The sequence below is a fragment of the Bradyrhizobium sp. WU425 genome, assembly GCF_021052305.1.
Taxonomy (GTDB): domain Bacteria; phylum Pseudomonadota; class Alphaproteobacteria; order Rhizobiales; family Xanthobacteraceae; genus Bradyrhizobium; species Bradyrhizobium canariense_D.
The window spans coordinates 6514750-6569203 of sequence record NZ_CP088089.1 but is presented as its reverse complement, the minus strand read 5'-3'; the positions used below and the strand labels follow the sequence as shown (position 1 = coordinate 6569203).

Annotated in this window: 53 protein-coding genes, 1 tRNA gene and 4 pseudogenes (2 of these 58 running past the window's edge); 30 read left to right on the top strand and 28 right to left on the bottom strand. The window is 63.9% G+C overall.

Going from position 1 to position 54454, the window contains the following annotated elements; genetic code table 11:
* Positions 1–265: the 5' portion of a hypothetical protein gene (locus BcanWU425_RS31700; protein ID WP_231188894.1), read on the bottom strand. The gene continues 254 nt to the left of window position 1, outside the view; 265 of the gene's 519 nt are visible here — the first part of the coding sequence; its start codon is at positions 263–265; its stop codon lies off the left edge, out of view.
* 501 nt (positions 266–766) lie between these two features.
* Here BcanWU425_RS31700 and BcanWU425_RS31695 point away from each other — a divergent pair.
* The 3 genes from BcanWU425_RS31695 to BcanWU425_RS31685 all read left to right on the top strand — a co-directional run bounded on the left by BcanWU425_RS31695 (position 767) and on the right by BcanWU425_RS31685 (position 2429).
* Complete coding sequence (locus BcanWU425_RS31695; protein ID WP_231188893.1) at positions 767–1042, top strand: hypothetical protein; 276 nt, start codon at positions 767–769, stop codon at positions 1040–1042.
* A gap of 359 nt (positions 1043–1401) precedes the next feature.
* Entirely contained in the window at positions 1402–1680 is a 279-nt protein-coding gene (locus BcanWU425_RS31690; RefSeq protein WP_231188886.1) for a hypothetical protein, read from the top strand.
* Positions 1677–2429 carry a hypothetical protein gene (locus BcanWU425_RS31685; protein WP_231188881.1) on the top strand — a complete coding sequence of 251 codons (753 nt, stop codon included), beginning with the start codon at positions 1677–1679 and terminating at the stop codon, positions 2427–2429. The genes BcanWU425_RS31690 and BcanWU425_RS31685 overlap by 4 nt, the downstream gene beginning before the upstream one ends.
* Positions 2430–3486: 1057 nt before the next feature.
* Here the strand turns inward: BcanWU425_RS31685 and BcanWU425_RS31680 are convergent.
* Positions 3487–3663 carry a hypothetical protein gene (locus BcanWU425_RS31680; RefSeq protein ID WP_158091660.1) on the bottom strand — a complete coding sequence of 59 codons (177 nt, stop codon included), beginning with the start codon at positions 3661–3663 and terminating at the stop codon, positions 3487–3489.
* Between the two features lie 344 nt (positions 3664–4007).
* Between BcanWU425_RS31680 and BcanWU425_RS31675 the strand changes: the two genes are divergently transcribed.
* The 3 genes and pseudogenes from BcanWU425_RS31675 (at position 4008) to istB (ending at position 7214) form a co-directional block, all read left to right on the top strand.
* Entirely contained in the window at positions 4008–4961 is a 954-nt protein-coding gene (locus tag BcanWU425_RS31675; protein WP_085383167.1) for a hypothetical protein, read from the top strand.
* 144 nt (positions 4962–5105) lie between these two features.
* A pseudogene (gene istA / locus BcanWU425_RS37765) lies at positions 5106–6355 on the top strand (IS21 family transposase).
* Positions 6355–7214: pseudogene (istB, locus tag BcanWU425_RS31660) on the top strand (IS21-like element helper ATPase IstB). Before istA ends, istB begins: the two co-directional pseudogenes overlap by 1 nt.
* Positions 7215–8034: 820 nt before the next feature.
* Here istB and BcanWU425_RS31655 read toward each other — a convergent pair.
* The 5 genes and pseudogenes from BcanWU425_RS31655 to BcanWU425_RS31635 all read right to left on the bottom strand — a co-directional run bounded on the left by BcanWU425_RS31655 (position 8035) and on the right by BcanWU425_RS31635 (position 11052).
* The gene (locus BcanWU425_RS31655; RefSeq protein ID WP_231188878.1) at positions 8035–8256 is read right to left on the bottom strand and encodes a hypothetical protein; all 222 of its coding nucleotides are present in this window, start codon (positions 8254–8256) and stop codon (positions 8035–8037) included.
* Positions 8256–9161, bottom strand: a pseudogene (gene ligD, locus BcanWU425_RS31650) (non-homologous end-joining DNA ligase). Before ligD ends, BcanWU425_RS31655 begins: the two are co-directional and overlap by 1 nt.
* A 37-nt stretch (positions 9162–9198) precedes the next feature.
* Positions 9199–9559: pseudogene (locus BcanWU425_RS31645) on the bottom strand (hypothetical protein).
* Between the two features lie 169 nt (positions 9560–9728).
* Positions 9729–10676 (bottom strand): hypothetical protein, encoded by a 948-nt coding sequence (locus tag BcanWU425_RS31640; protein WP_231188874.1) that lies wholly within the window; start codon positions 10674–10676, stop codon positions 9729–9731.
* A 202-nt stretch (positions 10677–10878) separates the two neighbouring features.
* Entirely contained in the window at positions 10879–11052 is a 174-nt protein-coding gene (locus tag BcanWU425_RS31635) for a hypothetical protein (protein ID WP_231188871.1), read from the bottom strand.
* Positions 11053–11572: 520 nt separating this feature from the next.
* Here BcanWU425_RS31635 and BcanWU425_RS31630 point away from each other — a divergent pair.
* Entirely contained in the window at positions 11573–11779 is a 207-nt protein-coding gene (locus BcanWU425_RS31630; RefSeq protein WP_231188869.1) for a hypothetical protein, read from the top strand.
* Positions 11780–12781: 1002 nt separating this feature from the next.
* Here the strand turns inward: BcanWU425_RS31630 and BcanWU425_RS31625 are convergent.
* The 3 genes from BcanWU425_RS31625 to BcanWU425_RS31615 all read right to left on the bottom strand — a co-directional run bounded on the left by BcanWU425_RS31625 (position 12782) and on the right by BcanWU425_RS31615 (position 15036).
* A tRNA-Val gene (locus BcanWU425_RS31625) sits at positions 12782–12856 on the bottom strand.
* A gap of 156 nt (positions 12857–13012) precedes the next feature.
* Entirely contained in the window at positions 13013–14311 is a 1299-nt protein-coding gene (locus BcanWU425_RS31620) for a hypothetical protein (protein WP_018458351.1), read from the bottom strand.
* 119 nt (positions 14312–14430) lie between these two features.
* Positions 14431–15036 carry a DUF1134 domain-containing protein gene (locus BcanWU425_RS31615; protein WP_018458350.1) on the bottom strand — a complete coding sequence of 202 codons (606 nt, stop codon included), beginning with the start codon at positions 15034–15036 and terminating at the stop codon, positions 14431–14433.
* A 139-nt stretch (positions 15037–15175) separates the two neighbouring features.
* Between BcanWU425_RS31615 and BcanWU425_RS31610 the strand changes: the two genes are divergently transcribed.
* A complete protein-coding gene (locus tag BcanWU425_RS31610) occupies positions 15176–15661 on the top strand; it encodes a YHS domain-containing (seleno)protein (protein WP_204513698.1) in 486 nt (161 codons plus the stop codon).
* A 14-nt stretch (positions 15662–15675) separates the two neighbouring features.
* Here BcanWU425_RS31610 and BcanWU425_RS31605 read toward each other — a convergent pair whose 3' ends face one another.
* Positions 15676–16503 carry a 3'(2'),5'-bisphosphate nucleotidase CysQ family protein gene (locus BcanWU425_RS31605; protein WP_085348586.1) on the bottom strand — a complete coding sequence of 276 codons (828 nt, stop codon included), beginning with the start codon at positions 16501–16503 and terminating at the stop codon, positions 15676–15678.
* A gap of 171 nt (positions 16504–16674) precedes the next feature.
* Here BcanWU425_RS31605 and chpT point away from each other — a divergent pair, with 171 nt between their 5' ends.
* The 6 genes from chpT to BcanWU425_RS31575 all read left to right on the top strand — a co-directional run bounded on the left by chpT (position 16675) and on the right by BcanWU425_RS31575 (position 23448).
* The gene (chpT, locus tag BcanWU425_RS31600; RefSeq protein WP_018458347.1) at positions 16675–17328 is read left to right on the top strand and encodes a histidine phosphotransferase ChpT; all 654 of its coding nucleotides are present in this window, start codon (positions 16675–16677) and stop codon (positions 17326–17328) included.
* A gap of 198 nt (positions 17329–17526) precedes the next feature.
* The gene (locus tag BcanWU425_RS31595) at positions 17527–20361 is read left to right on the top strand and encodes a hybrid sensor histidine kinase/response regulator (protein WP_204513699.1); all 2835 of its coding nucleotides are present in this window, start codon (positions 17527–17529) and stop codon (positions 20359–20361) included.
* A gap of 31 nt (positions 20362–20392) precedes the next feature.
* Positions 20393–20863 (top strand): chemotaxis protein CheW, encoded by a 471-nt coding sequence (locus BcanWU425_RS31590; protein ID WP_085409211.1) that lies wholly within the window; start codon positions 20393–20395, stop codon positions 20861–20863.
* Positions 20864–20935: 72 nt separating this feature from the next.
* Entirely contained in the window at positions 20936–21301 is a 366-nt protein-coding gene (locus BcanWU425_RS31585; RefSeq protein WP_007600538.1) for a response regulator, read from the top strand.
* Between the two features lie 75 nt (positions 21302–21376).
* Complete coding sequence (locus tag BcanWU425_RS31580; RefSeq protein WP_085350315.1) at positions 21377–22579, top strand: protein-glutamate methylesterase/protein-glutamine glutaminase; 1203 nt, start codon at positions 21377–21379, stop codon at positions 22577–22579.
* On the top strand, positions 22576–23448 hold the full coding sequence (locus BcanWU425_RS31575; RefSeq protein ID WP_085357855.1) for a CheR family methyltransferase: 873 nt from the start codon (positions 22576–22578) through the stop codon (positions 23446–23448). The genes BcanWU425_RS31580 and BcanWU425_RS31575 overlap by 4 nt, the downstream gene beginning before the upstream one ends.
* Before the next feature lie 173 nt (positions 23449–23621).
* Here the strand turns inward: BcanWU425_RS31575 and BcanWU425_RS31570 are convergent, their stop codons facing one another.
* From BcanWU425_RS31570 to ctrA, 4 genes are all read right to left on the bottom strand, one after another.
* Positions 23622–24782: a glutathionylspermidine synthase family protein gene (locus BcanWU425_RS31570; protein WP_231188866.1), complete on the bottom strand. Its 1161-nt coding sequence runs from the start codon at positions 24780–24782 to the stop codon at positions 23622–23624.
* A gap of 3 nt (positions 24783–24785) precedes the next feature.
* On the bottom strand, positions 24786–25172 hold the full coding sequence (locus BcanWU425_RS31565; protein ID WP_204513700.1) for a hypothetical protein: 387 nt from the start codon (positions 25170–25172) through the stop codon (positions 24786–24788).
* A 1-nt stretch (position 25173) separates the two neighbouring features.
* Entirely contained in the window at positions 25174–25578 is a 405-nt protein-coding gene (locus tag BcanWU425_RS31560) for a DUF350 domain-containing protein (RefSeq protein WP_018455720.1), read from the bottom strand.
* 170 nt (positions 25579–25748) lie between these two features.
* Positions 25749–26450, bottom strand: a complete 702-nt coding sequence (gene ctrA / locus BcanWU425_RS31555; RefSeq protein ID WP_007600544.1) for a response regulator transcription factor CtrA — start codon at positions 26448–26450, stop codon at positions 25749–25751.
* Positions 26451–26865: 415 nt separating this feature from the next.
* Here ctrA and fliI point away from each other — a divergent pair, with 415 nt between their 5' ends.
* The 6 genes from fliI to BcanWU425_RS31525 all read left to right on the top strand — a co-directional run bounded on the left by fliI (position 26866) and on the right by BcanWU425_RS31525 (position 33237).
* Entirely contained in the window at positions 26866–28191 is a 1326-nt protein-coding gene (gene fliI, locus BcanWU425_RS31550; protein WP_018455719.1) for a flagellar protein export ATPase FliI, read from the top strand.
* Positions 28192–28312: 121 nt separating this feature from the next.
* A complete protein-coding gene (gene fliJ / locus BcanWU425_RS31545; RefSeq protein WP_007606301.1) occupies positions 28313–28732 on the top strand; it encodes a flagellar export protein FliJ in 420 nt (139 codons plus the stop codon).
* Between the two features lie 178 nt (positions 28733–28910).
* On the top strand, positions 28911–29456 hold the full coding sequence (locus tag BcanWU425_RS31540; RefSeq protein WP_018455718.1) for a sigma-70 family RNA polymerase sigma factor: 546 nt from the start codon (positions 28911–28913) through the stop codon (positions 29454–29456).
* A gap of 51 nt (positions 29457–29507) precedes the next feature.
* The gene (locus tag BcanWU425_RS31535; RefSeq protein ID WP_204513701.1) at positions 29508–30563 is read left to right on the top strand and encodes an anti-sigma factor; all 1056 of its coding nucleotides are present in this window, start codon (positions 29508–29510) and stop codon (positions 30561–30563) included.
* A 351-nt stretch (positions 30564–30914) separates the two neighbouring features.
* Positions 30915–31874, top strand: coding sequence for a helix-turn-helix transcriptional regulator (locus BcanWU425_RS31530; RefSeq protein WP_204513702.1), 960 nt, complete (start codon positions 30915–30917; stop codon positions 31872–31874).
* Between the two features lie 142 nt (positions 31875–32016).
* Positions 32017–33237, top strand: coding sequence for an NAD(P)/FAD-dependent oxidoreductase (locus tag BcanWU425_RS31525; RefSeq protein ID WP_204513703.1), 1221 nt, complete (start codon positions 32017–32019; stop codon positions 33235–33237).
* 298 nt (positions 33238–33535) lie between these two features.
* On the opposite strand, the gene BcanWU425_RS31520 is transcribed toward BcanWU425_RS31525, so the two are convergent.
* The 8 genes from BcanWU425_RS31520 to BcanWU425_RS31485 form a co-directional block, all read right to left on the bottom strand.
* Complete coding sequence (locus tag BcanWU425_RS31520; protein WP_018455714.1) at positions 33536–33736, bottom strand: hypothetical protein; 201 nt, start codon at positions 33734–33736, stop codon at positions 33536–33538.
* A gap of 294 nt (positions 33737–34030) precedes the next feature.
* Positions 34031–36172 (bottom strand): flagellar biosynthesis protein FlhA, encoded by a 2142-nt coding sequence (flhA, locus tag BcanWU425_RS31515; RefSeq protein ID WP_085383680.1) that lies wholly within the window; start codon positions 36170–36172, stop codon positions 34031–34033.
* A gap of 346 nt (positions 36173–36518) precedes the next feature.
* Positions 36519–36821: a copper-binding protein gene (locus BcanWU425_RS31510; protein WP_018455712.1), complete on the bottom strand. Its 303-nt coding sequence runs from the start codon at positions 36819–36821 to the stop codon at positions 36519–36521.
* A 16-nt stretch (positions 36822–36837) separates the two neighbouring features.
* Positions 36838–37293 (bottom strand): cupredoxin domain-containing protein, encoded by a 456-nt coding sequence (locus BcanWU425_RS31505; RefSeq protein ID WP_018455711.1) that lies wholly within the window; start codon positions 37291–37293, stop codon positions 36838–36840.
* Between the two features lie 35 nt (positions 37294–37328).
* A complete protein-coding gene (locus BcanWU425_RS31500; RefSeq protein ID WP_039799528.1) occupies positions 37329–38666 on the bottom strand; it encodes a copper oxidase in 1338 nt (445 codons plus the stop codon).
* Positions 38667–38679: 13 nt separating this feature from the next.
* Entirely contained in the window at positions 38680–40101 is a 1422-nt protein-coding gene (locus BcanWU425_RS31495) for a TolC family protein (RefSeq protein WP_231188864.1), read from the bottom strand.
* 9 nt (positions 40102–40110) lie between these two features.
* Entirely contained in the window at positions 40111–40395 is a 285-nt protein-coding gene (locus tag BcanWU425_RS31490; protein WP_018455708.1) for a hypothetical protein, read from the bottom strand.
* A gap of 79 nt (positions 40396–40474) precedes the next feature.
* Positions 40475–40897, bottom strand: a complete 423-nt coding sequence (locus BcanWU425_RS31485; protein WP_018455707.1) for a hypothetical protein — start codon at positions 40895–40897, stop codon at positions 40475–40477.
* A 176-nt stretch (positions 40898–41073) separates the two neighbouring features.
* Between BcanWU425_RS31485 and BcanWU425_RS31480 the strand changes: the two genes are divergently transcribed.
* On the top strand, positions 41074–42339 hold the full coding sequence (locus BcanWU425_RS31480; RefSeq protein WP_026233006.1) for an MFS transporter: 1266 nt from the start codon (positions 41074–41076) through the stop codon (positions 42337–42339).
* Here the strand turns inward: BcanWU425_RS31480 and BcanWU425_RS31475 are convergent.
* Entirely contained in the window at positions 42336–42743 is a 408-nt protein-coding gene (locus tag BcanWU425_RS31475) for a DUF4864 domain-containing protein (RefSeq protein ID WP_204513705.1), read from the bottom strand. The genes BcanWU425_RS31480 and BcanWU425_RS31475 overlap by 4 nt on opposite strands.
* A 52-nt stretch (positions 42744–42795) precedes the next feature.
* Positions 42796–43437: a TetR/AcrR family transcriptional regulator gene (locus tag BcanWU425_RS31470; RefSeq protein ID WP_026233005.1), complete on the bottom strand. Its 642-nt coding sequence runs from the start codon at positions 43435–43437 to the stop codon at positions 42796–42798.
* Between the two features lie 241 nt (positions 43438–43678).
* On the opposite strand from BcanWU425_RS31470, the gene BcanWU425_RS31465 reads away from it, so the two are divergent.
* From BcanWU425_RS31465 to BcanWU425_RS31455, 3 genes are read left to right on the top strand one after another with little or no spacing between them, the layout of a single operon-like run.
* Positions 43679–44176, top strand: coding sequence for a (2Fe-2S)-binding protein (locus BcanWU425_RS31465; RefSeq protein WP_204513706.1), 498 nt, complete (start codon positions 43679–43681; stop codon positions 44174–44176).
* Positions 44173–45234, top strand: a complete 1062-nt coding sequence (locus BcanWU425_RS31460) for an FAD binding domain-containing protein (RefSeq protein ID WP_204513707.1) — start codon at positions 44173–44175, stop codon at positions 45232–45234. The genes BcanWU425_RS31465 and BcanWU425_RS31460 overlap by 4 nt, the downstream gene beginning before the upstream one ends.
* Positions 45221–47476, top strand: coding sequence for a xanthine dehydrogenase family protein molybdopterin-binding subunit (locus tag BcanWU425_RS31455; RefSeq protein ID WP_204513708.1), 2256 nt, complete (start codon positions 45221–45223; stop codon positions 47474–47476). Before BcanWU425_RS31460 ends, BcanWU425_RS31455 begins: the two co-directional genes overlap by 14 nt.
* 42 nt (positions 47477–47518) lie before the next feature.
* Here BcanWU425_RS31455 and BcanWU425_RS31450 read toward each other — a convergent pair whose 3' ends face one another.
* Both BcanWU425_RS31450 and BcanWU425_RS31445 read right to left on the bottom strand, forming a co-directional pair.
* On the bottom strand, positions 47519–47671 hold the full coding sequence (locus tag BcanWU425_RS31450) for a hypothetical protein (RefSeq protein ID WP_018455699.1): 153 nt from the start codon (positions 47669–47671) through the stop codon (positions 47519–47521).
* Positions 47672–47811: 140 nt separating this feature from the next.
* Positions 47812–48360 carry a cupin domain-containing protein gene (locus tag BcanWU425_RS31445; RefSeq protein WP_007600574.1) on the bottom strand — a complete coding sequence of 183 codons (549 nt, stop codon included), beginning with the start codon at positions 48358–48360 and terminating at the stop codon, positions 47812–47814.
* Positions 48361–48508: 148 nt separating this feature from the next.
* Here BcanWU425_RS31445 and BcanWU425_RS31440 point away from each other — a divergent pair, with 148 nt between their 5' ends.
* Both BcanWU425_RS31440 and BcanWU425_RS31435 read left to right on the top strand, forming a co-directional pair.
* Positions 48509–49837, top strand: coding sequence for an aspartate aminotransferase family protein (locus tag BcanWU425_RS31440; RefSeq protein ID WP_085350327.1), 1329 nt, complete (start codon positions 48509–48511; stop codon positions 49835–49837).
* 69 nt (positions 49838–49906) lie between these two features.
* Positions 49907–51172, top strand: coding sequence for a D-amino acid dehydrogenase (locus BcanWU425_RS31435; RefSeq protein WP_085350328.1), 1266 nt, complete (start codon positions 49907–49909; stop codon positions 51170–51172).
* Positions 51173–51278: 106 nt separating this feature from the next.
* Here BcanWU425_RS31435 and BcanWU425_RS31430 read toward each other — a convergent pair whose 3' ends face one another.
* The gene (locus tag BcanWU425_RS31430; protein ID WP_018455696.1) at positions 51279–51935 is read right to left on the bottom strand and encodes a helix-turn-helix domain-containing protein; all 657 of its coding nucleotides are present in this window, start codon (positions 51933–51935) and stop codon (positions 51279–51281) included.
* Between the two features lie 181 nt (positions 51936–52116).
* Here BcanWU425_RS31430 and BcanWU425_RS31425 point away from each other — a divergent pair, with 181 nt between their 5' ends.
* The 4 genes in view from BcanWU425_RS31425 to BcanWU425_RS31410 are tightly spaced (at most 30 nt apart) and all read left to right on the top strand, a layout consistent with a single transcriptional unit that may run on beyond the window.
* Complete coding sequence (locus tag BcanWU425_RS31425; protein WP_018455694.1) at positions 52117–52875, top strand: ABC transporter substrate-binding protein; 759 nt, start codon at positions 52117–52119, stop codon at positions 52873–52875.
* A gap of 30 nt (positions 52876–52905) precedes the next feature.
* Positions 52906–53559 (top strand): amino acid ABC transporter permease, encoded by a 654-nt coding sequence (locus tag BcanWU425_RS31420; RefSeq protein WP_018455693.1) that lies wholly within the window; start codon positions 52906–52908, stop codon positions 53557–53559.
* Positions 53556–54287 (top strand): amino acid ABC transporter ATP-binding protein, encoded by a 732-nt coding sequence (locus BcanWU425_RS31415; protein ID WP_018455692.1) that lies wholly within the window; start codon positions 53556–53558, stop codon positions 54285–54287. Before BcanWU425_RS31420 ends, BcanWU425_RS31415 begins: the two co-directional genes overlap by 4 nt.
* A 12-nt stretch (positions 54288–54299) precedes the next feature.
* A protein-coding gene (locus BcanWU425_RS31410) for an NAD(P)/FAD-dependent oxidoreductase (RefSeq protein ID WP_204513709.1) crosses the window boundary here: on the top strand, positions 54300–54454 show its beginning. Its footprint extends 1132 nt past the window's final position; only the first 155 of its 1287 coding nucleotides appear in the window; its start codon is at positions 54300–54302; the stop codon falls past the right edge of the window.

The window sequence follows — 54454 nt, the reverse complement described above, 5'->3', positions numbered from 1 at the left end:
TGACCACCCAAAAGATACCTACTAACGCTATCAAAGGACCGAGGTTCACAAGTAGAGCGAGCCATCCCGTCACGGCATTCCAGAGTGGATCGACTTTCTCGCTCGGACTCCAATTGCCCGCAAACGTTACCAAAAACAGCTGATAAACCCTACTCGCTTTTCCTTCACCGGGAGTAAAGTATTCGGCAGTGAGGGCAAGGCCGATCAAGACGGCCATTGCGCCGCCCACCCCAAGGATAGCTTGCTCTTTGCGCGAGATAGCCATCTTCTTTGCTGCGTCGCAAAATGCGAGCCCCTGATGACGAAACCGGCTCCGCACATCATTGCATCTGAATCTCAGTTCCAACGCAAGCTTCGCGTCGCCGCCGATGTGAACCTGTCGCTGACTAAACGGTCAGCAATATGGTTGATTCATAGGCAAACGCGGGGGGCATGACGCGAACAATGCTTGCTCAGTATTTCCTCCGGCGGCGGGACCGATTTGTGCGCCCAGGAACGATGGCCGTACACCGGCCAAATGCGCTTTCTCGAAATCAGCGCTTTGTGCCGCGCTTCTTCATCCTCACACCCGCGCCGCCGCCGTTCTCCGGGATGAACTCGACCCCGGCCTTTTGAAGAGCCGTAACCAAAGACTCGCCAGTCTCAGGGCGTCCACCGATCGGCTCGTCACTGTCGATCGCTTCCAGACGACCGAGACGCCAGTGATATCGACCCTGATATTGAAGATGAGGGCCTGGACGAGGAGCCGGAAGACGCCGAGCCTTCCTTGGGTTCTTTCGAACGGATAATTGACCAGGAAAAATCATGGCGCACGGTGAGCGGCGAGTTCATCGCCGGAACCCACTGTGAGCAGGACGACGCCGACGACGAGCCATCGCTCGGCAGTTGTGATCCGTCCATGGGCGGCGGCGATCAAACCCGTTGGGCTATCGGGGACCGGAGGGACCTTGAGAGCGATCCCACCGATTCCGGCATTGCCGATCAGGACGGGTCGCTGGAGCAGATTGGAAGCGGCGACTGGACACAAACGGTGATGGCATGAAAGAGCACAATTGGCATCGCCGCCATGCACTCCAGCTCGCTTGCCAACTTCCTGAAGATAGCGAGGACGCCCCGATTGTCTTGCGGATGGCAACGCAGCTTGTGACGGGCTTCCTGGCCGAACCAGACGAAGCCCCAAAAGCCGCGACCGTATTGAGTATTGTTCAACCGTCCAAGTCGGGTTGACGTCTAAACGCGTGTCGGGGGCCGCCTGTGATTTGATCAGGTGGCCCCACGACTCACGATACCAACTCCCTCAATGTGAAATCCCCAAGGCGATCTGCGCCACCAGCTAGCCGCGATTCAGGATTCGGCTCGGCGCTGGAACAAAACCGAAGCATGAGAGTGAGAGAAGATCAAATGACGAAGAACAGACTAACCGACCTGAACGACCATCTTTTCGCGCAATTGGAGCGGCTCGGAAGCGAGGATCTGACGGCCGAGCAAATCGAAACTGAAGTAAAGCGTGGGAACGCCGTTGTAGCAGTTGCGGACCAAATATTGCGTCATGCCACGCTGCAAGTGCAGGCCGCGAAGATCATATCCGATCACGGGTTAGACCCGAGATCGCATCTGCCGCAGGTTGAGATAAACGCCATGCACAAGCCCCTCAAGGCATTGAACGGGACAAAGCAATGAAGACGCCTAGGAAGGCCGACCTGAAATGGCGGGGTATCGCGCCGGGCATGACGTCAAAGCTGTCCGAGATGTTCGAACGGCGAATGTTGCGTCAGGGCAGAACCGTCAAGGATCTGACGGACACGAACTCAAAATCGTATTTGGTGCCCGAGTCGCGCTACGAGGTCCACCGGTCTCTGGACCCCGCATGGGCCAAGCGGGTATCAAAACTCAACAAGGCGAACATCAGCAGAAAGCATAAGGAGAACAGCGGCCGCCGTGCTGCGACACAAAAGTATTGCCTCAACGGGCTTCACCGCATGACGGGAGACAATGTGATGATCGTCAACGCTATCGGTCATAGACGGTGCCGAACATGCCACTACGCGGCAGCGGCGGGCCATCCCATGCCCGTTGAGAAGGTCGAGGAGATCAAAGCAGCGGTAGCAAACGGCGCGACTTTCAACCAGATATGTAACGGCCATCCGCCCGGAGGCGGGGAGACCGACAGGTCCCTGATACTCACCACAGCGCCAAAGTTGCAGCGGCAACGCAAGCTCGATCCTGAGTTCGATGCGTTCGTGACGAAGCACTTCGAGGCCAACGTTTTCATAGGTCAGATCCTTCGTCACAACAAAGATGTGCCCGAAGAGATGAAGAGGACGCTGCGTCTGATCGGGAAGATCAGGCACAAAGTCAAGGCATCGTGCGCGAAACTGCCTCGCCTTCACGAGCAACGCCCAAGGGTGCGTTTACGATCACGTTGCTGAGCAACATGGGCTCTCTCCCCTTGGGCAGCCCGGCCGGCGAGAACATAATCACGGCCAATCGATGTCTCACGATCGGAGGCTCCGCCGGTTCACGCTGGTGGGCCCCTGCACGCGGGTGTGATGCGCATTGTGTGAAGTAGTTCACAAGTGGCAGATATAGCCAAGCATAGTGTGCGCGCTTCAGGTGGAGGGAAGCGCCATGAATGCTAATTGGACGACCTCTCGAATGTTCGCACTGACAGCCGTTGTTCTGGTGGCAGCCGGTGCCACTATGGCGATTGGCACTCCGCTCAAAGTGATTGAGCCGACTTTGGGAAAAGATTGGCAATGCAGCCGAACGTTGCTGCTTGTGACGACTTGTTCTCACTCGGGCGTTCGACCGGAATAAGAACCACTTTCAACGACCATCATTTGAAGGTTCCCACGCAAAAAAATGCAACCTTCCGTCGGCCGCCTTTGGTGATTGCGCGCTTGTGTAGGGAGCTAAGCGCCATTCAGCGGTGCAGAGAATCCCTCGATCGCATTCATCTGCGAGCTTAAGAAGCAGGTCAACGTTAGCCTTGTCGCCTGAAGCGAGGGCTAACCTGCGATATCGGTTGGCACGGGCGTTGCTCACGAATCCCGATCTCAACGCTACAAAACAAAGACATTGGTCCTAGTCCGTCCGCCGCTCGCGCGATTACCACCAGAAAAGCGGCAGGTTCATCCACGCAGCACCTACTTCGGTGGAGGCAAATCGCCTTGAAGGCATCGGCCCACTTTGGAGTGCATAGGATCTTCGCACGCGGCAAGGGTCGCAAGTACGTGATTGCAGACAGCGCACTGAAACGTATGCAAGTCCACGCCTGCGCGTTCTAGCTCGATACTGACCAGCATCATCGAAGATTTGCACCTCGGACAGGCGGGGCGCTGCAATGCGATGGGCGCAAAGGCGGGCGGCGGGTGTTCAGATTGGGTCATAGGTGCTTCCCTCAAGGCGGGAGCCCAACACTCTCAGTCACCGGTAATGCCTCGGTGCGGACGCCGGCGATGGAACGAGTATGCGCCGAATGGGGTCTTAATCGCGAGTCAATTCCCGGTGCGCTGGTTCGTGCGCCAGCGGTTTGCGGCGCGCGCCCGCCGGCTTGCCCTTCCGGACCATCATGCTGTGCCGCTTCAGCGGCAACGTGAGCTGCTTGTCAAAGCGCCTGGTCCCGTTGGCGCTGAGGAAGCCCTCAAGGGCGGCCCGCTTCATCGTCGCTGTCGACCGCGCGCTGGGCCAGCGCGTCCGCGGGTCAGTCAGACTTCCGGAGCGCTCGTTCGCTAGCAGCCAACGTCCGGTAGCTCCGTTCCATGGCTTCCAGATGCTTGCGCGCGAAGGGGTCCTTTACCGTCTCCAGCGCGATCCGGTATCGCCCCCGCAGTGCTCGCTGTAGCGCCCGCGCTGCCCACCGAGACCCGCAGATCGGCGCCGGACGTTTACGGTGAGCCAGGGGGAAAGCAGGGATAACTCTAGCATATGAGGAACATTGGGTGGTTGCGGTGTAGGTTGCCGCAACCAGCCCGCCGGCTGATTCGTCCCTCCGAGGAAATCAACGAATGTCCAAGGATTTCAGTCGCCTGCCGCCGAAGCCGGGCCAATTGCAAATCAACCAAAAGCAGGGCTCACTGCCCCTTGAGATCGACAAACAGACGGAGATCCAAGGTATCGGAATGGGCGTCCTCAAGGACGGAACGCCGTTCCTAAATCAACGCGGCTTGGCCCGCCTTTGCGGCGTCGAGAATGCCCATATCGGGACGATCAGTTCGCAGTGGAATGAGCCCGATCAGAAGCCCAGGATCAAAGCGGTCAAAGAGCTTCTTGCCAGTCGCGGTATCACCGTAGAGTCACCGCACCTTGTTCTGACTGTGGAAGGCAAACCAATGTTTGCCTACCCTGACAAGGTCAGCTTGGCGATCCTCGAATACTATGCATTCGAGGCCGGCAACAATGCCCGCGAAGAAGCCCGGAAGAACTTCCGCATCCTCGCCGGGAGCGCGCTGCAAGACTTTATCTACACTCAAACCGGCTACGACCCGTCCCAGCAAATCCCGATAGCTTGGCAGCTCTTCCACGACCGAGTATCGCTGGTTTACGATAGCGTGCCGGCGGGGCACTTCAGCATCTTCAAGGAAATTGCTGATTTGATCGTGACGCTGATCCGTGGCGGCGCTCCGGTGGGGCCTTCTTTCATTCCAGACGGCAGCGTGGGGATTCAGTGGGGCAAGCACTGGACCGATGGCGAGCTTGACGCGTTGTTTGGGCCTCGCATCAAATACGATCACGAATATCCCCCAAACTTCCCGCAGTCAGCGTCCAACCCCCAACACGTTTGGTGCTACCCCGACGCTTCGCTTCCCGAATTTCGGCGGTGGGCTCGCGAGCATTATATTCCGAATTGTTTGCCGGGCTATCTGGGCGGAAAAGAGCGGCAAGGCCTTCTGCCGCCCTCGTTCACCCAACTTGCAATAGCGGCGATCCAATCCCGCAAGGATATTCCACGCCTCACCTGAGGCGTGCTTTTGTCGCGCGCCATGGAAAACTGCCCCTCGGCGCCATGAGGAATTGCCCCCTCCTTGGGTAGCCAAGGAGAGAGCAAATGAACGAGGAGCGAATCACTAGAGGCTCGTCGTGGAGTTGATCCACGGGGGCAGGTAATGAAGACGCCGGATGACGTGGCGGAGATGTTGCGCCTGAGGGCGTGCGGATGGGGGCTGAAGCGGATTGCGCGCGAGCTGGGCTGCAGCCATCACACGGTGAAGGGTTATGTGGCGGCGGGCGGGGTGAAGCCGTTTAAGTCGCCCGAGAGGCCGCAACGGCTCCATGGCCTTGAGGGCTGGCTGCGTGAGAGGTTCATTCGCCATCGTGGCAATGCGGACGTGGTGCGCCAGGATCTATTGAATGAGAAAGGCGTGACCGTCAGCCGGCGAACGCTGCAGCGCACGGTGCAGCCTTATCGGCAGGCGCTGAAGGCGGAGGCGCTTGCGACGACGCGGTTCGAGACACCTCCGGGTCGCCAGCTGCAAATCGACTTCGGGGAGCGTCTGGTCGAGATCGGCGGAACGAAGGTCAAGGCATTCGTGTTCGTGGCGACGCTCGGACATTCGCGACGGCTCCATGTGCGAGCGTTCCGGCCGAAAAGCAAGAACACTGGTTTGCCGGGCTCGAGAGCACATTCACCACCTTCAGCGGTGTACCCGAGGAAGTGCTGATGGATAACCCACGCGCACTTGTGGTGCGCCACGACGCGGTGAGCCGGTCGGTTCAGTTCAACGACAGGCTGATTGCCTTCTCGAAGCACTGGGGCTTCCGTCCTCGCGCCTGCGCACCATATCGGGCACGCACAAAGGGCAAGACGGAGAATGGCGTTGGCTATGTGAAGAAGAACGCGATCGCAGGTCATTCCTTTGCAAGTTGGGAAGCGTTTGAGGCCCATCTCGCCAGGTGGGAGCGAGAGGTTGCGAACGTCCGTATCCACGGCACGACCGGCGAAGCACCGATCATCCGCTTCGCACGAGACGAGGCCCACCGGTTAAAACCGCTCGGCGGGCGGCCCTCGTTCGGATCATTGCGCGAGCTAACCCGGATCGTCGGCAATGATTGTGCCATCGAGATCGACACCAACAGTTACTCGGTACCGTGGCGCCTTATTGGTGAGCGGGTCGCGGTGACCGTCGCGGCCGGCGAGGTGCGGATCCGCCATGGCGTGCACCAGGTCGCGGTTCACGAGCAATCGAAGGGGCGCCGGCTGCGGATCGTCGATCCGATCCATCTCGATGGTGTTGCCGGGCGCAATGGCGCGGTCCGCCGCCCGGAGATTGCAGCGGCGGTGCAGGAATCGTCTCCCCCGCATTCATTGTTGCGTCCGCTTGCCGAATACGAAGCCGTGATCGGGGGAAGCTTCTGATGACGCGCGCAAAGAAGGCAACCGAAGCACCGACTGATCCCCTTGATGCCATGCTGGCGCGATTGCAGCTCTCCGGCATCCGCGATCAGCTTGATAGTTTGCTCGACGAGGCTGCGCGCGCGAACCTGTCGGCGCGTGAGACGCTGATCCTGCTGTGCGAACGTGAGATCGCGCGCAAGGATCATCGTCGCATCGATATGGCGCTGAAGCTTGCACACTTCCCGGCCGTAAAGGAGCTCGCAGGCTTCGACTTCGAGGCGCAGCCCTCGATCGATCCCAAGCAGATCCGCGACTTGGCCGCGTCACGTTGGATCGCCAACGGCGAGAATGTGCTGCTGCTCGGCCCGCCGGGCGTCGGTAAGACGCACTTGTCGATCGCACTCGGGCGAGAAGCGATCCTGGCCGGTTACACCGTGCAGTTCACCACGGCGACGACGCTCGTCGCGGGCCTGGCCAAGGCGCATGGCGAGCGGCGCCTGACGAGAAGCTGCTCGCGCTGGCGAAGCCAAAGCTGCTTATCGTTGACGAGCTCGGCTATCTGCCGCTGGAGCCGGACGCCGCGCATCTGTTCTTCCAACTGGTCAGCCGCCGTTACGAAAGCGGTGCCATGCTGATCACGTCGAACCGCAGCGTTGCCGAATGGGGCACCGTGTTCGCCGATCCCGTGGTCGCCACCGCGATCCTCAACCGGCTCCTGCACCACAGCCACGTGCTGACGATCCGCGGCGACAGCTACCGGCTCCGCGCCAAACGGAAGAGCGGCCTCATCAAGGCGCCGCCCGCCGGTGACGGCCCTCCGGTCGGCTCCGCCTCCCTCCGTCCCGTCACCGGCGGAAACAACCATCAAACGACATCATGAAACCGAGGGTGGGGGCAGTTCTTCATGACGCAAAGGGGGCAGTTCCGATGGCGTTTGACAGCTTTTGTTCGCTCGGGGGCCGACTTGATCGGCGTCGCCCAGCGGCACTCCCGGCGCTCTGAACCGCAATTGAATTGGCAGCCGGGAGCATTGGGGCTGAAGCATGACCAGTGCCATGTTCGCCCCAGAATGACAATGTGTCTCCGGTAGTTGTACGGAGTCCATTTTCGGAACGGAGTGTTCTACCGTCGGAACACCGGCGAGATTTTGAGTACCACTTTTTAATTTGCCCGGGATGGCCGCAGTGGGGCTGGAACCACGCTGCGGCCTTTCTCTTGAGCGAACCCAATTCTTTTTTGACCCGTATCTGACGACGCAGTGTTTTCCGGGGGACGATTTGTGAGCATCCAAGGCATCGTGGCGACTATATTGGAGCAAGAGCTCGCCGCGCGGGGCGTGCGGTCATTGCGGCATTCCGATTGCATGGAGATAGTGGAAAATCTGATCGTTCGCTTGAAGGAGTTGGACCAGGAATTAGCTGCGCGGAATAGCGAGCGAAGCTAGACGCTCACCACGCCTTTGCGTAAGTGACCTCGGAGGCTCGCCGCCTATCTCTTCCGGAAGAACTGGGCCAAATCCGCCAATAGGCCGAAGCTGAACCGGAAGCCCGCTGGCGGTCGCGGTCGGTCGTCTTCCGAGGAGGCATTGCAGTGTGGGCAAGGGTCGCCGGCTGCGCCGCAGCCGCAGGCGTGCGGCCCATCCCAAGAGCGGTCTGGATGGGCTTCGCAGACCCAGCCAGTGTCTTCGCAGGCGGCGCAGTTCATGGATCAACCTTCGGGCCATCCGATCTTGGCCTCGGATGCACGCGCGCGTCGACCAAGACCTCGGTGATGGCATCGCGAAGCCCGTCGCGATCGAGGATGCGGATCAGCCGGTCGACCGTCGCCTCCGCGTCGCTCTCGTGCGTGAGGTAGTCGGCCAGCGCCATCATGGCGAGGTCGTAGCTCTGTTCGATTTGCTCGGCTGGGGTCAGGCGAGCCATCACAGGTCCTCCCGCAGGCCTTTGAAGAATGGATGCCGGACCTTGCCCTCGGCCGACTTGCCCCGGTACTCGATCTCAGCGAGTAGCTTGGGCTCGACCCAGATGCCCTTGTGCGCGACGCGCTTGGCGTAGGGCTGCGTCTTCCGGATCAGCGGCTTAAGCCGCTTCCGCAGCTCGGCCTCTGCCGACTTGTCGAAGCCATGGTCGACCTTGCCGGCCTAGACTAGGTCCTCGCCATTGCGCCGACCCAGGAAGATGCCGTCCCACTTGCTGCCGTCCAGGGCGAAGCCAGCGATGGCCAGGGTCTCGCGATGAGCACAGGTCGTCTTGACCCAGTAGTCGCCGCGCCCGCCGAGATAAGGTGAGTCCGCCACCTTGGAGACGATGCCCTCCAGTCCGGCTTGGCAGGCACGCTGATAGAGTTCGGCGCCGTCCATCTCGAGGTGCTCGCTGTACTGGATAGGCGTGTCGGAAATCAGCTCCTTGAGAATCGCCTTGCGCTTGTCCAGGGCAAGCGGCGAAGGTCTCGACCTTTGAAGTACAGCAGGTCGAACGCCACCATGATGATGTTCTGGGCACGGCCCCTCAGGCTGTTCTGGAGCTGCGAGAAGTCCGTCTTGCCGCCTTCACCGGGGACGACGATCTCGCCGTCGACGATGGCGGAGCTGGCTTTGATCGGGAATCTTGCGAAACCGCCTGGTCCAGTCGTGGCCGCGCCGGGTGAAGACCTTGATCTCCTCGCCAACGACGTGGAGCTGGGCGCGGTAGCCGTCGTACTTGATCTCATGCAGCCAGCGGTCACCGCGAGGAACCCGCTCGACTTGCTCGGCCAGCAGAGGCTCGGTGAAGCCGGGATACGGCGTCTTCACCCCGATCGGCACGACCTTCTTACGCTGGGACGCCACTCACAGACTCCACGCAACATCAGATTACAGATTGAGGTCAGGCGGCTCCCCGTAGAGGCAGCGCCAGTTGAACGGCAAACGGCCTGGAAGCGTTGGCCTCGATCAACGCCTGTAAGGCTGGCGTGATCTCGGCGCGCCCTGTGACGCGCTCGGCAAACTCGTCGGCGATCTCGCTGGTGGCATCGCGAGACCAGCCCTAAGTCGTATTGAAGGCGACGATGCGGACTGGATAGGCGTACTGGCCAGACATCAGGTCGCGGATGATGGTCTCGACGTTGGTGTCCTGCTCGTCGGTCTCGCGCTAGGAGCAGCCGGCGCGGGCGCCGAAGCCTTCCAAGACGAGGTAAATGTCCCCGATCGAGCCGATCCAGCGGCACGATCGACGGCGCATGACGCATGACGCAACTCCTACTCAAAGAGGAGCAATTGTCCGGCTGGCGGATCGTTCCGGCCGCTCCTTCTGGCTGGCTGAGCCAGGACCGGGACCAACCATGAAAGAGGCCGCCTATTGAGGCGGCCTCAGTTCTTGTGTTCCGCAGGTGCTTACCTTGAGCTATCTCAAGGTATTTATTCCGCGCATGAACACGTGCGAACACGAGTGTAGATATCTTCGTTTTTGCCTACAGATGCGATTGCGTTGCCGCGACCTTGAGCTGGGAACGCGCCGAGCCACCGGTTGAGGACTGCCGGGGTGACGTTGCGTCGGCTGCCATGATGAGGAATCTGAACGAGAGTTGGCTGAAGACTGGGAAAATTGTTCTCAGCGTAGTCGGCTGCTTCGTTAAGCCCGTCTGGACCAACATCGGCGGTCAGCAGGATGCTCTTAGTACCGAATGTCCCCATCTGAACTACCGAAGTCTCGTTCGAAGCGGAGGTGCTTGGAGGGTTGTTGTCCAGCGTTTCGAGGTCGAGACGCTTCTTTATTTTTTCGACCACGTTGCGCAAAGCGCTTCCGAAGACCGATCCGAGTCCGGCCGTGTCACTCCGGTAAGCTGTGGGGGTCTTGTCGAGATCAGGAATGAGACGAACGTAGCGTTCACGACTAGGAGCCAAGACTTTGAAAGCACCTATCTGAGCACCTTGCAGAGGTGCACGGATTTGGATGCCTCGCTCGGCCGCAATTGTTTCCATCTCCACCAGATAGGGATGCATTTCCCGCATTCGCTTGACGAGGCCCTCACGAGTGTAGGCGCCGTGAAACTTATCGAGCACTTCGTCCACGTAGTCCCAGGGGCGGTTCATCCAGAGCGTGTGGATGGTAAAGCCCTCATGTTGGAGCACCTTTATCAGGCCGCACGCGTGATCATTGTCTGCGTGGGACAAGACGACATTGGCGATGTTGGCGGGCTTCGCGTAGTACCGCTCGACGTGGGAAATGATCTGCTCGCCAGTGTCGGTAAAGCCGCCATCCACAATGTTGATGTAAAATGCGCTGTCTTTGGTATCGCCCCATCGGACGACAATAGCGTCGCCATTGCTGTCACCAGCCCGGAGGAAATCGATTTCGTACGGCAATGCACGCTCCTATGCACGGCCGTCGTCTCGGACGGTCGTGAGCTGAGGCGATCTGGGCAAAAATCGGAAAGTTGTGTAGGCCCCCTAGCTGCAGCTATGTGGTGCGTCTGCCTTTTGAAGCAATAGTAAGAAAGGAGGAATCGCGCAGTCTTCCACTGACACTTGATTTATATATACGTCAGCAGACCTGACGCATGCTGCACTAAGCCGCTTCTTTGGTGGCTGCATCGCTGCGTCGTGTGCGCGAAATATAGTCCGCAATGGCATCCACTGCTTGCCGCTTCTCAGCCTGCATGTCGTAACGGTCATAGGTCTTTCCGCTGCCGACAATGGCATGATGCGTGAGCGCCTCCGTCGTGTCGCGCGGGATTCCCATCGTCCGCGCCCAGGTCGTGGCTGACCGGCGCGCGTCATGCGGAGACCATTCGGCCATTTTCAACTTCAGCCGGAGACGGCGCACAGCTTGCGACAGGGCATGTCGGTCAATCGGCTTGTCGCCCTTGCCCCGAGTGGACGGGAAGACGTACGGGCTATCGTGTAACCAGCAGGCTCCATAGTTCGAATGCGCCCTTCTTCTCCACGCCACAACGGCGCACGCCATGCGGCGTAGACCCTCGCGGGAAGGGATTCGGAGCTCCTCACCGGGGGCACTCGAGAAAGGGCCCGCCGTGATGAAGTATGCCGGCGTCGCTATCACTGCTCCGTTCCCGGGTGCCCTCTTAACTAATAGGAGCGAGCCCCACGCCGGTCGGCAGCGCGGCCGGACCCAGGCTGATCGAGCAGAAAGACGGCTCATCACAAGGGTCAAACGCTGCCAATCGCCGTGGTTGCAATGGTAAAAGTTCCTTCGCCGACTTACTGGGGGCAGGATGGTTAAGGCATTTCGGAATTTGATCATGGCACTTACTTTTGTGGGAGTTGCCGGCTGCAACATGTTTTGGAATTTCATGAACGACTATATGGCCTATGGCCTTGCGCTGGCGGCTTCAGTTGCAGCCGGCTTTTGCGTTGAGCGCATCTTCATCGAGCGGTCCCGTCGGGAGATGATCCGCCTCCATGGCGCGGACTGGCATTCGGCGGAGAACCGACAGCTCGACTCATGAGCATCACCTGTCGCGCGCTCATCGTTTTCATCATCCGATTGCTCGCATTCGACCCGAGGGGCCTAGCCCGATGATCAAACCAGTCCATCCATTCCGGTTCGCACGCATCGAGCGCCTGCGAGAACTGCTTGAACCAGACTCCGACACGGCAGTTGATCTGAATGCGGGTGTGAGCACCACGGAGCTGGTGAGACCCGATCCGCCAATGCTCGATGCAGGCTTGATAATCGGTCGTGATCCAGGAAGGGGCGAACTGGGCCCTTCGTTGCGAGCCATGCGAGCACTACGGCACGGCAACCGGTCAATACGCCCGAGTAGCACCACGATCTGGAAGAGCGATGACCATAAGCCGGCCCCGAGGTAGGGGATGCCGAAAGCGAACTCCCGGCTCCGTTGGTCCTTATCGCTTACAATATTGCCACAGGGCTCTCGTCGTAGTCGTCACCAGCGCCAGCCGTCCGAACTAAGTCGGGCGCGAGGCTTATGGCAACAGCTGGCGGAGAAGCAGTGCATGAGCTGGCAACCTGATGATTGAAGGCGGCCCTATGTGGTGTCCCTCACCGGACGGCAGGTCGTCACTGGAAACCAGCACTATCTGCTCTGGCGACGTGGTCTCGAGAACCACTTCGAGCGACATTGCCGAGCCGACGCGGCGGCAACTCATGGCGTTAGTGGACAACCCAGCCAATGAGCGGCAAGAGCGGAGCCTCAAAGGACTCGGCGGGACCACTATACCTTCCTCCGTGGTACCTCGGCGAAGGTTGCCTCGAGCACAACCTGCTCGCGCCTATCGAGCGCCAACGAAACCCGTGCCCAAAGGTCGCGCGACGACGCGTCTCGTGGTGAAAGATCGACGAGCTTTCTTGTTTGCCGTGGGGCCGGGAGCGGCGGGCGAAGGTAGAGGGATGATCTTTTTTGCAGCGTGCCCGGGTTGTGCCCCAGACTTTTCGGGGCACAATGTAGGGGAAGCAAGTCGCTAAGTCACTAAAAATGCTGGAGAAATGGTGGGCGCACAAGGGATCGAACCTTGGACCTCTCCCGTGTGAAGGGAACGCTCTCCCGCTGAGCTATGCACCCGAAACCATCATGCAGGCGACCCGAGTTTCGGCCGCCGATGCTTTGGAGCCCGCGATTTAGAAGTGCAGGCCGAAGGTGTCAAGTTTCGAGGCGCTGCCGGGCCGGAAAACCTTCCCCCGGACCCGCAATTCGGCGGTCAGACCATCTTGGGGCCGCTTACGCGCCCTGCTGGCGGGCGCGGGAGGCGTGGGCCTGGAGCGCGCGGATGCGTTCGGCCAGTGTTCCGCCGCCTTCGGGCAGGGTGCCTGCGGCGGTGCCGTTGGCAGGGGCGTCGTTGGCCGGGCGTGGCGCCGGCCTCGGCGGCTGGCCGGCCTCCGCCGCGAGCAGGGCCTCGATCGGCGAGTTCGGCCCTTCGAGCTGCATCGCGAGCTTGGCCACCTCGGCTGCGATGTCGTTGATGCGTTCGCGCAGCAGCGCGTTCTCCATCCGCTCGGTCGCCCAGGAGCTCTCGGCCTGTTGCTGGATCGCGTTGATGTCGCGCTGGAGCTTGGCGCGCTCGTCGCGGGCGGTGCGCAGCTGCTCCTCGAGCGCGGTCTTTTCCGCGCGGATCGATTCCATTGCGGCCGAGGACTTGCCGCCGCTCAACGCCGCGATCTCAACGCGCAGCTCCTTGATGATGCGCTCATTGGCCTCGTTGGCCTGGCGGAGCTGGTTGTTCTCATAGTCGCGTTCGGCGAGCAGCTTGCCCTGCGTGGCAAGGCGTCCCTCGAGATCGCCGACGCGGCCCGACAACATCTCGGCCTCTTTCACCTGCACGATGAGTTGGCGATCGAGGTCGGTGACGCGCTGGCTGAGGTTCTCGACGCGGCCGCGGGCGTCGCCGAGCTCGCGCGAAGCGGTCTCGGACTCGGTGCGCTCCTGCGCCAGCCGCGCCTGTGTCGCGGCAAATTCCTTTTCGGCGTCGCCGACGCGGTGCTTCAGCTCCTCGATCTGCGCACGGACCGCGACCAGCTCGACCTGACGGCTCTCCGCCATCATCGAGCGGTCGGACAGTTCGGAATTGATCTTTGCGAGCTCGCCCTGCTTGTCGGTCAGCGCGAGCTCGGCGGCGCGCAGGGCTGCGGTCTTGGTGTTGAATTCCTCTTCGGTGGCGCGGAGCTGCTCCTTCACCGCCTTCTCGCGCGCTTCGAGCGCGAAGATCGTGGCGTTCTTCTCGCCGAGCTCGATCTTCATGCGGTTGATGGCGTCGCTCTTCTTGCCGAGCTCGGCGAGCTGGCTCGTGGTCTTGTTCTTGAGCTGGTCGACGCTCATCTCCAGCCGTCGCGCCGACATGGCGAACTCGGCGCGGAGCTGGTCCTTGTCGGCCTGGATCTCGGCCATCGACAACGGCGTGGCGGCCTCGAGCCGGCGCGTGGTCAGGCGCACGGCGCGGTTATGCACCAGCGGCACGATCGCGAGCCCGCACAGCATCGAGAGCAGGAAACCGATCGCCAGGTACATGATCGGTTCGACCATGGGCCAGAACTCCCAAAGCTAAGGAAAAATTTACCAAGGACATTGCATGCGGGGCCGGCAAAAAGCCAGCCCCGACATGTCGTTAACCTTGATCCGTCGCCGGAGGGGAAAGCGGAACGCTAGAACGGGTTCCAGGTCGCGCGCGGGGTGAATTTCAAATAGCCGATATTGGCTCCCAGCCGCAGGCCGAGGCCCGAGCGGATCGGCACCAGCACGATGTTGTTGGCGGTGAGCGCCGTCATGCCGAAGCCGCCGATGATGTAGGCCGAGCCGTCGAGGCCGGCGAAGCGCTGGTAGATCGCGTTGGTGGCGGGCAGATTATAGACCAGCGTCATGGTGCGCGCGCCGTCGCCACCCCAGTCGAAGCCGAGCGAGGGACCCTGCCAGTAGACCCTGAGGTCACCTGCGTTCTTGGTGTAGAGCGTGCCTTCGCCGTAGCGCAGGCCGGCGACGAAAGCGCCGGACCCTTCCTCACCGAGGATATAGCCGTTGGGCAGGCCCCATTGGCTGACCGCCTTCTCGATGATCGAGGCGAGACCGCGCGAGACGTTGCCGAAGAAGCGATGCCCGGCGTTCACGAGTTCGTCCGGCCCATAGGTGCTGGGCGTCTGGGTCCGCTGCGGCGGCGGCAAGTCGGGCGGCGGCGGCTGCTGGGCGGAAGCCGGACTGATCCACCCGACCATCGCGGCAAGCGCGACTGCGGCAAGGCGTGATGCGAAAGTCATAAAAGAACCCCTGGTATCGAATCCGGTCGCTTCCTTAACCTGGCGCCAACAGGCGCGGCTCTAGGTTGCGCCGGATGTCCCCTCGACTCGGATGTTATCCGCAGCAACTATGACGGCACAACGGCAGGAAGCCAGCCCTTTGCGCCCCGGAATTGCCTTGATCGGCCTTCTGGTCTGCATGCTGTCGGGCATTTGGATCCTCTGCGCGGGGTTGCCGGCGCAGGCGGCCACCACCGAGCGGATCGTCGTCAACCGTTTCAGTGGCGTGGCGGTCGAGGGCTTCGACCCCGTGGCCTATTTCGTCGCTGGCACGGCCGTGCAGGGGACGGCCGAGTTCGAGGCGAACCTGTGGGGCGCCGTCTGGCGCTTTCGGAACGAGGGCAACCGGGCGTCTTTCCTCGCCCATCCCGAGGTCTACGGGCCGCAGTTCGGCGGCTACGATCCGGTCGATATCGCCCGCGGCGTCATCATCGCCGGTAACCCCCGCTTCTTCGCGATCGCGGCGCAGCGGCTCTATCTGTTCAGCCGGGAAGCCAATCGCGACGCCTTCGCCGCCAATCCCGAGCGCTTCCTCTATGAGGTGGGCAAGCGCTGGCCCGCCCTCCAGGACAAGCTCAGCCAGTAGGCCCCTTTACGACCTCAGAGTCTTGCCGCCTGCGGGTCACCCCAGGCAATGAACTCCGGGATGATGAAGCCGCCATCGTGCCGCTCGCCGAAGCGGAGCGCGCCGCCCTTGCCGTCGGTCACGCTGCCGCCGGCCGCGGTCACGACCGCGTAGCCGGCCCCGACGTCCCATTCACAAGTGGGCCCGAAGCGGGGGTAGATGTCGGCACTGCCTTCCGCGATCCGTCCGAATTTCACGGCCGAGCCGACCGCCTTTCTGACGGCGCTGGGGCGATGATCGATGAACGCCTCGGTTCGGGGATCTCCATGCGAGCGGCTCACCGCGGCGATCCAGGGTTCGCCCAGGGGCGGCAGCTTGCGGGTATGGATCGGCTCGGCAGCGCCGATGGTTGCGCCGTCGAACCCGACGCGCTCGGCGCCACGGCCGACGATGCCGCGCCAGAGCAGCCCGAGTGCCGGCGCGCTGACGATGCCCAGCAGCGGCACGCCCGATGTCACCAGGGCAAGGTTGACGGTGAACTCGTCGCGCCCGGCGACGAACTCCTTGGTGCCGTCGAGCGGGTCGATCAGGAAGAAGCTGGCGCGGAACGGCGGCGAGGCGAGCTGGGTCCGCTCTTCCGAGAGCGTCGGGATGTCGCCCGCAAGCTGTGCCAGCCCGTCCGCGATGATGCGGTCGGCGGCAAGGTCGGCCTCGGTCACCGGCGAGCCATCCTGCTTGCCGTCGACCCGCATCGCCGCGCGGTTGACCGCGAGGATGGCTTCGCCGGCCTTCACCACCAGCGCGGTGAGCGGCTCCATCAGGTGGGAGGCGGCCGCGCCGTCGATGATCCGCTTCACCTGCATGCCTCATTCATCGGCAATTCCATCCCTAAGCGAGTGATTCGCCGCGGCATTAGGGCCGCTTCGAACCGATCGGAAGCTAGCTGCCACGTGCCAGCGAATGTTAGAACCTGCGGCATTCGTCAAGCATGCTTGATTCGCCGCGTCCGCGCCGTGCAATTCCAGGAACCCTTTATGTCTGACGCATCGTCACCCGCTACCGCCACCGCTCCAGATGCGCTCGAACTCGCTGCGCTGCTGTGCTCGCGGGTCTGCCACGATCTCATCAGCCCTGTCGGCGCCATCGTCAATGGGCTCGAAGTGCTCGACGATGATCCCAAGCCCGACGACCGCGAGTTCGCACTCGACTTGATACGCAAGAGCGCGAAAACCGCCTCCGCTCGCCTCCAGTTCTGCCGCCTCGCCTTTGGTGCGGCCGGCTCGTCCGGCGCGCAGATCGATCTCGGCGATGCCCAGACCATGGCGCGCGGCCACATCGAGGACGGCAAGTGCTCGATCACCTGGAATCTGCCGCGGATCTTGCTGCCGAAGAATCGCGTCAAGCTGCTGCTCAACATGCTGGTCGTTTCGCAGCACACGATCCCGCGCGGCGGCACGCTGACGATCGATCCGATCGGCGAGGGCGAGACCATGAGCTTCCGCATCACCGCGACCGGACATAATGCGCGCCTGCCGCAGAACATCTCCGAGCTCCTGAGCGGCGAGCGCGGCCCGGCTGCGGATGCACATGCGATCCAGCCTTATTATACGCGGCTGTTGGCAGAGGCTTGCGGGCTGACCGTGAGGCTCGCGCACGAAGGCGAGGCCATCACCATTATCGCGTCGTAGACACGCCGTCGCTCCTCAGACCTTAATCAAATCTTTACGAGGCGCTTCGGCTTGTCCGGAGCGCCTTATCTCTTTGTTGGTTCCGTTCTTTTCCACATACTCAACCATTATTAAACGCTTTGCGGTGAAGCTGGCCCCATTCCGAATTGGCGCATCACGTCTTGTGTGCGCGCCCTCCCTGTATGAAGGCCTGTTTTCATGGATGATCTGTTGCGGGAGTTTTTGACGGAAACCAGCGAGAGCCTGGACACCGTGGACAATCAGCTGGTGAAGTTCGAGCAGGAGCCGAACAACGCCAAGATCCTGGATAACATCTTCCGGCTGGTCCACACCATCAAGGGCACGTGCGGCTTCCTCGGATTGCCACGACTGGAAGCGCTGGCGCATGCCGGCGAGACGCTGATGGGCAAATTCCGTGACGGCATGCCGGTGACGGGGCAGGCGGTGACGGTGATCCTGTCCTCGATCGACCGCATCAAGGAAATTCTGGCCGGGCTGGAGGCGACCGAAGCCGAGCCCGAGGGCACCGACCGCGATCTCATCGACAAGCTGGAAGCGATGGTCGAGCAGGGCATGGCGGCTATGTCAGCGTCGGCGCAGCCGATCGCGTCAGGCTCGGCGCAGCCGATGCCGGCCGGCGCTGCTGCTGCCGTTGCCGAAGCGCCGCCGCTGGTGCCGGACGCGCCTGTCGCCGTTGAAGCCGCGCCGACCTCCGGCGTGCTGGCCGACCAGAGCCTGGAGCGTCCGCTGCGTCCGGGCGAAGTCTCGCTCGACGAGCTCGAGCGTGCCTTCCGCGAGACCGCGATCGAAGTGCCGGCCCCGGTTGCCAAGGCCGAAGTCAAGGCGGAGCCTCCGCCGGCCGCTGAAGCCCCGGTGCCTGTTGCCAAGGAAGCCGCGAAGGAGACCAAGGCGAAGGACAAGGCCGCGCCGAAGAAGCCGATCGCCGACGAGGGCGCCGCCGAGGGAGCCAGCATCGCCAACCAGTCGATCCGCGTCAACGTGGATACGCTTGAGCATCTGATGACCATGGTCTCGGAGCTGGTGCTGACCCGCAACCAGCTGTTGGAGATCTCCCGCCGCAACGAGGACACCGAGTTCAAGGTGCCGTTGCAGCGGCTGTCCAACGTCACCGCCGAGCTGCAGGAAGGCGTCATGAAGACGCGCATGCAGCCGATCGGCAATGCCTGGCAGAAGCTGCCCCGCATCGTTCGCGACCTCTCGAGCGAACTCGGCAAGCAGATCGAGCTGGAGATGCACGGCGCCGACACCGAGCTCGACCGCCAGGTGCTCGACCTGATCAAGGACCCGCTCACCCACATGGTGCGCAACTCCGCCGACCATGGCCTGGAGACCCCGGCCGAGCGTCTCGCCGGCGGCAAGGGCGAGCAGGGCACCATTCGCCTGTCCGCCTATCACGAGGGCGGCCACATCATCATCTGCATCGCCGACAACGGCCGTGGCCTGAACACCGACAGGATCAAGGCCAAGGCGATCTCCTCAGGTCTGGTCACCGAGGCCGAGCTCGAGAAGATGAGCGAAGCCCAGATCCACAAGTTCATCTTCGCGCCGGGCTTCTCGACCGCGGCCGCCATCACCTCGGTGTCGGGGCGCGGCGTCGGCATGGACGTGGTGCGCACCAATATCGACCAGATCGGCGGCACCATCGACATCAAGTCGGTCGCCGGTGAAGGCTCCTCCGTCACCATCAAGATCCCGCTGACGCTCGCCATCGTCTCCGCGCTGATCGTGGAAGCCGCCGGCGACCGCTTTGCGATCCCGCAGCTCTCCGTGGTCGAGCTGGTGCGAGCCCGCGCCAACTCGGAGCACCGCATCGAGCGCATCAAGGACACCGCGGTTCTCAGGCTGCGCAACAAGCTGCTGCCGCTGATCCATCTCAAGAAGCTGCTCAAGATCGACGACGGCGCCGTCTCCGATCCCGAGAACGGCTTCATCGTGGTGACGCAGGTCGGCAGCCAGACCTTCGGCATCGTCGTCGACGGCGTGTTCCACACCGAAGAAATCGTGGTCAAGCCGATGTCGACGAAGCTGCGCCACATCGACATGTTCTCGGGCAATACCATCCTGGGCGACGGCGCGGTCATCATGATCATCGACCCCAACGGCATTGCCAAGGCGCTCGGCGCCGCCGGCTCTTCGGCCCATGACATGAACAACGAGAACGGGACGCACAGCATCGGATCGGGCGAGCAGACCACCTCGCTGCTGGTGTTCCGCGCCGGCTCGTCCCAGCCCAAGGCGGTCCCGCTCGGGCTCGTCACGCGCCTGGAAGAGCTCCCGGCCGACAAGATCGAGTTCTCGAACGGCCGCTACATGGTGCAGTACCGTGAGCAGCTGATGCCGCTCGTTGCCATGGAGAGCGTCACCATCGCGAGCCAGGGCGCCCAGCCGATCCTGGTGTTCTCCGACGACGGCCGCTCCATGGGCCTCGTCGTCGACGAGATCATCGACATCGTCGAGGAACGGCTCAACATCGAGGTCGGCGGATCCTCCTCCGGCATTCTCGGCTCGGCCGTGATCAAGGGCCAGGCCACCGAAGTGATCGACGTCGGCCACTTCCTGCCGATGGCGTTCTCCGACTGGTTCACCCGCAAGGAGATGAAGCCGTCGCTGCACTCGCAATCGGTGCTGCTGGTCGACGATTCGGCGTTCTTCCGCAACATGCTGGCCCCGGTGCTCAAGGCCGCCGGCTACCGCGTCCGCACCGCGCCGACCGCGCAGGAGGGCCTGGCGGCGCTGCGCGCGCAGAGCTTCGACGTGGTCCTGACCGACATCGAGATGCCCGACATGAACGGGTTCGAGTTTGCCGAGACCATTCGCTCCGACAGCAATCTGGGCGCGATGCCGATCATCGGGCTGTCCGCGCTGGTGTCGCCGGCGGCGATCGAGCGCGGCCGCCAGGCCGGCTTCCACGACTATGTCGCCAAGTTCGACCGTCCCGGTCTGATCGCGGCGCTGAAGGAACAGACCGCGAGCGCCGCCGGCGCCTCCGAGCTGAGCCGCGCAGCCGCCTAAACCCCAGCGGGATGGATCAGGAGATACGCACATGACCAAGAAGACCCAGTCCGGCGAAGGCGCCATGGTCGAATACGTCACCGCGATGATCGGCGGCCAGCTGTTCGGCCTGCCGATCTCCCGCGTCCAGGACGTGTTCATGCCCGAGCGCGTCACCCGCGTGCCGCTGTCCTCGCGCGAGATCGCGGGCGTGCTGAACCTGCGCGGCCGCATCGTCACCGTGGTCGACATGCGCGCCCGGCTCGGCCTGCCCAAGCCCGAGGACGGCAAGATCCCGATGGCGGTCGGCGTCGACCTGCGCGGTGAATCCTATGGTCTGCTGATCGACCAGATCGGCGAAGTGCTGCGGCTCGCCGAGGACGGCATGGAAGAAAACCCCGTCAATCTCGACCCCCGCATGGCCAAGCTCGCCGGCGGTGTCCACCGTCTCGACGGCCAGCTCATGGTCGTCCTCGACGTCGATCGCGTCCTCGAGCTCGCGCCCGATATGATGGCGGCTTGATACGCCGGCACATCCGCCGACGTACCTGCAATTGGAAGTGCCCCCGCAAAAGGGGGGGAAGCAGAGGTTCACATGCGAACTTGTCTCGTCGTTGATGATTCCAGCGTCATCCGCAAGGTTGCGCGCCGGATCCTGGAGGGCCTCGACTTCCAGATCCTCGAAGCCGAGGACGGTGAGAAGGCGCTGGAGGCCTGCAAGCGCGGCTTGCCCGATGCGGTGCTGCTGGACTGGAACATGCCGGTGATGGACGGCTATGAGTTCCTCGGCCATCTCCGGCGCATGCCCGGCGGCGACCAGCCCAAGGTGGTGTTCTGCACCACCGAGAACGACGTCGCGCATATCGCGCGCGCGCTGCACGCTGGCGCCAACGAGTACATCATGAAGCCCTTCGACAAGGACATCGTGACGGCGAAATTCCAGGAAGTCGGCCTTATCTGAGCGACCGCCCTGGAGGCTGAACGGCTCCTTCGGCGTTTGTTTTCAACTGACCGTTTCAGTCTGAGTTGGTGAGTAATGAGTGTTGCGTTCGCAGGTAATTCGACCCCGGGCTCGTCGCGGGAAGCCGGACCGTTGCGGGTGATGGTCGTCGATGACTCCGTCGTCATCCGCGGTCTGATCTCGCGCTGGATCGGCGCCGAGCACGACATGGAGGTCGCGGCCTCGCTGCGCACCGGGCTCGAGGCGGTCAACCAGATCGAACGCATCAATCCCGATGTTGCCGTGCTCGATATCGAAATGCCCGAGCTCGACGGCATCTCGGCGCTGCCGCAACTCCTGGCGAAGAAGCGCGATCTCGTCATCATCATGGCCTCGACGCTGACCCGCCGCAACGCGGAGATCAGCTTCAAGGCGTTGTCGCTCGGCGCCGCCGACTACATTCCGAAGCCTGAATCGACGCGCGAGGCTTCGGCTGCGGACATCTTCCATCACGACCTGATCCAGAAAATCCGCCACCTCGGCGCACGGCTGCGCCGCAAGGCCGCGGTTGCGAGCCCGCCGCTCGCGCCCGCAAGCCCGGCTCCGGCGACACGTGGGCCGGTTGTCGCGCGGCCTGCCGCGTCCGCGGCCGCTCCGGCCGTCCATGCGCCGTCGTCGTCCTCGGTGCTGTCCACGCGTCCGTTTTCGACCCAGGCCCCGAAGGTGCTGCTGATCGGCTCATCGACCGGCGGTCCTCAGGCGCTGATGGCGCTCGTCGCCGAGCTCGGTCCCGTGATCGACCGTGTCCCGGTGCTGATCACCCAGCACATGCCGCCCACCTTCACCACCATTCTCGCGGAGCATCTGGCACGCACGAGCCGCAAGCCGGCGGCCGAGGCGGTGGATGGCGAGCCGGTGAAGCCGGGCCGCATCTATCTTGCGCCGGGCGGCAAGCACATGCGCGTCGTGCGTAGCGGCGCCGACGTGGCGATCGCGCTCGACGACGGTCCCGCCGTCAATTTCTGCAAGCCCGCGGTCGATCCGCTGTTCACTTCCGCCATCGACATCTGGCATGGCGCCATCCTCTCCGTGATCCTGACGGGCATGGGCTCGGACGGCATGCGCGGCGGCAAGGACATCGTCGCCGCCGGCGGCAGCGTGATCGCGCAGGACGAAGCTTCCAGCGTGGTCTGGGGCATGCCGGGCGCAGCGGCCAATGCCGGCATCTGTGCGGCGATCCTGCCGCTCAACCAGATCGGCGCCCGGGTTAATCGCCTGTTCGCGGGAGACCGCTCGTGACGCCGGTTGACTACGACTATCTGCGCAAATTCCTGAAAGAGCGCTCCGGCCTCGATCTCTCCCCGGACAAGCAGTATCTGGTCGAGAGCCGGTTGCTGCCGCTGGCCCGCAAGGCGAGCCTCGCCGGGATTCCCGATCTCGTGCTGAAGATCAGGAATGGCGACGGACGGCTTGCGAGCGATGTGGTCGAAGCGATGACCACCAACGAGACTTTCTTCTACCGCGACAAGATCCCGTTCGATCACTTGCGCGAAACGATCCTGCCGGGACTGCTTCGAGCGCGCGCGGCGCGCAAGTCGCTGCGCATCTGGTCGGCGGCGTCGTCGACGGGACAGGAGCCGTATTCGATTGCGATGTGCGTGAAGGAGATGGGCGCAGCCTTCGCCGGCTGGCGCATCGAGATCGTCGCTACCGATCTGTCGCAGGAGGTGCTGGAGAAATCCAAGGCCGGCGTCTACAGCCAGTTCGAGGTGCAGCGCGGCCTGCCGATCCAGCACCTGATGAAATACTTCACGCAAGCGGGCGAAGTCTGGCAGCTCAATGCCGACATTCGCGCGATGGTGCAGTTCCGCCAGCTCAATCTGTTGCAGGACTTCTCCCATCTCGGCACGTTCGACGTGATCTTCTGCCGCAATGTGCTGATCTATTTCGACCAGGACACCAAGGCCGTGATCTTCGAGCGCATGGCGAAGGTTTTGGAAGCCGACGGCACGCTGCTGTTGGGCGCCGCCGAATCCGTCGTCGGAATTACCGACGCGTTCCGCCCGATCGCCGATCGTCGTGGCCTCTATCAGCTCAATCCGACGCGCTCCGGGCGCCCGATGGGTGGATTGATGCCGCCGTCATTGAAGGTAGCAGCGGCGCGGTGAGATGCGTTCTTCCCCTCTCCCCTTGCGGAAGAGGGTGGCTCGCCGCGTAGCGGCGAGACGGGTGAGGGGTTCTATCCGCGAGCCCACCGACACTTGAACTCGCGGATAGAACCCCTCATCCGGCGCTTCGCGCCACCTTCTCCCACAAGGGGAGAAGGAATGAAGAGCGCACCTCACAAGATCGCATGCGGCAGAAACCGCGAGCCGTTGCCGGTGATCGGGCTTTCGTCCTCGCGGATCGACAGGCCGCAGGGTTCGTGATCCACCAGCCAGCTTCCGATCACGGGATAGAAGCCGGAAAAATTCGGCAGCGGCGCGAGCGCCTGCCGCACGAATCCTTCGGCGCCGTAGGGGCCTGCCTGCTCGTCGAGCGGCATTCCACCAGACACCAGCGTGACATCGGCCCCTTCGCGCGACAGCAGCGGCTTGCGCACATAGGAGCTACCGAGCTCGGCTGCCCGCGGATCGTCCTCGAAGAACGCCGGTAGCAGATTGGGATGGTTCGGAAACATCTCCCATAGCAGCGGCAGGATGCCCTTGTTGGAGAGCACCGCCTTCCACGGCGGTTCGATCCAGCGTGTCTGTGCGTCCCTGAGCTTTGCGCCAAAGGCGTCATGGAACATCCATTCCCAGGGATAGAGCTTGAAGGCGAGCGTGATGTCGCGGTCGTCGAGATCGACGAAGCCGCCGGTATCATTGCGCCAGCCGATCGCCTCGATGTCGAGCAGCGTGGTCGTCAGTCCCGCCTGGCGCGCGGTATCTTCGAGATAAGCGAGCGTGCCGGCGTCCTCCTCATTGCCCGTGGTGCCGGTGAGATGGACGTGGCGGGTAGCGGCAATCTGCTTCCAGGCTTCGATCAATCGTTCGTGGATGGAGTTGAACTGGTCGGCCCGCGACGGGATGATGCGCCTTTCGATCGCCTGTTCGAGCCAGGTCCATTGAAAGACCGCGGCTTCGAAAATCGAGGTCGGCGTATCCGCGTTGTATTCGAGCAGCTTTGCCGGTCCCTTGCCGTCGAATTTCAGATCGAGCCGGCCATAGAGGCTGCGGTCGTCTCGTGCCCAGCTCTCGGCGATCAGGCTCCAGAACGCCTCCGGTATCTTCAAGCGCTGCAGATGGCGCTCGTCGCCGATCACGCGGCCGGCGAGCTCCAGGCACATCGCGTCGATCTCGCCGGTCGGCGCCTCGATGCCACGCTCGATCTCGTCGAGCGTGAAGGCGTAATAGGCGCGCTCGTCCCAATAGCGCTCACCGTCGATGGTGTGGAAGGCGAAGCCGCATTGTTCGGCGGTCTGCCGCCAGTCGTCGCGCTCGGGGCAGACGATGCGTTGCATGGGTCAGCCGCCGCCGGAGAAGCCATGGCCAAAGGAGCCGAAGCCGCCGCGGCTCACGCCGCCGGAGCCTGAATCGGACGACGTTCCGGACGAGGAATGGCTCGAGGAGTCGCTGCCGAAGAAACTCGATCGCGACGAGCTGCCGCCGCCGCTGGAGGAGCGGTGGCTGCTGCTGCACGAGGTGCTCGCTTGCACCGCTGGGTCCGCGCCGACAGGGGAAGGTTCGCAATTCTGCCGCGGCATCAGTGTGTAGGCGGTGGTGCCGACCGCGATCGTGCCCATCACCAGCAGCGCGACATGGCGGGAGCGCTTCACCGGCTGTTGTGCAGGCGGCGGTCCGGCCGCCGGCCGGCGCTTGCCGAACTCCTTTTTGGAGCGCTTGTCGGTCATGTCAGTAGATCATGCAGGCGGCGTTGAGCAGGCCTGCGGCGAGCGAGGACAGCCCGAGCCAGATGGCAGCTGCAAGTTCGCCGGCGGCAATCCGCGCCGACAGGTTCGGCACCGGCACTCTCACCAGGAAGAACACGACGATCTGGACGATCAGCGCGATCATCGCCCAGATCAGGCAGTCCAGCACATTGGCCGAATGCGCGATCGCGCTGACAAGCGGCGCCACGAAGCCGAGCAGGCTGAGGCCGAGTGCGATCGCCGCAGCCGGATCGTTGTCGCGGATCAGCTGGAATTCGTTATGCGTCGTGATGCGGGTGTAGACGAACAGGTACGCCACGATCGCGATCAGCCCGGTGCAGAAATAGACCAGGAAGGCGGGCAGGCCGGCCAGTGATTGCAGGATCATCGTTCCCCCATCGTGCAGCGACCATTCGTCGGCGGGGGAAGGATAGCGGTTCAACGGCGCAAGGACGATGAGGCCCCGTTCGCGTCCCCAAAAAACAAAACCCCGCCATTTGCGGCGGGGTCCAGGCTGGGAGGAGCAAGCCCCGAAGGGCTCGCGGGTAAAACCCAGGATCAGGCGGGGATGCGCTCTTCGACCTCGTGCGGCTCGCGCAGCACGTAGCCGCGGCCCCACACGGTTTCGATGAAGTTGCGGCCTTCGGAGGCATTGGCGAGCTTCTTGCGGAGCTTGCAGATGAAGACGTCGATGATCTTCAGCTCGGGCTCGTCCATGCCGCCATAGAGGTGGTTGAGGAACATTTCCTTGGTGAGGGTCGTGCCCTTGCGGAGCGAGAGCAGCTCCAGCATCTGGTATTCCTTGCCGGTCAGATGCACGCGCTGACCGCCGACTTCCACGGTCTTGGTGTCGAGGTTGACGACGAGGTCGCCGGTCTGGATCACCGATTGGGCATGACCCTTGGAGCGGCGCACGATCGCGTGGATGCGGGCAACCAGCTCGTCCTTGTGGAAGGGCTTGGTCATGTAGTCGTCGGCGCCGACGCCGAGACCCTTGACCTTGTCCTCGATGCCGGCGAGGCCGGAGAGGATCAGAATGGGTGTCTTGATCTTGGAGACCCGAAGCTGCTTGAGCACGTCGTAGCCGGACATGTCGGGCAGGTTGAGGTCGAGAAGGATAATGTCGTAATCGTATAATTTACCGAGATCGACGCCTTCTTCCCCCAAATCGGTCGTGTAGACATTGAAGCTCTCAGACTTCAACATCAGCTCGATCGACTGCGCGACGGCGCTGTCATCTTCAATCAGCAAAACGCGCATGCCAGTTCCCCATAGTCGCCGCTCCTGGGCGTCAGGTCGGCCGCATTCGCGGCACACAACAAAACGCCTTTGAACAACTGATTCGGATCCTGACAACAGATGGTTAACAAATTCTGATTCTGGAACGCAAGCCCTGTAGATGCAATTTTCGTCGAATCGCCCTAAGGTCTTGTGTGCGAAGCAGCTTTCGTTATCCGGTTGCGTTCAAGTTCCACTTTAAGAGACGGGCCTAACCGACTCCCGCGACTCAGCCTTCTTCTGAAGGGGAGCCACGCTCAGTCACAAAGACAGTGACGCAATGATTAACGATGCGGGTAAACACGAAGTTAAGCGCCGTTCAGAAATATGGCGAAACTTAAGGTTCTCGCCACGAAACCCCGGATTATGAAGGCGATCACCTCATGAAGGCCCTCTTGTGAAGGCTCTTGCCGAACAGATCGGCGACATTGACGGCATCAATATTTATGGCCGTGTGGTCGGCGTGCGCGGCCTGATGGTCGAGGTCGCCGGTCCGATCCATGCGATGTCGGTCGGCGCGCGGCTCGTGATCGAGACCGGCGGCAACCGTTCCATCCCCTGCGAGGTGATCGGCTTCTCCGGCAACAACGCCGTCGTGATGCCGTTCGCCGGTCTGGACGGCGTACGGCGCGGCTGCAAGGCCGTCATCGCCAATGCCGCAAATCAGGTGCGGCCTTGCGCGGCCTGGCTCGGCCGCGTCGTCAATGCGCTGGGGGAGCCGATCGACGGCAAGGGGCCGCTGCCGCAGGGCCCGGCGCCGATGCCGTACCGCAATTCGCCGCCGCCGGCGCACTCGCGCAAGCGCGTCGGCGCGCCGCTCGATCTCGGCGTGCGCGCGATGAACACCTTTCTGACCTGTTGCCGCGGCCAGCGCATGGGCATCTTCGCAGGCTCCGGCGTCGGCAAGTCGGTGCTGCTGTCGATGCTTGCGCGCAACGTCGATGCCGCCGTCAGCGTCATCGGGCTGATCGGCGAACGCGGCCGCGAGGTGCAGGAATTCTTGCAGGACGACCTTGGCGAGGAGGGCCTGGCCCGTTCCGTGGTCGTGGTCGCGACCTCCGACGAGCCGGCGCTGATGCGCCGCCAGGCCGCCTATCTGACGCTTGCGGTCGCCGAGTATTTTCGCGACGAGGAGCAGGACGTCCTCTGCCTGATGGATTCGGTGACGCGCTTTGCCATGGCCCAGCGCGAGATCGGCCTGTCCGCTGGCGAGCCGCCGACCGCCAAGGGCTACACGCCGACCGTGTTCACCGAGCTGCCGAAGCTTCTGGAGCGCGCCGGTCCGGGCCTCGGGGAGGGCGCCATCACCGCGATCTTCACGGTGCTGGTCGATGGCGATGACCATAACGAGCCGATTGCGGATGCCGTCCGCGGCATCCTCGACGGACACATCGTGATGCAGCGCTCGATCGCCGAGCGCGGCCGCTACCCCGCCATCAACATCCTCAAATCCATCTCCCGCACCATGCCGAAATCGGCCGACCCGCAGTTCTGGCCGACCATCCAGAAGGCGCGGGCGGTGATGGCGACCTATGCCGACATGGAAGAATTGATCCGTCTGGGCGCCTACCGCGCCGGCTCCAGCCCCGAGGTCGACGAGGCGATCCGCCTGCACGAGCCGCTGGAGGCCTTCCTGCGCCAGCGCAAGGATGAAAATGCATCGCTGGCGGACGGCTACCGCCAGTTGGCGCAAATCCTTGGTGATTTGGAAACGGAACGCTAACTTTGTCCCGTCATCATCCCATCCCACAGAGTAGTAGAGCCGGTCTTGGCCCCCGTCGGGCCTGTGGGGAGACCGGTGTTGTCCCACGTGCAGCCAAGGGACTTCTGGGGAGTACGAGTCGATGAAGTCACGTGATACACTCATCCGCCTGAAGAAATTTCAGGTCGACGAGAAGCGCCGCCGGGTCACCCAGATCGAGACCATGATCGCCGACTTCCAGCGGATGTCGACCGATCTTGAACGCGAGATCTCGACCGAGCAGGAGCGCGCCGGGATCAACGATCCCTCGCACTTCGCCTATCCGACCTACGCCAAGGCTGCCATCCAGCGTCGCGAGAACCTGACCCGCTCGGCCGACGAGCTGAAGGGCCAGCTCGACGAAGCCAAGGCTGCGCTGGCCGAAGCCTTCGAGGAGCTGAAGAAGGTCGAGCTCCTTGACGAGCGCGATCAGGCCCGCGAACGCGCCGAGGAAAACGCCCGCGAGCAGGCCGATCTCGACAGCATCGGCCTGATGCGTGCCCGCATGGGCGCCGTCGCCTGAGACGCTAGCCGCCAGACCTGCGAGAATTTGCAGAACCCGGACCCCAAGGTCCGGGTTTTCGCATGCCCTGTCCACAGTGTGGCGCCGCGCCCCCTTGGTGGTCGGCTTTGTCGCGCGCTATGGTGGCGGAGTGCCAGCGCCTGCGCGGAATGCGACGGGCCGCGCATTGGGGGGCTGAATGCTGACGCCAGCAGAGCTGGTCGGGCTGATTGGGGCGATGGCGCAGGGCGATCAGGCCGCGTTCGAGCGCCTCTACGTCGCCACGCGCGCGAAACTCTATGGCGTCGTGCTCCGTATCTTGCGCCGACAGGATCTCGCAGAGGAGGTCATTCAGGAGACCTACGTCAAGATCTGGAACAGCGCCGGCCAGTTCAATCCCGCTCTCGCGTCGCCGATCACATGGATGGCGTCGATCGCGCGCAACCGCGCCATCGACATCGTGCGCAAGAAGACGGAAGTCTCCATCGAGGAAGAGCCCCAGGCGATGGAAGTCGCAAGCGACAGCCCCGATCCGCTGGCGCGGAGGGAGATGACCGAGGAATTGAAGCGGCTGCTGGAATGTATCGGCCGGCTCGAGCCGGACCGTCAGAGGCTCGTGCTTCTCGCCTATTACAACGGCTGGAGCCGCGAGCAATTGGCGGAGAAATTCGCGGCGCCCGTCAACACGGTGAAGACGTGGCTTCGGCGCAGCATGATGGATATTCGCGAATGTCTCGGGCTATGAGATTCGGGCTACGGGAGCTCATACGGTGAGGGTGGGTCTGGACCGCAAGTGATGGCCTATACGGAGGACCATATCGCGCTCGCCGCGGAATATGCGCTCGGCACGCTCGACGCCGGCGAGCGCGCGCAGGTCGAGACAATGATGGCGGTGGACAAGGCGTTCGCCGATGTCGTGCAGGCGTGGGCATTCCGGCTCGGCGTCCTCAACCAGATGGTCGGCTCGATCGAGCCGCGTCCGATCGTGTGGGAGAACATCAGGTCCGAGCTCGCGCGGACGGGCTTTGCGCAGGATCCGCCAGCACTGCCGGACGCAGCGCCGCCGCCACCTGTGCTGGAATATTCCTCGCCCGAGACCGTGCCTCCGCAGGTGCCGTCGGAGAATATGCAGCCGGCGCCGCAGCCTCCTGAAGCGGAGCAGCCTGCCGCGGCGCGACTTGAGACCGATGCGATTCCCGACGTCGTGCCGATATTCATGCCGCAGGTCCACGCGCCGGACCCGGAGGTCGCGCGTGCGCCACCGCCGCCGGTTGCCGACAACAGCAACGTGATCCGGCTCGAGGGCCGCGTGAAGCGCTGGCGCACCATCGCATCCGCCGTCGGCGCGCTCGCGGCCGCGCTGCTCGTGACGCTGTCGCTTCAGATCTTCCTGCCCGACGCGCTGCCGGGCGGCTTGCGACCGGCACCGCGCATCCAGACCGTCGAGGTGAAGACACCGGCGCCGCTCCCGGCGTCGTCGCAATATGTCGCCCTGTTGCAGGGCCAGGGCGGGGGTCCCGCCTTCATCCTCACCATCGACGGTGCGACCAAGAACTTTACGGTGCGTAAAGTGGGCGCGACACCGGAGCCCGGCAAAAGTTTCGAGCTCTGGCTGATCTCCGACAAGCTGCAGCGTCCGCGTTCGCTGGGTGTGATCGGCGCCGGCGATTTCACCGCACGACCGGTGCTCGGCTCGTACGATGCCGACGTCGTCAACGGCGCGACCTACGCCGTCACGCTCGAGCAGGCGGGCGGTTCGCCCAACGGCCAGCCGACCTCGGCGCCGGTGTTTTCCGGCAAGCTGATCGAAACCGTGCCGCCGTCACAGCCGCAGGCGCCCGCGAAGAAGTAGGTTTCCATTGTCGTCCTGGCGAAAGCCAGGACCCATTGCCCCAAGAGCTTGTTGCAAGAGTGAGCGCTGGCAACACGGGTGAGCAACCACTCAATCTCGGGGTAATGGGTCCTGGATCGGCGCTCGCTCTGTTCGCTTGTCCAGGACGGCACCGGGGGCATTGGACGCTTCAACATCGTGGTGGCAATGCCTGATCGGTTCTGTCGCCACGGTCCGTCCCGCCGTCGTCTTCCGACAAATTCCGCCGAATCCGCCCTCGATTTGAACCTCTCCGCGCTTCGCGGCGTCAAATGCCCGGAATTTGCAGTCGGCGCCCCCCAATCATGGTGCCGGAGAGGGGCGAGAAATCAGATGGATGCAGCGAAAACGTCGGGCATCTTCATTCACCAATATGCGGGGCTGCCACACGGCCCGGCCTTCGAGCATTGGCGCGAGCGGACTTTCGGGGCCTGCGGCCTCGATATCGGGCCGAGCCGAGGCGATAGCATCGATTGCCGGCTCCAGGTCAGCGTGGTCGACAATATCGCGCTCGCCATTCCCGAAGGCGCCTCCGCGCAATATTCACGCACCCAGAGCCATCTTGCCGACGGCAGCCACGATCTCGTCCTGATCGCCGCGCATGCGGGCCTCGTCCGCGTCGGGCAGAACGGCCATGCCGTGGAGCTTGCGCCCGCGCAAATGGTGCTCGTCGACATGGGCATCACCGGCACCGTCGGCCACACCGAGGAAGATCGCTTCACCACCATCCGCATGCCGCGCCGCGCGCTGCTCGAGATCAATCCGCGCGCCGAGGACAAGCTGTCGCAACTGCTCTCGGACGGCGCGCTCGCCGAGACGATCTTGCGCTACCACTCCCTTGCCGCCCATCATGCGCCGCATCTCGACGCCGTCGGCCAGCGCCTCACCGCGCAGCACATGGTCGATCTCGTCGGCCTCCTGCTCGGCACCGACGCCGAACATGCAAGTCTCGCGCGCGGGCGAGGTCATGCGGCGGCCCGTCTCGATCTCATGCGCGCCGACGTGATGGCTGCGCTTGGCCGCAACGATCTCTGCCTGTCCGAGATTGCCACGCGCTCCGGCTTGAGCCCGCGCCAGGCACAGCGTCTGTTCGAGCAGGCAGGAACGACCTTCACCGAGTTCGTGCTGGAACAGCGCCTGCTGCAGGCGCGCAAGCTGCTCAGTGATCCCCGCGCCAGGACCCGCAAGATCAGCGACATCGCGCATTCGTCAGGCTTCTCCGATCTGTCCTATTTCAACCGCGCCTTCCGCAAGCGCTTTGCCGCGACGCCGTCGGAACTGCGCGAGGCCTGAGCCGCGCCGAGAATTTGTGCGGCGCGCCGGTGCCACCGCAGTTGGTCCGCCGGGCTGGATGAGTTATATCTGTCTGCGCGGTCAGACCGCCTGATCGTTCGTCGCTTCGTCGTCGCTCTCTTGGAAAATGCAGTTAACGGACATGGCGCGTATCGTCGTGCTCGGCGCCGGGTTTGCAGGTCTGTGGGCGGCCATCGGTGCCGCACGCAAGCGCGAGGAGATCGGCGCGGCCGGCGGTGACATCGAGATTCGTGTCATCGATCGCAATCCCTATCACAACATCCGCGTCCGCAATTACGAGGCCGACCTCAGCGAGGTCGCGCTTCCGCTGCCGCAGCTGCTCGATCCGATCGGCGTCAGTCACGGGATCGGCGAGGTCGAAGCCATCGATCCGGTACGGCGCGAGATTTCGCTGGTGACGGATGGCGGCGACGAGACGCTGGCTTATGACCGGCTGGTGCTGGCGCTCGGCAGCGAAGTGATGCGTCCGGACATTCCCGGCCTTGCCGAGCATGCTTTCGATGTCGACACTTATGCAGCAGCGCTCCGCCTCGAGGATCATCTCAATTCGCTCGGACGCAGCGCGCCTTCGCCGGGGCGCTCGACGATCGTCGTGGTCGGCGCCGGCTTCACCGGTATCGAGGTCGCGGCCGAGATGCCCGACAGGCTGGCGCGCGCCGGCATTACCGGCAGCCGCCGCATCATCCTGGTCGATCCCAATCCGGTGGTGGGCGCCACGATCGGCGCACATGCACGTCCCGTCATTGATACGGCGTTGGCCGCGCTCGACGTCGAGACACGGCTTGGCGTCCGCGTCGTCTCCGTCGAGGCCGCCGGCCTGCGCCTGAGCTCGGGCGAGTTCATTCCGACACGGACGGTGATCTGGTGTGCCGGGATGCGCGCGAGCCCCTTGGCGGCGAGCTTCCCGGACGCACGCGATCGCCTTGGGCGGCTTCTGGTCGATCCCATGATGCGGGTCGCGGATGTCGGCGGCGTGTTCGCGGCCGGCGACGTCGCCTCGAGCGTGGTCGACGGCTTGCATCCAACCGTGATGTCCTGCCAGTTCGCGCGTCCCATGGGCCGCTTCGCCGGCCACAATGTGGTCGCCGATCTCGCGGGCCTGCCGATGCTGCCGCTGCGGATCGACTGGTACGTGACCGTGCTCGATCTCGGCGGCTGGGGCGCGCTCTACACGGAAGGGTGGGACCGCGAAGTCCGCGCCACCGGCGCGGCCGCGAAGGCAACCAAGCAGACGATCAACCGCAAGCGCATCTATCCGCCGTTGTCGGGCAGCAAGGACGAGCTATTCGCTGCGGCAGTCCCAACCGTGCAGGCGCCGCCGCCGACGTATGGGGCGCGGTAGTATCCGTGCCGTTGCGGGATGACGGCGGTACGTTTTCCATCGTCATTGCGAGCGTAACGAAGCAATCCAGAATGTCTCTGCGGAGGGATTCTGGATTGCTTCGTCGCAAGAGCTCCTCGCAATGACGGAGCTGGACGCGCGTGCGCTCACGGTGACGACATACCCCAGACATGAGAAAGCGCCCGTGGGGGGCGGGCGCTTTCTGTAGTCGACTTGGGGTTGGGGTCGTCTACATATCCACGTGGCGACTTTGGGGGGCTGATAAAGAGCCGCGTGAATTCCTGAAACTCAAATCTCCTTAGCGAACGAGGGAAACGTTCGAGCTGGTGATAGCGATCGGCTTGCCCGCCTTCATGACGCGAGCGGTCTGGGTCAGGCCTTCATCTGAACTCGTACGCGCGGTGATCCCGAGACCCGCCACCGTGATGCCGGCAACGAGCGCGACAACCACGATCTTGAGGTGGGTTGAGCGATCTGCGCTGTAAATCGAGTGGTTCATGGAAGGCTCCTGCCGCCATCTACCCGAAGTAGTCGCCTGCGTGCTTGGGCAGGTTCATGCTTCCGGTGCCCAACAACCTAGTATTGGGGGGATTCGTTCCCAAGAGGCGATCACAAGGGCGTGACAGGACGTGAGAAGCCGCGATCAGAAACGACCCTTGATCGTGCAATTTAGCAATTATTTCAAAGGTGTAATGTGTCTGCCAAGCGCCTTGCCCGCCGTCGATCGGCAAGGCGCATAAACCTGAAAAACCATTTGCCTGTGGCCAAAAAACACACGGCTTCTTAAGGCAAATCAGATGCTTCCGACCGTTTTCAACCTCGCCCTGGGGTGGATTTCAGCCTGCGACAGCACGGTCGTCTGGGCCCGGAACCGCTCGACCAGGGAACGCACGAAGGGACGAATTGCCGCAGAGGTGACCAGCACCGGGGCCTCGCCTTCACGCGCCGCGCGCTCGAAGGCGTCGCGCACGCCGGTCATGAACTCCGACAGCTTCGAGGGCTGCATCGCGAGGCTGCGCTCCTCGCCTTGGCCGATAATGGATTCGGCGAAGGCTTGTTCCCAACGGGCCGACAGCGCGATCAGCGGCAGGTAGCCGCTGTAAGAGGTGTTCTGCGCACAGATCTGCCGCGCCAGGCGGGCGCGGACGTGCTCGACCATGGTGGCCGGATTGCGCGAGAAGGCGAGCGAGTCGGCGATGCCTTCGAGGATGGTCGAGAGGTCGCGGATCGAGATGCGCTCGGCGAGCAGCAGCTGCAGCACGCGCTGGATGCCGGAGACGGTGACCTGTCCGGGCACGATGTCCTTGACCAGCTCGCCCTGCTCCTTCGGCAGCTCCTTGAGCAGCTTCTGCACCTCGCCATAGGAGAGCAGGTCCGACATGTTGGCCTTGAGCAGCTCGGTGAGGTGGGTCGAGAGCACGGTCGCGGCGTCGACGACGGTATAGCCCTTGAGCGAGGCCTCCTCCTTGAGGCTGGCATCGACCCAGGTTGCGGGCAGGCCGAAGGTCGGCTCGGTGGTGTGGATGCCGGGCACCTGCACCTGGCTGCCGCCGGGGTCCATGACCATGAACTGGTTCGGCCAGATCTTGCCGGTGCCGGCGTCGACCTCCTTGATCTTGATGATGTAGGTGTTGGCTTCGAGCTGGACGTTGTCGAGGATGCGCACGGCGGGCATCACAAAACCCATCTCGATCGCGAGCGAGCGGCGAAGCGCCTTGATCTGCTCGGTGAGGCGGTCGGTGCCGTCGGGGCCATTGACCAGCGGCAGCAGGGCATAGCCGAGCTCGATCTTGAGATCGTCGATCTTCAACGCCGCGGAGATCGGCTCCTCCGCCGCAGCGGAGCCGGCTGCGCCCGGCGTTCCCGGCGCAGGTGCGGTCTTCGCGACTTCCTCAGCCCTGGCAGTCGCCCGGTTGCGGTTGCGGGCGTGCCAGGCGAGCGCACCGGCGCCGGAGCCGAGCGCCAGGAAGGGAAGGGTCGGGATGCCCGGCAGGGCCGCCAGCACCAGCATGACCGCCGCGGACATTGCGAGCGCCTGCGGATATCCGGAGAACTGCTTCATCAACGCCTTGTCGGCGGCGCCGGACACGCCGGCCTTGGAGACGAGCAGGCCGGCCGCGGTCGAAACGATCAGCGCCGGCACCTGGGTGACGAGGCCGTCACCGACGGTCAGCAGCGTGTAGCTGCGGCCGGCATCGGCAAAGGACAGACCCTGCTGCGCCACGCCGATGATCATGCCGCCGACGACGTTGATGAAGACGATCAGGAGGCCGGCGATGGCATCGCCGCGGACGAATTTGGAGGCACCGTCCATGGCGCCGAAGAAGCCGCTCTCGTCCTCCAGATCCTTCCGCCGCTGCTTGGCGACCGTCTCGTCGATCAGGCCGGCGGAGAGGTCGGCGTCGATCGCCATCTGCTTGCCGGGCATGGCGTCGAGGTGGAAGCGTGCCGCGACTTCGGCGATACGGCCCGAACCCTTGGTGATGACGACGAAGTTGACGATGATCAGGATGGCGAAGACGATGATACCGATGACGAAATTGCCGCCCATCACGAAGCTGCCGAAGGCTTCGATGACATGACCGGCGGCATCCGTGCCCTCGTGCCCGTGCGACAGGATCAGGCGGGTCGAGGCCATGTTGAGCGACAGCCGCAGCATGGTCGAGATCAGCAGAACGGTCGGAAAAGCGGAGAATTCCAGCGGCGCCTGGATGAACAGCGACGTCATCAGGATCAGGATCGAGAGTGTGATCGAAATCGCCAGGAACAGGTCCAGCACTATCGCAGGCAGCGGAAGGATCAGCACCACCAGGATGGTGAGAACGCCGAGCGCGAGCGCGATATCGCCGCGCTTGAGGATGTTGCCGACTTCGGCAAGGGTCGGGAAACCGGCGTTCGTGCTGCCTACGCCCTGTCCTGCGGTGACGTCGACCATGGTAGCTGCCCCTCCGCGCGACTGCCGTCCGCGCGCCCCAAATGTCTGCGCGGCGGCCGAGGGGCCGCCGTTCCGAAAGTGAGGCACCGCACTGGCGTCCACGGGAGCTCCCGTTCTACGCGGCTGACGACACTCGACTCCACTGGGCAATTCTTGCCGGGTGTATGGTTAGCAAAGGGTTAATAAAGGGTGCGGCATGGGGGCTGACCGGGGTATTTCGGCCATCTGGCAGGCAAGCACTCGTCATGCCCGGCTTGTCCCGCCGAAGGCGTGGATGGCCGGGACGAGCCCGGCCATGATTTGTGGAAGCGTCTGGGGCCGATATCGGCGGACGGAGGAAGTGGCCCTACTTCGCCTTCTCCATCCGGGTCACCGTATAGCCCGAAGTCGCCTCTTCGGCTTCGAAAGTCACCTTGTCGCCGACCTTCACCTGCTTGAGCACGGCCGGGTCCTTGACGCGGTAGACCATGGTCATGGGTTCATCCATGCCGAGGTTTTTCGCGGGCCCGTGCTTGAGCGTGATCTTGCCGGCGCCCTCGTCGATCTTCTTGACCTCGCCGCTGATCGCGGCGCCCTGGGCTGCCCGGGCACCTGTGGCAAGGCCGACGGCCAGCGCCAGCGCGGCGGCGATACGGATGATGCGGTTCATGGGAGCCTCCCTTGCGTTACTTCACGGTGACGTGGCCGACCATGCCGTAGTCGCGGTGGTCGGGAATCAGGCAGGAAAATTCGAACGTGCCGGCCTTGCTGAACTTCCAGAGGATCTCGGCTGTCTTGCTCGGCGCGAGCCTGACCCCGTTGGGATCGTCATGCTCCATGTGCGGGTGCTTCTTCATCTCCACCGCATGCGCGAGATTCTCCTTTGTGGTGGCGAGCAGGAATTCATGGTCCTCCTTGCCGACGTTGCGCAGCACGAAGCGGATCTGCTCGCCGCGTTTGACCTCGATCCTGGCGGGTGCGTAGTCCATCTCGTTCAGCAGGATCTCGATGGTGCGCGCGGGCTTTTTGGGATCGCCGGGCTCGCCGGCCGAAAAGGTGCCGTGCCCGTGCTGGTCGTGGGCCAAGGCCGGCGAGGTGGAAAGCGCGGCCAGCGCGAGACCGAGCTTGATCGTCGTCTTCATTGGTAGCTCCAGTTGGTGGTGGTTCATCGAAACGCTCACATCTTCATGTTCTTCATCGGCGGTCCGCCTGGTTGTTGCCGCACGGGCTCCGGGGCCGGCGGCGTGACCTCGTAGGCGACGGTGCCCTGCGGGAATTGGCAGGGGCCGGGATCGCGATAATCGTCCCGCGCGAGGCCTTCGCGGATCTTCATCACCGTGAACATGCCGCCCATCTCGATCGGGCCGAACTGACCGGTGCCGGTCATCATCGGCAGCGTGTTGTCGGGCGCGGGCATCTCCATGTTGCCCATCGCCATGCCGGTCGAGCCCATCGCCATGCCGTCAGGCGCGAGCTTGCCGACGGCCTTGGCGAGATCCTTGCGCGACACCCCGATCATATTGCGCATGTCGTGTCCCATCGCATTCATGGTGTGATGCGACTTGTGGCAGTGGAACGCCCAGTCGCCGGGGTTGTCGGCGAGCACGTCGAACACCCTGACAGCGCCGACCGGTACGTCCGTCGTCGTCTCCGGATATTGCGCGCTCTCCGGAATCCAGCCGCCGTCGGTGCAGGTCACCGCAAAGCTGTGGCCGTGCAAATGGATCGGATGGTTGGTCATGCTGAGATTGCCGATGCGCACGCGCACCTTGTCGCCGAGCCTGACCGGCAGCGGATCGATGCCGGGAAACACCCGCGCATTCCAGGTCCACATGTTGAAGTCGGTCATCTCGTTGACCTTCGGCAGATAAGTGCCGGGATCGACGCGATAGGTGCTCATGACGAAGACGAAGTCGCGGTCCACGGCCCGAAAGCTCGGGTCGCGCGGATGCACGACGACCATGCCCATCATGCCCATCGCCATCTGCACCATCTCGTCCGAATGCGGATGGTACATGAAGGTCCCGCTCTTCCTCATCTCGAACTCGTAGACGAAGGTTTTTCCCGGCTGGATGTGCGGCTGGGTAAGTCCGCCGACACCGTCCATGCCGCTGGGAATGATCATGCCGTGCCAGTGCACGGTGGTGTATTCGGGCAGCCTGTTGGTCACGAAGATGCGGACCTTGTCGCCCTCGACGGCCTCGATCGTCGGGCCCGGTGACTGGCCGTTATAGCCCCACAAATTCACCTTCATGCCCTCGGCGAATTCGCGCACCACGGGCTCGGCAACGAGATGGAATTCCTTCCAGTCGCCGTTCATCCGGAACGGCAGCGACCAGCCGTTCAGCGTGACGACGGGTCGATAGTCCGGCCCGCTGACGGGGTGCAGCGGCGGCTGCATCACGACCTTGTCCATGTGCGGGGCTTCCGGAATCGAGGCGGCCTGGGCGCGGCCGCTGACGACGGATGCGCCGGCGAGCGCGGCGCTACCCAAAAATCCTCGGCGGGAAAACATGTTGGCCTCCATGTCAGTGACCGCCATCGGCAGGCGCTGCCGCGGCGAGAGTGGTTGAATTGTCGCCGTCAGCAGGCGCGCCGCCGCCATTGACGGCGGTCTGCAAGTCGGATTGGGCAAGGAAAAATCTTTGCCTGGCATCGATTGCACCGCGCAGCGACGCGAGCCGCTGCCGCGCCTCGGTGAGCAGCGCGAAGATATCGACCTGTATGCTGGAGAAGCGGAGCTGCATCTCCTCGGTGATGATTTTTCGCAAGGGGATGATCTCGCGCTGATAGTGGCTGGCGATGTCGTAGCCGGAGCGATAGACCCGATAAGCATCGCGCGCCTCGGAGCGTACATTCACGGCGCGTTCGGTCAGCCGGTTGAAGGCGAAATTGTAGGTCTCCGCCGCCTGCCGCACCCGCACTTCTCCGCCGTCGAAGATCGGGATCTGAAACTGCACGTCGAAGCCGCGCTCGCGGAACGGCGCGCCTTCCGGATCCCGGGTGCGGCGGGAGATGCCGGCGAGATCGAGCAGTGTCACGAAGCGCGTCGCCTCCGTGAGGTTCAGCGACTTTGCGAGCGCGCTCAGCTCGAGCCGCGCGATCTGCAGGTCGATGCGATGGGCGACCGCGTCGGCTTCGATCGACGGCAAAGCCTGCGGCCGGCGCGGCAGCGGCGGCAGTTGATTGGGCAGCCGGAAGTCGAGGCCGCCGTCCCACAGCCCCATCAGGCGCGCTAGCTTTTCGCGCGCGCTCGTCGCCGTCTGTCGCGCGGTGGCGAGGTCGGCGGTGGTTTCGGCGTAAAACACCTGTTCTCGGGCCTGATCGAGCTTGTTGATCGAGCCAGTTTCGCCGAGCTTGACCGCGAGCTGCGCGGTTGATTCCGCCGTCGCCTTCGCATCCGTCAGCAACGCCACCATCTCGTTGCCGCCAACGGCGCGCCAATAAGCGCGGCGGACATCGGCGGCAAGCCGCAACGTCGCCAGGCTTGCGCGCAATTGCGCCTGGCGGAAACGGTCGCGGGCGATTTTCGAGCGGAACGGCAGGGTGGCGAGCGCGAGGATGTCGCCGACAATTTGACGCTCGATTTCGCTGGCGCCGTTGCCCGAGATCCGGGAGACCGAGAACACGGGATTGGGCGGCAGGCTCTGCTCGACGAGATCGGTCTCGGCCAGCGCCAGCTCGTTATAAGCGGCCTGAAGCCCCTTGTTGTTGAGCAGTGCGATCTGCACGGCGGTCTCGATGCTGAGTGTTCGCGACAGCAGCTGGCGAACGCGCGCGTCGACCGCGCCGGCTCCTTCGGTTGTTCGCACAAAGGCGACATCCTTGTTGATGGTCTGGCTCGTCAGTTCCGAGACGGCCTTCATGCCGCTGTCGGGCGAGAAGGCGGCGCAGCCTGCAAGTCCAAACGAGGTGAGACCGAGCAGGCTTAGCGCGAGACGATGTGTCATGGCGCGCTCCTACCGGTCTTGCTTGAGCTGCGGCGCGACGCTCTCGTTGCGCTCGCGCCATGGTGCCGGCGTCGCGGGCCGCAGGCTGGTGTAGGGCGCAATCGTCGAACGATAGCCGGCGCGCGCGATCTTGGCCGCGGGATCGGCAGGATCAGCGCCAGCGACTTGTATCGTTGCCGGCATGCAGCCGGACAACGCCAAGGCCGTCGCGGCCAGCAGCGGCCAATTGAATCGAAAGTGTCGTCCCCGCGCCGCGGATGCAGCGGCGGACTTCGCCCCGGAAAGCGTAAGCATGAGTCATCCCTGATCTGTCTGGAGACCACAGGTGCGCGCGCGCGGATGCGCGCTCGGCCTGACGTCGTCGCGCGTCAGATCAGGCGATCGGAGGGCGGTAGTGCAGGGGCGGCGCCGCGCTGTGCAGGCTGGCCACGATCTCGGGCGAGCAGGCGGAAACCGGCTGAAGCGACTTTGCGACGCTGGGCAGGTCGGCCGGCAGCGCGCTCACGCACATCATCGCGCAGCACGGTCCCGCCGTACCCTTGCCGCCGTGATGATGAGGGGTGGGGGGCGCGTCCTGCGCGGCGCCCTGATGATGCGCATGCGGCCTGGCGTGGTCATGCGAGGCGCCGTCATGCGTGTGGCCGGCCTGCATCTGGTGATGCACCGGCACGCGGTCGGCGAGAAGCGCGTCGTCGAGGCACGGTGCTGGAGCGCTACCCCAGGCGAGGCTTGCGGCCGGCGCGATCACGCAGAACAGATAGGCGAAGGCAATGAAGCGCCCCACCTTGATCCGCATCGATCGTGTCAATCGCAGCAACATTCCGCCGACATGCTCTCCGCGCCGCCGTGTTGCATGCGCTGATTTGCAAAATAATGACAAAACGCGCGTTCGCCAAGCTCCATCTTACCGCAGTGCACCGTGCATGCCCAATATCGCGCCACAATGGTTGACCCTGTGGTGATCCGCGGGCCATGGTCCCGCCCGTGCACGCACCAAATCAGTCAGGACAAACACCCGAAGCATTCACCCCTGATTCGCGTCAGGCCTGGATGCGCCTCGTCATTGCGCTTCTGATCGGCTCGATCGGCGGCGTCGGCATGTGGGCGATCGTCGTCATGATTCCCGCGGTGCAAGCCGAATTCTCCGCCACGCGCGGCGCGGTGTCGCTGGCTTTCACCCTGATGATGTTCGGTTTCGGGCTTGGCGGCGTCATCGCCGGCAGGATCACCGACCGCTTCGGCATCGTGGCGGCTATGGCGATCAGCATTGCCTTCCTCGGGGTCGCCAATGTGCTGGCGGGTCTGTCGACCCAGCTCTGGCAGTTCGTGGCGGCGTATTTCCTGATCGGGCTCGGCACGTCGGCGACCTTTGCGCCGCTGATGGCGGAGGCCTCGCACTGGTTCGAGCGCTATCGCGGCCTGGCCGTGACGATCGTCGCCAGCGGCAATTATGTCGCCGGCACGATGTGGCCGCCGCTCGTGAGCACGGGCATGCAGACGATCGGCTGGCGCTTCACTCATATCGGCATCGGCCTCGTCTGCGTCAGCCTGATGACCATCCTGGTGCTGGTCCTGCGCGCGCAGATGGGCGACGACAAGGTTCACGATCATGCCAATGCAGCGCCGCCGCGGGTCGACCTCAAGCTCTCGACCAACACGCTGACGGTGCTGCTCTCGATCGCCAGCATTTCCTGCTGCGTCGCCATGGCAATGCCGCAGGTGCATATCGTCGCCTATTGCGGCGATCTCGGATATGGCGTGGCGCGCGGCGCCGAGATGCTGTCGCTGATGATGGCCTGCGGCATCGTCAGCCGGATCGGCTCCGGCTACCTCGCCGACAAGATCGGCGGCATCCCCACACTGCTGATCGGTGCGGTGGCGCAAGGCTTTGCACTCGTGTTCTATCTGTTCTTCGACGGCCTGACCTCGCTCTATTTGATCTCCGCGATGTTCGGCCTGTTCCAGGGCGGCATCGTGCCGAGCTATGCCATCATCGTGCGCGAGGCGATGCCGGCGAGCGAAGCCGCAACCCGCGTCGGCATCGTGATCTTCGCCTCCGTGTTCGGCATGTCCTTCGGCGGCTGGGTCTCGGGCGTCATCTTCGATGCGACAGGTTCCTACGCCGCGGCGTTCGCCAACGGCGTGGCGTGGAACGCGCTCAATATCGGCATCGTCTTGACGCTGCTGATCCGCTCGCGGATCAATGCAGTCAGGACCGGTCCGGGTTTTGCGACCTAGACTGCCTGTCCCGCCTTCAGCAGCGAACAACCCGTGATCTTGTAGCTGCCGTCTGCCTGCTGCTCGAGCGTGTAGAGCGCTTCCCAGGCCTCGCCATTGGCATCGATGATATGGACGTGCTGGGCAATGCGGCTGCCCTCGCTCTTGCTGTCGCCAAATTCAAAGCTCTTGTGCCGGTAGACCGGCGGGTAGCCGTTTTGCACCATGGACATGAAGATGTCGGGCGCGGGGAAGATCTCCCGGATTGCCGGCGCGGCGTAGGAATAGGCCGCGCGCGCGTCGTCGCGGCCGAATGCCTGCTCCTGGGCGCGGATGATACTCTGTGCCGTCGCGACATCGTCGGCGCGCGCTGAGATGGGACCGAAGGCGACACTGAGAAAGACCAGCAAGGCGGCGATGCGCATGACAAGCTCCGCGTTGAATCCCGGCGGCGCCGATCCTAGCACATCTCGAGGGCTATCGCTTCCGCTTTGCAGCCGGCTTCGCAGGCTTGGCGGACGCGCGGACCTTGGCTTTCATGGCAGGCTGCACCCGCAAACCGTCAACGAAGACGTCGAGCATCCGCAGCACCGAGGATTGCCAGCCGGGCTGGTCGTGCATGTAGCACATGCCAAAGAACGCGCGCAGCAAGTCCTCGGGACTGACGTCCGCGCGCATCGCGCCGGCCGCGGCTGCGCGATCGAGCAGCGAGCCGATCGCCTTGGTCAGGCGCTCAAAGGAAAAGGCATGCAACTCCGACCCGCTCTGCACCGCGAGTGCCAAGGCTGCCACCATGCCCTTCTTGGTGGCAACGAATTCGACTCCTGAGCGCAGCCAGCGCCTGAGCGCGTCGACCGGGTCACTGGCGTTCTTCAACTGCTCGGCGAGCTCGCTGAGCTGCTCGACCTCGCGCCGGTACACCGCCTCGAACAAATCCTCGCGGGTCGGGAAATGCCGATAGAGCGTGCCGATGCCGACGCCGGCGCGTTTTGCGACGGCCTCCAGGCTCGCCTCCGGACCACCCGCGTTGAACACGGCCTTGGCCGCCTCGAGCACGCGCTCGCGATTGCGCACGGCATCGGCGCGGGGCTTGCGGGTCTGGTCGGTGTGCTCGTCCATCCAGGCAATGTAGATCACGAATTGGTTAGATTGAACCCTTGTGGGGCTGCATCGCGTTGATGCGCACGGGCTTTTGACGAATTCCAAATATTTCCCGCCGGCCCTTGTTAAGCGGAGGCTGCCTCCGTATCTTCGCTGAAGACGCTGGCTCGGATGATATTCGGACGGCGCGGAATCGACGGCGGCCACGGCGGTGGCGCGCTGCACGATCACTCATGTCTATACCTGATCGGAGCCTTGTATGAACCACTCCATCAGCCTCACCGTGAACGGTGCACGGCGCGACTTCGTCCTCGACGATCCGCGCGTCACGTTGCTCGATCTCCTGCGTGAGCGCCTCCATCTGACCGGAACCAAGAAGGGATGCGACCGCGGCCAATGCGGCGCCTGCACCATTCTCGTCGACGGCAAGCGCATCAACTCCTGTCTCGCGCTGGCCATCAGTCATGACAGCGCCGACATTCTCACCATCGAGGGCGTGGCGCGCGGCGACCAGCTTCACCCCGTGCAGGCCGCTTTCATCGCCCATGACGGATTTCAGTGCGGCTTCTGCACGCCCGGCCAGATCATGAGCGCGATCGGCATGATGAGCGAGGCGCAGGCCGGCAACGATCCCGAGCGCATTCGCGAATGCATGAGCGGCAATCTGTGCCGCTGCGGCGCCTATGCCGGCATCGTCGATGCCGTGCTCGACGCGCAGGCCGGCATGGACGAATCCAATCAGAGGCGCTCCGCATGAAGCAATTTGATTACGTCAGGCCGGCCACGGTTGCCGAGGCCGTCGCCGCCGCCGCGCAGCCGGGCGCCGCCTATCTTGCCGCCGGCACCAATCTGCTCGATCTGATGAAGGGCGGCGTCAGCCGTCCGGATCGTCTGGTCGACGTTACCCATCTCGACGGACTCGATCGGGTCGAGCGCCTCGCCGACGGTGGTATCCGCATCGGCGCACTAGTGAGTAACGCCGATCTTGCGCATGACGCAGATTTTGCCAAGGCCTATCCGGCCGTCGCCGAAGCGCTGCTCTCCGGCGCATCGGCGCAACTGCGCAATGCCGCGACCGTCGGCGGCAATCTGCTGCAACGGACGCGCTGCGCCTATTTCTACGACACCGCAAGTCGCTGCAATAAGCGCGAGGCCGGCAGCGGCTGCGACGCTCGCGACGGCGAGAACCGCACCCACGCCGTGCTCGGCTGGAGCGAAAACTGCATCGCCACGCATCCGTCCGACTTCTGCGTGCCGCTGGTTGCGCTCGACGCCATCGTCGAGATTGAGGGCAGGAACGGGCGGCGCGAGATCGCGCTCGACGAATTGCATCGCCTGCCCGGCGATACGCCCGAGCGTGAATCGGCGCTTGAACCGGGTGATCTCATCGTCGCGGTGCGCCTGCCGCCCGCTGCGCGCGGCTTTGCCGCTCATGCGCGCTATCTCAAGGTCCGCGACAGAACGTCCTACGCGTTTGCCGTCGTCTCGGCTGCCGCTGCGCTGCGGATCGAGAACGGCAAGATCGCGGAGGCGCGGCTTGCGCTCGGCGGTGTCGCCGCAAAGCCCTGGCGCGCCCGCGCTGCGGAGGATGTGCTCAGGAACGTCGCGCCCACGGTGGACGCTTTCCAGGAAGCCGCCTCGCGCGCGCTCGCCGACGCAAAATCGTCCGGCGACAACGCCTTCAAGATCGAGCTCGCGCGCCGCATCGTCGTGCGTGCGCTGAGCCTCGCCGCCGCCGGTACGCCCGCGCGCATCCCCGCGCTGCCGGCCTCTCCCTTTGCCTCGACGTCCGGAGCCATTCATGCCCGAGCTTAATCTCACAAGCGCGCCCGCTCATCTGCGCCACGGCTCGAACATCGGCCAGCCGCTGACCCGCCGCGACGGGGTCCTCAAGGTCAAGGGCCAGGCGACCTACGCCGCCGACAATCATCCGCCCGGCATGCTGTTTGCGGTGATGGCCGTCGCCAGCATTTCGCGCGGCCGCGTGACTTCGCTCGATGTCAGCGCTGCCAAGCGCCACCCCGGCGTCGTCGATGTCATGACGCCAGACCACAAGCCTGAGCTCGCGATTGATCCCGAGATCAAGACCAATCCTTTCGTGTTCCGGATGGAGGTGCTGCAGAGCAACGAGGTTCGCTACGCCAACCAGCCAATCGCCGTCGTGATCGCCGAAACGCTGGAGGCGGCCACGGAAGGCGCCGCGCTGCTGGCGCCGCGCTACGAGACGCTGCCCGCGCTCATCGGCCTCGACGCGGGTGAAAGCTTCGTGCCGCCGGTCGTCGGCGTCGGCAACCCCACGGAAAATCACCGCGGCGATGTGGAGGCGGGGCTTGCCTCGGCCGACAAGCGGATCGACGCGATCTACGAGACGCCGCCGCAATATCACAATGCGATGGAGCCGCATGCGATCGTGGCTGCCTGGGACGGCGACAGTCTGCAGATCGACATGCCGACCCAGGGTCTCATGCTGTCGCTGGCGCGCGTCGCCGAATTATTCGGCATCGCGCACGACAAGATCCACATCCGCAGCCCGTTCCTCGGCGGCGGCTTCGGCTCGAAGGGGCTCATGGCCGGCCCTCCGGTGCTCGGCATCATGGCGGCAAAGCTCGTCGGCAAACCGGTCAAGCTGGTGCTGCGCCGTGAGCAGATGTACGGCCCGGTCGGCCATCGCGCGCCGACGCGGCAGCGGCTGCGCATCGGCACAGATGGCGAGGGGCGCCTGACCGCGCTCGATCACCATGCGAGGACCGTGTCGAGCACGTTCGACGATTTCTACGAACCCGCGGCTGATGCCTCGCACACGCTCTATGCGGCGCCCGCGATCCGCACCTCGCATGACGCCGTGCGCGTCAACACCGGCACGCCGTTGTTCATGCGCGCGCCCGGCGAGGCGACCGGCTCGATCGCTCTGGAAAGCGCGATCGACGAGATGGCGAGGGCTTGCGGCATCGATCCGCTCGCCTTTCGTCTGAAGAACTATGCCGAGGTCGAGCCCATCACCGGCAAGCCGTTCTCGTCCAAGGCATTGCGCGCCTGCTATGAGCAGGGCGCTGCGCGCTTCGGCTGGGCGAAGCGACCGCTCCGGCCGCGGCAGATGCGCGACGACGATGGTCTTCTGGTCGGCTGGGGCATGGGCACAGCGACCTTCCCGGCATTGATGTTCCAGGCCGAAGCGCGTGCCGTGCTTCGCCGCGACGGCTCCGGTGCCATGGAAATCGGCGCGCATGACATGGGGCAGGGCGCCTGGACGGCGCTGGCGCAGATTGCGGCCGACGAACTCGGGCTTGATATCGACCGCGTCGAGTTCAAGTCAGGTTCATCCGACCTGCCCGATGCCGGCATTGCCGGCGGCTCCGCGCACACCGCGACCGCGGGTGCCGCGATCCACAGCGCAGGCGCCGCCGTGATTGCAAAACTCGCCGATCTCGCCACCGGTGACGAGCGCTCGCCGCTGTTTGGCGCCGGCAATGCCGGGGTGATCGCGCGCGATGGCAGGTTGATCCGGCGCGACGACGAGAGCCGCGGCGAAAGCTACGCCGAGATTCTCGCGCGCGCAGGCGTGGCCGAGGTCGAGGCGCGTGGCACCGGCGCGCCGAATCCGGCGGCAATGGAGGAGTATGCGATGCATGCCCATGGCGCGGTGTTCGCGGAGGTGAAGGTCGATCCCGAGCTCGGCCAGGTCCGCGTCACCCGCATGGTCGGCGCTTTCGCCGCTGGACGCATCGTCAACCCGCGTATGGTGCAGAGCCAGCTGTTCGGTGGCATGATCTGGGGCCTGTCCTTCGCGTTGCACGAGGAAGCCATCACCGACCGCCGCACGGGCCGGATCATGAACGCCAATCTCGGCGAGTACCATATCCCGGTGAATGCCGACGTGCCGCCGCTCGACGTGATCACGGTCGATGAGCACGACCCGCACGTGAACGCGCTCGGTATCAAGGGTGTCGGCGAGATCGGCATCACCGGCAGTGCGGGCGCGGTTGCCAACGCGGTGTGGCACGCGACGGGCGTCCGTGTCCGCCGCTTCCCGATCCGGATCGAGGAGTTGCTGACGTAGCCTTTAAGCAGCGGCGGGCGAGGCCGTCTCGCTCTCCGCCTGCTAGTGCAGCTTCTTGCGAAGAGCCTTGAGCGCTTCTCGCTGCGACTCGATGTAGTTCGCGATGGCCTTGCGCAGCTCCTCCGAATGGAGCTTGTCGTTGTCGCGCTGCACTTCATCGAGTGCGGCCTCTGCATTTGCGAGCGTGATCTTCATAGCGAGCCCTGTTACGAAGCGGCTCCGGAAAGCGGAGGCTGCTTGGCTATGGCTCGAAATATATAGAGGATCAGGCTGCGGAAATTGAGATGGCTCAAGCTCCGTAAGATACCGGTGGCTCCGTAGGATCGCGGATAACTTCAAAATGTCGGCGGTGTGCAGGCCGAGATCACCTCGCACGGCTTGCCGCCGACGCAGCGGAAGCGATGCGGACGCCGGCTCTCGAAGTAATAGGCATCGCCCGGATTGAGGATGCGGCGCTCGTCCTCGACGGTGACTTCGAGCTTTCCCGAGATCACGATGCCGCCTTCCTCGCCGTCATGGACGAGGTGAACGCGCCCGGTGTCGCTGCCGGGCTCGTAGCGCTCCTTCAGAATCTGCAGGCTGCGACCGAACAGATTGTCGCCGATCTGCCGATAGGAGATCGGCTTCTTGCCGACCTCGGTCAGCTCTTCGCCGCGGTAAAATATCTTGCGCCGGCTCTCCGGCTCCAGCGCGAAGAATTCGGCGAGCCCCATCGGAATGCCGTCGAGGATGCGCTTGAGGGCGCCGACCGACGGGTTCATCTGGTTGGATTCGATCAGCGAGATCGTCGAATTGGTGACGCCGGCGCGCTTGGCGAGTTCGCGCTGCGACAGCTTCTGGCGCGCCCGGATGAATCGCAGCCGTCCACCGATATCGACGCTCATGTCCCTGTCCCGTGTTGCAGGTGTTGCGGATCGCGCAAATATGGACCGGCAGCCCCAGTTAAATCAATGGCTTGCAGCCTCTCAGAAAAGGACTTGTTGCGCTTTTCAAGCCGTGCCTCTGTTGCAGGTCAGCAAAGGAGCGTGGCCCGTGACCCTTCATCAGATTCCGAACACCATCAAGACCGACTCGTTCTGGATGCCGTTCACGGCCAACCGGCAATTCAAGAAGGCGCCGCGCCTGTTCTCCTCGGCCGAGGGCATGCACTACACCACCGTCGACGGCCGCAAGGTGATCGACGCCTCCGCCGGCCTCTGGTGCGTCAATGCCGGCCACGGCCGCAAGCAGATCGCCGCCGCCGTCGAGCGCCAGCTGATGACGCTGGACTTCGCACCGTCGTTCCAGATGGGCCATCCGCTGGCATTCGACTTCGCCGAGCGTCTGGCCGAGATCGCGCCGAAGGGCCTCGATCGCATCTTCTTCACCAATTCCGGCTCCGAGTCGGTCGACACCGCGCTGAAGATCGCGCTCGCCTATCACCGCGCCAACGGCCAGGCGAGCCGCACCCGTCTGATCGGCCGCGAGCGCGGCTATCACGGCGTCGGCTTCGGCGGCACCTCGGTCGGCGGCATGGTCGCCAACCGCCGCGCCTTCGCGACCCTGCTGCCGGGCGTCGACCACATCCGTCACACCCACGATCTCACCCGCAACGCCTTCGCCAAGGATCAGCCCGAGCATGGCGCCGAGCTCGCCGATGATCTCGAGCGGTTGGTGGCCCTGCATGGCGCCGAGACCATCGCCGCCGTCATCGTCGAGCCAGTGCCCGGATCGACCGCGGTGTTGCCGCCGCCGAAGGGCTATCTCCAGCGCCTGCGCGACATCTGCGATAAGCACGGTATTCTCCTGATCTTCGACGAGGTCATCACCGGCTTCGGCCGCCTCGGCACGCCGTTCGCCGCCAACTTCTTCGGCGTCACGCCTGACATGATGACGACGGCCAAGGGCATCACCAACGGCACCGTTCCCTGCGGCGCCGTGTTTGCGAGCCGCAAGGTTCACGACGGCCTGATGGTCGGCCCGGAGAACGCGATGGAGCTGTTCCACGGCTACACCTATTCGGCGCACCCGGTCGCCTGCGCCGCGGGCATCGCGACGCTCGACATCTACAAGGATGAAGGCCTGCTGACGCGCGGTGCTTCGATCTCTGAATACTGGCGCGACGCGCTGCATTCGCTGAAGGGCCTGCCCAACGTCGTCGATATCCGCAATTGCGGCCTGATGGGCGCGGTCGAGCTGTCGCCGCGTGACGGCACCGTCGGCGTGCGTGGCTACGACGTCATGGTCGACTGCTTCAATCGCGGGCTGTACTTCCGCATGAGCGGCGATAGCTTTGCGCTGTCGCCTCCGCTCATCGTCGAGAAGAGCCACATCGACGATATCGTGTCGATCCTCGGCGATGCCATCAAGCGGGTGGCCTGATAATTGCTCTCGCCGTTGCCGAGTTCCTCTTGCAGCGGCGAGCGTGATGCCGCGGGAGTTTGACCAAGCGTGAAAGTTCTGATCCTCGGCAGCGGTGTCATCGGTGTCACCTCTGCCTACTACCTCGCGCGTGCCGGCCATGAGGTGACGGTTGTCGACCGTCAGCCCGAACCGGCGCTCGAGACCTCCTTTGCCAATGCCGGCGAAGTGTCGCCCGGCTATTCCTCGCCGTGGGCCGGTCCCGGCGTCCCGGTGAAGGCGGTCAAATGGCTGCTGATGAAGCACGGCCCGCTGGTGATCAGGCCGAAGCTCGATCCCGTGATGTGGGTCTGGCTGCTCAAGATGCTGCGCAACTGCACCAGCGAACGCTACGCGATCAACAAGAGCCGGATGATTCCGATCGCGGAATACAGCCGCGATTGCCTGCGCGACCTGCGCCGCGACATCGGCATTCAATATGACGAGCGCTCACAGGGCACGCTGCAGCTGTTTCGCTACCAGGCCCAGCTCGACGGCACCGGTGAGGACATCGCCGTGCTCAAGCAATACGGCGTGCCGTTCGAGGTGCTGAGCCGTGAGGGCTGCATCGCGGCCGAGCCGGCGCTGGCGGGCGTGAAGGAGAAGTTCGCGGGCGGACTACGCTTGCCGCAGGACGAGACCGGCGATTGTCACATGTTCACGCAGGCACTGGCCAAGCATGCCGAAGCGCTCGGCGTGCGCTTCATGTTCAATACCGGCATCGACCGCATCGTCACCGACGGGGCGCGCGTCAGCGGCGTCGCGACCAGCGCTGGGATGTTGCAGGCAGACGCTTACGTGCTCGCGCTCGGAAGCTGGTCGTCGCGGCTGGTCGCGCCGCTCGATATTTCGCTGCCAGTCTATCCCGTGAAGGGTTATTCGATCACGGTACCGATCAAGGACGCTTCCGGCGCGCCGGAATCGACGGTGATGGACGAGAGCTATAAAGTCGCCATCACGCGCCTCGGCAATCGCATCCGCGTCGGCGGCACCGCCGAAATCTCCGGCTTCTCGAGCCAGCTCTATGGTGCGCGGCGCGCCACGCTCGATCACTCGCTGACCGATCTGTTCCCGCGAGGCGGCGATCTCTCCAAGGCGACGTTCTGGAGCGGCCTGCGCCCGATGACGCCGGACGGCCCGCCCGTGATCGGCCCGACGCAATACGCCAACCTTCACCTCAACACCGGCCATGGCACGCTAGGCTGGACCATGTCCTGCGGCTCCGGCCGCGTGCTCGCCGACATGCTGTCAGGCAAAAAGCCGGACATTGATGTGAGTGCGCTGACAGTGGACCGGTACAAGTACCGGTTTGGCTAAGACTCTATCCTCCCGTCATTGCGAGGAGCTCTCGGGACGAAGCAATCCAGAGTGTCTCCGCGGTGAGAATGTGGATTGCTTCGCTTCGCTGGCAATGACGGCTGCGCTACGCCGTCCCCGTCACGCAATTCACCCACAGCACCACCGCCTTCGCGTCATTGGCTGGATTTGAAAACCGGTGCGGCCGACGGCTTGCAAACCGAAAACTGTCGCCCGTCTTCAGCGACCACGTCTCGCTGTCCACCGTCAGCATCATCTCGCCTTCGAGAACGAGGCCGGCTTCCTCGCCGTCATGGGTGTAGAGCTCGTCACCGGTGGAGCCGCCCGGCTCCAGATGCACCAGGAACAGGTTGAGCCGGTTGTCGGGGCTGGCGGGGCTCAGCAACTGCTTGGACACGCCGGTGCGCCAGAGCTTCAGCTCGGGCCGCTGCAGTCCGCGCGTGACCACCTGATCTGGTGCACCGTCGGCGTTCGGGCTGGCGCCGAACAGCGCGGCGATGCCGACGCCGAGCACGTCGGCGAGCGTGGCCAGCACGCGCAGCGACGGCGACGACAGTCCGCGCTCGATCTGGCTGAGGAAACCGATCGACAGCTCCGTGCGCGAGGCGACCGTCTCGAGCGAGAATTGCCTGATGCGCCTGAGATCGCGAATGCGGCGGCCGACCGCAACATCCATCGCCGGCTCGGCCGCTTTGGCGATAGCCCGGGCGGAGGCTTTCACCTTCACCTTCTTCACCGGCTTTGCGGCGGCCGGCCTATGCATTCTCTTGCCACCGCTCACGTCAAACCGCTTCCTTCATGTGCATGAAAACCACTTGCATCGGCCGCAGAAGTGTGACCAAATTTTCATACTGGTGAAAATAGGCCGAAACGGCTTTGCCCGCAACGTCTGCGATGAACGAGGTTTGCGAGCGCCGCCATCGGTCGGGCCCAAGGGGGATGCGATGAAGCGTTTTGGTCTGGCCGCGCTCGCGGCACTCGCGATTGCCGCAGCAGCGCCGGCTTCGGCGCAGCAAGTGCTGAAGGTCGGCTCGACGCCGACAGGCATTCCCTTCACCTTCCTCGACACCAAGACCAATAGCATCCAGGGCATCATGGTCGATCTCGTCACTGAAGTGGGCAAGGATGCCGGCTTCAACGTGCAGATCGAGCCGATGCAGTTCTCGGCCCTGATCCCGTCGCTGACATCAAGCAAGATCGACATCATCGCGGCCGCGATGTTCATCACAGCGCCGCGCAAGGAGGTCGTCGACTTCTCCGACCCGATCTACACCTATGGCGAAGGCCTCGTGGTCCCCAAGAGCGACACCAAGGCCTACGCCACCCAGGACGATCTGAAGGGCGAGACGGTCGGCGCTCAGGTCGGCACCGCCTTCGTCGACGCGCTGAAGAAGTCCGGCCTGTTCGCCGATGTCAAGGCCTACGACACCATCCCCGACATCCTGCGCGACGTGAACACCGGCCGCCTCAAGGCCGGTTACGCCGACTATCCGATCCTCGCCTACAATCTGAAGCAGGGCGGCTTCCCCGAGGTGCGCCTGGTCGATGGCTACAAGCCCGTCACCGTCGGTTCGGTGGGCATCGGCGTGCGCAAGGGCGAGGCCGCGCTGCTCGGCAAGATCAACGCTTCGCTCGCCAAGCTGAAGGCCAACGGCACCATCGACAAGATCCTCGATAAATGGGGTCTGAAGGCACAGGGTTGATCGGCAGAGGCCATCGATGAAAGCTGATCGATGAAAGGCTTCTGGCACGACGCGGCCGAATTCTTCCCGATCCTGATGAGCGGCGTCGCGCTGACGATCGTCGTCACCATCGGCTCGCTGCTGCTTTCGACGGTTCTTGGCCTCGTCTGGGCGATGATGCGGGTCTCCGGCATCCGCGTCCTGTCGCTGCTCAGCGCCAGCCTGATCAACGTGATCCGCGGCATTCCGATCATCGTGCTGTTGTTCTACCTCTATTTCGTGATGCCCGATCTCGGCGTTACCCTGTCCGCGTTGCAGGCCGCGATCCTCGGGCTCGGCATCGCCTACTCGGCCTATCAGGCGGAGAATTTCCGCGCCGGCATCGAGGCCATCGACAAAGGGCAGATCGAGGCGGCGCAATCGATCGGCATGGGCTGGTGGCTGACCATGCGCCGGGTCGTGCTGCCGCAGGCGGTGCGGATCGTGCTGCCGCCCTATGGCAACGTCATGATCATGATGCTGAAGGACTCTTCGCAGGCCTCGACCATCACGGTCGCCGAGCTCGCCCTTCAGGGCAAGCTGATCGCGTCCTCGACCTTCAAGAACACCAACGTGTTCACACTTGTCGCGCTGATGTATCTCACCATGAGCATTCCGCTGATCCTGCTGGTCCGTCACTTCGAGAAGCGGGCCGGCAAGAAATGATCGAGTTGACCGACGTCCACAAGAGCTTCGGTGCGAACGAGGTGCTCAAGGGCATCACGGCGTCCGTCCAGAAGGGCGAGGTGGTCTGCATCGTCGGCCCCTCCGGCTCCGGCAAGTCCACCATCTTGCGCTGTATCAACGGTCTCGAAAGCTACGACCGCGGCGAGATCAGCGTCGAGGGATTGAAGGTCGACCGCGACGCGCCGTCGATCGTGAAAGTCCGCACCCAGGTCTCGATGGTGTTCCAGCGCTTCAATCTGTTTCCGCACCGGACGGTGCTGGAGAACGTGGTTGAAGGTCCGCTCTATGTGAAGCAGGAGCCACGCGCTGCCGCATTCGAGCGTGGCCGCGCGCTGCTCGCCCAGGTGGGCCTTGCCGAGAAAGCCAACGAGCATCCGCCCCAGCTCTCCGGCGGCCAGCAGCAGCGCGTCGCGATCGCACGGGCGCTGGCGATGCAGCCCAAGGCCATCCTGTTCGACGAACCGACCTCGGCGCTCGATCCTGAATTGGTCGGCGACGTTCTCGGCGTGATGCGCAAGCTCGCCGACGACGGCATGACCATGGTCGTCGTCACCCATGAGATGGGCTTTGCCCGCGACGTCGCCGACCGCGTGCTGTTCATCGACGGCGGCGTCATCGTCGAGCAGGGGCCGGCCAAGTCGCTGCTCAATCAACCCCAGCATCCGCGCACGCAGGACTTTTTGCGCCGCGTGCTGCATCCGCTCTGACCGGTCTTCGCCATGACCACGCGCCTGCCTCTGCCGCCGTCCCTCTACGCCGACACCGCCGTCGTGCCGCCGACTACGCCGCCGCTCGACGTCGACAGGACGGTCTCGGTCGCGATCGTCGGCGGCGGCTACACCGGCCTGTCCACGGCGTTGCACCTGGCGGAGCA

What these genes read in the sequence shown, in the direction of transcription:
- BcanWU425_RS31690 (WP_231188886.1), top strand. Translation starts at nt 1,402, where the DNA reads ATGACGAAGAACAGACTAACCGACCTGAACGACCATCTTTTCGCGCAA.
- BcanWU425_RS31685 (WP_231188881.1), top strand. Translation starts at nt 1,677, where the DNA reads ATGAAGACGCCTAGGAAGGCCGACCTGAAATGGCGGGGTATCGCGCCG.
- BcanWU425_RS31680 (WP_158091660.1), bottom strand. Translation starts at nt 3,663, where the DNA reads ATGAAGCGGGCCGCCCTTGAGGGCTTCCTCAGCGCCAACGGGACCAGG.
- BcanWU425_RS31675 (WP_085383167.1), top strand. Translation starts at nt 4,008, where the DNA reads ATGTCCAAGGATTTCAGTCGCCTGCCGCCGAAGCCGGGCCAATTGCAA.
- BcanWU425_RS31655 (WP_231188878.1), bottom strand. Translation starts at nt 8,256, where the DNA reads ATGGCTCGCCTGACCCCAGCCGAGCAAATCGAACAGAGCTACGACCTC.
- BcanWU425_RS31635 (WP_231188871.1), bottom strand. Translation starts at nt 11,052, where the DNA reads ATGGGAATCCCGCGCGACACGACGGAGGCGCTCACGCATCATGCCATT.
- BcanWU425_RS31630 (WP_231188869.1), top strand. Translation starts at nt 11,573, where the DNA reads ATGGCACTTACTTTTGTGGGAGTTGCCGGCTGCAACATGTTTTGGAAT.
- BcanWU425_RS31620 (WP_018458351.1), bottom strand. Translation starts at nt 14,311, where the DNA reads ATGGTCGAACCGATCATGTACCTGGCGATCGGTTTCCTGCTCTCGATG.
- BcanWU425_RS31615 (WP_018458350.1), bottom strand. Translation starts at nt 15,036, where the DNA reads ATGACTTTCGCATCACGCCTTGCCGCAGTCGCGCTTGCCGCGATGGTC.
- BcanWU425_RS31605 (WP_085348586.1), bottom strand. Translation starts at nt 16,503, where the DNA reads ATGCAGGTGAAGCGGATCATCGACGGCGCGGCCGCCTCCCACCTGATG.
- chpT (WP_018458347.1), top strand. Translation starts at nt 16,675, where the DNA reads ATGTCTGACGCATCGTCACCCGCTACCGCCACCGCTCCAGATGCGCTC.
- BcanWU425_RS31595 (WP_204513699.1), top strand. Translation starts at nt 17,527, where the DNA reads ATGGATGATCTGTTGCGGGAGTTTTTGACGGAAACCAGCGAGAGCCTG.
- BcanWU425_RS31590 (WP_085409211.1), top strand. Translation starts at nt 20,393, where the DNA reads ATGACCAAGAAGACCCAGTCCGGCGAAGGCGCCATGGTCGAATACGTC.
- BcanWU425_RS31585 (WP_007600538.1), top strand. Translation starts at nt 20,936, where the DNA reads ATGCGAACTTGTCTCGTCGTTGATGATTCCAGCGTCATCCGCAAGGTT.
- BcanWU425_RS31580 (WP_085350315.1), top strand. Translation starts at nt 21,377, where the DNA reads ATGAGTGTTGCGTTCGCAGGTAATTCGACCCCGGGCTCGTCGCGGGAA.
- BcanWU425_RS31570 (WP_231188866.1), bottom strand. Translation starts at nt 24,782, where the DNA reads ATGCAACGCATCGTCTGCCCCGAGCGCGACGACTGGCGGCAGACCGCC.
- BcanWU425_RS31565 (WP_204513700.1), bottom strand. Translation starts at nt 25,172, where the DNA reads ATGACCGACAAGCGCTCCAAAAAGGAGTTCGGCAAGCGCCGGCCGGCG.
- BcanWU425_RS31560 (WP_018455720.1), bottom strand. Translation starts at nt 25,578, where the DNA reads ATGATCCTGCAATCACTGGCCGGCCTGCCCGCCTTCCTGGTCTATTTC.
- ctrA (WP_007600544.1), bottom strand. Translation starts at nt 26,450, where the DNA reads ATGCGCGTTTTGCTGATTGAAGATGACAGCGCCGTCGCGCAGTCGATC.
- fliJ (WP_007606301.1), top strand. Translation starts at nt 28,313, where the DNA reads ATGAAGTCACGTGATACACTCATCCGCCTGAAGAAATTTCAGGTCGAC.
- BcanWU425_RS31540 (WP_018455718.1), top strand. Translation starts at nt 28,911, where the DNA reads ATGCTGACGCCAGCAGAGCTGGTCGGGCTGATTGGGGCGATGGCGCAG.
- BcanWU425_RS31535 (WP_204513701.1), top strand. Translation starts at nt 29,508, where the DNA reads ATGGCCTATACGGAGGACCATATCGCGCTCGCCGCGGAATATGCGCTC.
- BcanWU425_RS31530 (WP_204513702.1), top strand. Translation starts at nt 30,915, where the DNA reads ATGGATGCAGCGAAAACGTCGGGCATCTTCATTCACCAATATGCGGGG.
- BcanWU425_RS31525 (WP_204513703.1), top strand. Translation starts at nt 32,017, where the DNA reads ATGGCGCGTATCGTCGTGCTCGGCGCCGGGTTTGCAGGTCTGTGGGCG.
- BcanWU425_RS31520 (WP_018455714.1), bottom strand. Translation starts at nt 33,736, where the DNA reads ATGAACCACTCGATTTACAGCGCAGATCGCTCAACCCACCTCAAGATC.
- flhA (WP_085383680.1), bottom strand. Translation starts at nt 36,172, where the DNA reads ATGGTCGACGTCACCGCAGGACAGGGCGTAGGCAGCACGAACGCCGGT.
- BcanWU425_RS31510 (WP_018455712.1), bottom strand. Translation starts at nt 36,821, where the DNA reads ATGAACCGCATCATCCGTATCGCCGCCGCGCTGGCGCTGGCCGTCGGC.
- BcanWU425_RS31505 (WP_018455711.1), bottom strand. Translation starts at nt 37,293, where the DNA reads ATGAAGACGACGATCAAGCTCGGTCTCGCGCTGGCCGCGCTTTCCACC.
- BcanWU425_RS31500 (WP_039799528.1), bottom strand. Translation starts at nt 38,666, where the DNA reads ATGTTTTCCCGCCGAGGATTTTTGGGTAGCGCCGCGCTCGCCGGCGCA.
- BcanWU425_RS31495 (WP_231188864.1), bottom strand. Translation starts at nt 40,101, where the DNA reads ATGACACATCGTCTCGCGCTAAGCCTGCTCGGTCTCACCTCGTTTGGA.
- BcanWU425_RS31490 (WP_018455708.1), bottom strand. Translation starts at nt 40,395, where the DNA reads ATGCTTACGCTTTCCGGGGCGAAGTCCGCCGCTGCATCCGCGGCGCGG.
- BcanWU425_RS31485 (WP_018455707.1), bottom strand. Translation starts at nt 40,897, where the DNA reads ATGCGGATCAAGGTGGGGCGCTTCATTGCCTTCGCCTATCTGTTCTGC.
- BcanWU425_RS31480 (WP_026233006.1), top strand. Translation starts at nt 41,074, where the DNA reads ATGGTCCCGCCCGTGCACGCACCAAATCAGTCAGGACAAACACCCGAA.
- BcanWU425_RS31475 (WP_204513705.1), bottom strand. Translation starts at nt 42,743, where the DNA reads ATGCGCATCGCCGCCTTGCTGGTCTTTCTCAGTGTCGCCTTCGGTCCC.
- BcanWU425_RS31470 (WP_026233005.1), bottom strand. Translation starts at nt 43,437, where the DNA reads ATGGACGAGCACACCGACCAGACCCGCAAGCCCCGCGCCGATGCCGTG.
- BcanWU425_RS31465 (WP_204513706.1), top strand. Translation starts at nt 43,679, where the DNA reads ATGAACCACTCCATCAGCCTCACCGTGAACGGTGCACGGCGCGACTTC.
- BcanWU425_RS31460 (WP_204513707.1), top strand. Translation starts at nt 44,173, where the DNA reads ATGAAGCAATTTGATTACGTCAGGCCGGCCACGGTTGCCGAGGCCGTC.
- BcanWU425_RS31455 (WP_204513708.1), top strand. Translation starts at nt 45,221, where the DNA reads ATGCCCGAGCTTAATCTCACAAGCGCGCCCGCTCATCTGCGCCACGGC.
- BcanWU425_RS31450 (WP_018455699.1), bottom strand. Translation starts at nt 47,671, where the DNA reads ATGAAGATCACGCTCGCAAATGCAGAGGCCGCACTCGATGAAGTGCAG.
- BcanWU425_RS31445 (WP_007600574.1), bottom strand. Translation starts at nt 48,360, where the DNA reads ATGAGCGTCGATATCGGTGGACGGCTGCGATTCATCCGGGCGCGCCAG.
- BcanWU425_RS31430 (WP_018455696.1), bottom strand. Translation starts at nt 51,935, where the DNA reads ATGCATAGGCCGGCCGCCGCAAAGCCGGTGAAGAAGGTGAAGGTGAAA.
- BcanWU425_RS31425 (WP_018455694.1), top strand. Translation starts at nt 52,117, where the DNA reads ATGAAGCGTTTTGGTCTGGCCGCGCTCGCGGCACTCGCGATTGCCGCA.
- BcanWU425_RS31420 (WP_018455693.1), top strand. Translation starts at nt 52,906, where the DNA reads ATGAAAGGCTTCTGGCACGACGCGGCCGAATTCTTCCCGATCCTGATG.
- BcanWU425_RS31415 (WP_018455692.1), top strand. Translation starts at nt 53,556, where the DNA reads ATGATCGAGTTGACCGACGTCCACAAGAGCTTCGGTGCGAACGAGGTG.